This window comes from Bradyrhizobium sp. KZN70725, from assembly GCF_055264925.1.
On the sequence record NZ_JBUYWT010000004.1, the window covers coordinates 226,699 to 284,150 of the forward strand.

Genomic DNA, 57,452 nt, shown 5'->3' on the forward strand with positions numbered 1-57,452 from the left:
AATGAAAAGAATTGCAGGAGTCCGACCCTTGTCTCCTAATCAAGCTTCGCTCGCGACCGTTCGCCAGTTCCAGTCCGAGACCGATGCGATCCGCGAGGCCGCCGAGCCGTTGCTGGCCCGCGCAACGCTGTTCGTCCTGGTGGGGTTCCTCGCCGCCGTCGTGGCGATCATGTGCTTCACGCGCGTCGATCGCGTGATCACGAGCGTGGGCGGCAAGATCGTTCCCGTCGATCAGATCAACGTCCTGCAGGCTTTGGACGCGTCCATCATCAAGACGATCGATGTTCGGGAAGGTCAGCAGGTTGAGACGGGACAATTGCTCGCGACCCTGGACTCGACGTTCACGGCTGCCGATGTCACGCAGTACAAGCTGCAGGTTGCGAGCCTTGAGGCGCAGGTCGCCCGGGACGAGGCCGAATTGTCCGGAAAGCCGTTGTCGTACGGCCAATCCAACGATCCTGATGTCACTAGGTACAACTCCTTGCAAAAGGCGCTCTACGACCAGCGCGTCGCGCAGTACCACGCACAGGTGAACAGCTACGATTCCAAGATCAGCCAAACCGAAGCGACGATCCAGAAGTCGAAGAAGGACGACGAGCGGTACAGTCAGCGTGCCGAGATCGCCGGCAAGATCGAGGACATGCGCTCGACGCTCGCCGAAAGCGGCAGCGGGTCCAAGCTGAACCTGTATCTTTCGCAGGACACGCGCCTGGAGCTGTTGCGTCAGATCGACAACACGCACAACACTTTGCTGGAAGCGCAGCACCAGCTGGATTCCTTGAAGGCGGATCGCAACGCCTTCACCGAGCAGTGGAACGCGCAGCTGAGCCAGGATCTGGTCACGACGCGCAACAACCTTGATACGGCCCGCTCACAGTATGACAAGGCGATCAAGCATCAGGACCTCGTGCGGTGGACGGCTGCCGAGCCATCGGTCGTCTTGACCCTCGCCAAGCTCTCGGTCGGGTCCGTGCTGAAGCCGGGTGATCCCTTCATCACGCTGATGCCGCTCAAGACGCGGCTCGAGGCGGAGATCCAGATCCTGTCGCGCGACGTCGGCTTCGTCCGGCCCAACGACCCCTGCACGATGAAGGTCGATGCGTTCAACGCGGCGGAGCACGGTACGGCCGAAGGCAAGATTCGCTGGATCAGCGAAGGCGCCTTCACGAACGACGATGATGGAAAGCCTGTCGACGCCTTCTATAAGGCGCGGTGTTCGGTCGACCAGACCAACTTCAAGGATGTTCCGAAGACCTTCCGCCTCATCCCCGGCATGACGCTGCAGGGTGATGTCAATGTCGGCACCCGCTCGGTGGCGATGTATCTGCTCGGCGGCATGCTGCGCAGCGCAAAAGAAGCAATGCGCGAGCCATGACGGTATCGACGCGTTCCCTTCTCGACTTGCTGCGCCCCGGCTCGTCCCGTTCAGACTCGAAGCCGTTTGAACGGGGGCTGGAGGCGTACGAGAACCAGCAATATCTCGAGGCGTTGCGGTTTTGGCGGCTCGCCTCGCAAGCCGGCGATCCGGAGGCGGATTACCGGATCGGGTTGCTCTATGCGCGGAACGAGGGCGTTATCGGCAGCCTTCCGGATGCGGTCGCGTGGTACGAACGCGCCGCCCTGAAGGGACATACCGAAGCCCAATTCCAGCTTGGCTTGATCTACTTCAACGGCGTCAACGCCACGGTTGGACCGAACAGGCCAGAGATGTGGCGGCAATCCACTGCGGCGCGTCTGGGCGACAAGGCAGTCAACCTCCACGATCTGGTTTTCCCGAACGGAATCGGCGTGCCCAGGGATATCGACGCCGCGTTCCTCTGGTTATCGGTGGCGGCGGAGGCCGGCAAAGCGGAGGCGCAAGCGATCCTTGGCGATATGTACGCCAACGGGCAAGGCTGCACGAAAGATCACGTTGCCGCCCTGCGCTGGTACGAGGCCGCGGCCGAGCAGAAGGCGGCGGCCGGTGAGTTCGCGCTTGGCGATGTGTATTATCAGGGGCGGGGCGTTCCCGTCGATTTCGCGCAGGCCGCGATCTGGTATCACAAGGCCGCGGAACAGGGACATGTGCGCGCACAGGTTGCGCTCGCTTTCATGTGCCTCAAGGGCACCGGGCTTCCCCAAAATGTCGAGGAAGCCGCGCGACTGTTCCAGAGCGCCGCTGTCCATGACGATACGATCGCGCTCTACAACATTGCACTGCTGCGGTTGAGCGGCAAAGGGGCTGTCAAGGATCTCGACAGGGCCGAGACCGCATTGCGCAAGGCGGCGCGGAAGGACTACCTGCCGGCGATCCAGGCGCTGGCTGAGTTCTATGCGCTCGGAACTGCCGCCGAGCCGGATCTGCGCGAGGCGGCATATTGGTACGAGAAGGCGGCCGAGCGCGGCGATACGCAGGCGCAGTTCCTGACCGGACGCTTCTATGCCACCGGCACCGGCGTTCCGCCCAGCATCCGCCAGGCTGCGAAATGGTTCGAGCGTGCGGCGGAGGGCGGCCATGCCACGGCGGCCCACAACATTGCGGTGTTCTATCTCAATGGCAGGGGCGTGGCGCGCGACGTCGCCACTGCGATCAAGTGGTTCGAGCGCGCGTCCGAGGGAGGCATTAGCGCCGCAGGCGTGCAGCTCGGCCGGCTCTACTCGGCGGGCAACGGCGTGCCGCGCGATCAAGTGCGCGCGGCGGAGTGGCTCAGCAAGGCGGCCGACGGCGGCGATGCCGATGCGAAGACGGCCTATGCGATGTTTCTTATCCAGGATGAACCGTCCGCGGAGCGTCTTGCGCAGGCACGTGCGCTGCTGACCGACGCTGCCGAGGCCGGCCATCCGGCCGCGGCATTTCAGCTGGGCGGGCTTCACATGGGAAGATCCGGCGGCGCCGTCGACCTTCCGGCCGCAGCCCAATGGTTCAAACGTGCGGCGAGCGCCGGCCACGTCGAGGCCCAGCACACATTGGCGCTACTGTATTCCGATCCCAAGAGCGGCCTCAAGGATCCGCAGGCCGCCGCCAGCTGGATCGTCAAGGCCGCGGACGGCGGCAACGCTGCGGCGCAGTTCAAGCTTGCGGTGATGTATTGCACCGGACAAGGCGTCGAGCAGGACCTCGCCAACGGCGTCACGTGGTACGAGGCGGCGGCGCGCCAGGGCCATACGACGGCGCAATACAACCTTGCCGTGATGCTGGGCCGGGGACAGGGCCGCGATGCCGATCCGGCGAAGGCGGCCGAATGGTTCGAGTCCGCTGCGAAGCAGGGCATGATCGAAGCCCAACTCGCAATTGGCGATGCGCTGCGCGCCGGCAACGGCGTCGCACAGGATCGCGATCAGGCGCTGTACTGGTATCGACAAGCGGCGCAGCAGAACAACGAAGGCGCGCGACGTCGTCTGCACGCAATGGGCGAGAGCGTTGGCTGAGATTATTGGAGGCGGCATCGCGTCGCACGCAGGCAACGGCAGAGATGATGGACAGCTTTGTTTTTGAGCGCGAAGGCACGGAAGCGGGCAAGTCCGCGTGACAATCTAGGCAGAACTAACAATGGTTTTCACATCGACGACAGAGAGATTGCGCTAATGTTGCGTTCGCGGAAGAAATGCTCATTGTACCTCTGGTTGTGTGGAGATGATCGATAAGGATCAAGAGGTCACGATCCGGGCATGTCAGGCAGCGTGATCTCGGGATCGAACTTCCGCGCGACCGGGAAAGAGAAACTGGACCCGGCGCTGAGCGTTGGCAGGAGATTGAGTGGCAATGAACAAGATGGTCGAACGGAGCGTCAGGGATACAAAGGATATGTTGCCCGTTGCCAGTCCGGTTCAGCAGGACGACCATCCGCAGAGCCTGTTCCTGGATCCCGACGTAGGCGATCTCCAGTCAGGATCGCGTCTGCGCGGCGCGATACTGGAGTATTCGGGGCGTGGGATTTCGGGTTGGATTGTCGATGCCCAGTCGCCCGCTTCAACCGTTTCGATCGCGCTTTTTGTCGGTTCCCACTGTGTCGAGGAGGGGCGGACGGGCCGATCTATGCCGGCCCGCGTAGGTCCGCGGAGCGTGATCGGACGTCCCGGATTTCGTATCGATCTATCCGCGCCGGGAGTGCGCCGTCGCTTGGCGCGCGCCCTGAGAAACGCGCTTGTGGAGCCTAAGCGTGCGCAGATCTATCTGCGTATCAGCCTGAATGATGGCGAGTACTACGAAATACCCCTGTTCGAGAACTATACGCCAGGCGAATTGATCGTCGCGCTGGGGTTCTCGACCGCGGACTACGACGACCTGTTGTTTCCGAGCAACAACAGGATCGTTGCTGGACTGGCGGACGCGCCTCCCAAGGAGGTGCGCTACATTTGCTTCTACCTCCCGCAATTCCATTCATTTGATGAAAATGACAGGTGGTGGGGGCCAGGGTTTACCGAGTGGACCAACGTCGCGCGCATGCGTGCCCAGTTTCCGGCACACGAGTCCCCATGGTTGCCGGCCGATCTTGGATTCTATGACGTCCGGCTGCCGGAAACGCGTCGTCAGCAGGGCGAGCTTGCGCGCCAGTACGGCATCGATGGATTTTGCTACTACGTCTATTGGTTCCAGGGCCGAAGGTTATTGGAAAAGCCGCTTCAGCTGCTGCTCGAGGACGGCGAGCCGAACCTGCCTTTCTGCATTTGCTGGGCAAACGAGAATTGGTCTCGTCGGTGGGACGGCTCGGACGCTGAGCTTCTGTTGGGACAAAACCACTCCCTGGACGACGATGTCCGCTTTATCGACGACATGGCCGACCTGCTGCTCGATGAGCGCTACATAACTGTCGACGGTCGAAAGGTCATCGTCATCTACAGGCCGTCATTGTTGCCGGACAAGCAGCGCTTGTTCGAGATTTGGCGCGAGCGAGCCAGAGAACTCGGAATCGGCGAGCTTCTCATTTGCAATGCGATGACGTTCGGAGAGTTCGATCCGCGCGACGTCAATTGCGACGCGGCAATCGAGTTTCCTCCGCACACGGTCTCGACAAGGGAGGTGCCGCCGACCGAAGTCGATGCACCGCCGACCTTCGCTGGAAAGGTGTACGACTATGTCGACGCCATGCGATCGTCGATCGGCAAGATCTACGACTTCCCGTTCTTTCCTGCGGTGATGCCGCGTTGGGACAATACGCCTCGCAAGGGGCCGCGCGGTCACGTCTTTACCAGGTCCAGTCCGGAAGCGTTTGAGGTTTGGCTTCGCGATGCAACCCTGCGTGCCAAGGGCAACAGCTTTTCCGAATCATTGGTGTTTATCAATTCCTGGAACGAGTGGGCGGAAGGTGCGCATCTCGAGCCGGATTCGCGCCATGGACGGGCGTTTCTCGAGGTCGTGCGAAGGGTCGCTTCGGCTGAGCCCATTTCGGCCCAGATTCGAAATAGCCCGGATTTGCTGGATTGCCTGAGTAGGCAGGAGCTCGAGTGGGCGGTAAAAGAAGCCTCGACGCATGTCGAAGTGCTCGCAAGCCTGCACCGGTCGGGCCTCACCCATTCGGGGGTGCAGCGCGTAAGAAGCGGCACGCCAGTGGAGGCAGAAGGCGCGTCCGGTAATCCGGCAGGTTCGTTGCTGGTGATCGAGAACATCAATTCTCAAACCGGCGAACGGGTGATTGTCGATCCGCGCTATGAGATATTGGTGCGGGGATGGATTTGCGCGGGCAACGCCTTTGAGGCCAGCCGACAGAGAACGGGATTCCTGGTCCTGTCGGGGCTTACTCCGGATGGCGCAGCAAACGGCGGCTATTGCCTGATCGTAGATTGGCACGAGCGCGTGGACGTGAAGGAGTATATGAAGGCCGAGAGCAAGGACTGCTATTTCGGTTTCCAGCTGTCCTTCTCGATTCGAGATTTGCCGGATGGTGAATATCAACTCGCGGTTCTGGAGGTCGGCGACGGGACTAGTGCACTCGTGCGGTCTCGCCACTCGATCATCGTGAGACGTTGAGGTCGCCACCAATGCTCGCAAGTGTTGTCATCGCGTGCTACAAGCATGAGCAGTATCTTGAGGAATGCCTTGAGACCGTCTATCAACAGACGTTTGCCGACATCGAGCTCGTCATCGTAGACGACAATTCGCCGGACAAGAGTTTTGAAGTCGCGCAGAGGGTCCTCAAGAAGAGGTCGTTCGGAAAGCGCTTTGTTTCCTGCAAGCTGCTCAAGAACCCTCAAAATCTTGGCGCCCACTACACCTGGAACAGGGCATTATCGCTGACGAACGGCGACATGATTTTCCTTTTGAATTCGGACGATGCCTTTTCCAAGGATCGGGTTCGGCTGTTCGCGGATAAGCATGCAAATGATCGGCTGTTCTTCGGCTTCTCGGCGGTTGAGCCAATCGACGAACATGGAAAGTCGATCAGCAACTTCCAGTTTCCAACGCGCCTGCGCTATGCGATCGATCGGGCCCAGATCGCAGGTGCGCCGTTGTCGTGGACATTTCTGGATTCTCAGATCGCGGCATCGACCGGAAACTTTGTCTTCAGCCGTGAACTGCTGCGGCAGGTGGGTTGGCTTGCCGATCTCAAATACTGCCATGACTGGGACTTTGCGTTGCGCGCGGTAACCAAGGTCGAGCCGACCTATCTCGAGACCGACCGCTATCTGTACCGACTTCATTCAACCAACAGTTTCCGAAGTCTGAGCAAGGTGGCAGAGAGCGAGACAAAGGCTTGCATGATGTCGTATTGCCTGAATGCAATCGCGTCACGGCCTCAGAACAAGACCTGCCTCAGTCCGTCGAATTTCGGCGATTCATTCTATGACTTCGTGAAGCTGCACCCGAACTTCAACTATTGGGTGAAGCAGATCTACGCGCCCTATCATGTAGAACACCGGACGGTGGAGTCGAACGATCGGACCCGGCCGGTTCGCTGGCGCTGATCGAGCAATGCAAGGCCAGCCTTGTCCGTTCCGACACAATCGGAACGGGGCCTTGATTGGGATGGAGACCGAGCGATTGCTTCATCGCTTCGTCGGCTGGGAGCCTGGCGTCCGATCGAATTGCGCCGACGAGAGGTCTGGAGCGTGCCGCAGCCGCAGCAGGGTGCTGGAACTCAAAAAGCTGAACGCGCCGGGCGGGAGGCTTGCGGATAACGATGTCAAAAGCATCGTTCTTGTAAGCCCGAACGACTAGCGGACTGCTTCATTCCCGTCGTCCATCGGCGATCTCCGATCGTTCCGGTCCCGTGACGCGGTTTTCGTGCAAATGACGTCGAGCCCCTTGCTCTATTGTATTGATTTTCCTCGAAATAACCTTACAAGAGTTAATTGTGAGCGCCGCGTGTTATAGCCTTATTCTTGTAGGATATGTGCGCTAATAGGGAATTCGTGGTGCGAACCAATGTTAATAGCTTGTTGATCTCGTGGAGCGGCTCAGGTTGGACATGGAAATTCCAGCATTGTCTAGTTTCAGCTCAGGCGTGAATCTCGATACGCTTCCAGCAAGTGAGATCGAGACAAGGCTTAGAGATTTCTTTTCCGGGCGGATCGCAAATCCGAAGCCCGACGAGCTGATCCAATCGGTCAAGCAGTTGGAGCAGCAATTCGGTGATTACAAGGAATTCCAGTTTGCAAAGGCGGCGGCGCTTGTGCAGGCATGCGATTTCGCCGGAGCGCGTGGAATCCTTCTCGACCTCGTCAAGCAGATGCCATCCGACTCGCGGGTGTTGCATCGCCTGGCAATCGCGGCCCTCAATATGGGGTCCGCCCATGAAGCGCAGGATGTCTATCTTGCCGCGCTCATTGCGGCCCCGAAAAGTGAAAATCTGCGGCGAGAGTTTGCCGGCCTCCTGCGCGTGATGGAGGCCAAGAAGCTCTACGCCGGGGTCGATCGGAAGAAGCACGGCTTGGCGGTGGTGTGCGCCATCAAGAACGAAGGCGACGATCTGCTGGAATGGCTACACTTCCACAAACTGGTCGGCGTTGATCACTTCTACCTCTACGACAACGGCAGCACTGATGATACTCGTGCCGTGATCGAGTCCTTCCCGTGGCCGGAAATGATCACCTATCATTTCGTGGAAGGGGAATTCGGCCAGATGCGCGCGTTCTCGCATGCGATCGACAGCTACCGCAATTGTGCCGAATGGTGCGCCTTCATCGATGCCGATGAGTATCTGTTTCCGACGCAGGCCGGCAACATCAAGGACGTCTTGACCGAGCTCGGGCCGGCGCCGGCGGTGGCGGTGCATTGGTTGAACTTCGGGTCGAACGGTCACGACGCGAGGCCGGCCGGTCTGTGCATCGAATCTTTCACGCGTCGTGCTCCGGACGATTTCCCGGATCATTTCATCATGAAGTCAATCGTGCGGCCTGACACCATCGTGTCCTATCTGCATCCCCATCAATCGCTTGTCTTGGGTTGCTACGTTCACGAGGACGGCGCGCCCGTCTTCCCGATCGGCGGGCGCTGCACTGCTCCGAAGCGGAACAAGCTCGTGATCAATCACTACTACACGAAGTCGCGGCAGCAATTGCTGAAGAAGCGTGAGCGGGGCAGGCCGCTCGGCGATGGAGATCCTGAAAAGATCCGCGCAATGGAATTCTTCACGTTGCGCGATCGCAACGATGTCGAAGACGCCACGATCCAGAGGTTTCTTCCGGAGCTGAAGAAACTGGTTCAGGGCTGAATTCAAGGGAACAGCGATGTCCTCGCTGGAGGAGGGCGCGCCAGGCGGCGCGCCCGATCGTGTGCTTGAAGTGATTCTTGATCGCCGCGATCGGCTACTCTGGCCGCAGCGATCGGCTACAGCGGTTCCAGCCGGTATTTCGCAAGCAACTGCTGTGCGGCGACGAGATCAATCTCTGCCGGCCTTTGGAAGATCGACATGTTGTTGGCGCGCGCGATTTCGCGAGCGACCGTCCGCACCGAATGGTAGTGGGGACGATTCTCGAAGTCGTGAATTGCGATGAAGGCTCCCGGTGCGGCGTGAAGCACGCACTGTACGAAGCAAGCCACGCGAAACCGGCCGTCAACGAAATACAGGTCGGCGGTCTTGCTTTCCGGACGCTCCCAGACACGTTCGTGATACTCGGGCCACGAGCGCTCCTTGTCCTTTTCCACGGGATAACCCCACTCGCGCAGCTTGCCGATATCGACGTGCAGCAGCAAAGGCTTGGTGCTCGCGTCGCCCGTGGCGTCGGCAACGTTGGCGAGCCATTCCGCGGAGGAATCGATGGAAATGACCCACTCCTTCTTGGTTTGACAGGCCAGCCAAGTGCTTCCTCCCGAGCCAAATTCCAGATACCGCGTCGAGAGGTCCACGAAACTTTTGAACAGTGTCAGTTCCTGACCGTCCATTGCGATGTTCATGACGGGATTCCGTGGTTTCTCGAGTTGTTGTCTGGCGGGTGGCTGCCAATCCACCGTCGGAAGGCGGTCGCGGCTCGTCAAGCAGCGATGATATCTGGTTGAGTCGTCATCGCGCTTCTCGACGTCCTGTTGGCGGCCATCCACGCCGGTGATTGGAAAGATCGGCGACTACTGGTTCAGGCCGACGCGCTCCACCTTGTAGCCGCCCTCCAGGATGGCGCGCCACCAGGGTTGCTCGTCGACATACCAGCGCACGGTCTTGGCGATGCCGGTCTCGAAATTCTCCTCGGCGCGCCAGCCGAGCTCGGTTTCGAGCTTGGTGGCGTCGATGGCATAGCGGCGGTCGTGGCCGGGCCGGTCGGCGACGAAATTGATCAGCTGGCGGCGCGGGCCTGCCGCGGCCGGCACGACCTCGTCGAGCAGGTCGCAGATGCTCTCGACCACGTGCAGGTTGGTGCGCTCGTTGCGGCCGCCGACATTGTAGGTCTCGCCGACCTCGCCGCGCTCCAGCACCAGCGTCAGCGCCTTGGCGTGATCCTCGACGAACAGCCAGTCGCGGATGTTCTTGCCGTCGCCATAGACCGGCAGTGGCTCGCCGGCGAGCCCCTTGATGATCATGTGCGGGATCAGCTTTTCGGGGAAGTGATAGGGGCCGTAATTGTTGGAGCAGTTGGTCACCAGGGTCGGCAGCTCGTAGGTCTCGCGCCAGGCCCGCACCAGGTGATCGGACGATGCCTTGCTGGCCGAATAGGGCGAGTTCGGCGCATATGCCGTGGTCTCGGTGAACAGCCCTTCGTCGCCGAGCGAACCGAACACCTCGTCGGTCGAGATATGCAGGAAGCGGAACCGGTCGCGCTTCTCGGGCGAGAGCGAACGCCAGTGGCGCAGCGTCTCCTGCAGGATCGTGAAGGTGCCGACGATGTTGGTCTGGATGAATTCGCCGGGGCCGTCGATCGAGCGGTCGACATGGCTTTCCGCGGCAAGGTTCATCACCGCATCGGGCTGATATTTCTCGAACAGCCGGCGCAGGTTCTGCGCCTCGCAGATGCAGGCCTTCTCGAAGGTGTAGTTCAGGCTTTCGGCGGCACGGGGCAGCGAGGCCAGGTTTGCCGCATAGGTCAGCTTGTCGATGTTGACGACGCGGGCGTGGGTGTCGCGCAGCAGGTGGCGGACCACGGCGGAGCCGATGAAGCCGGCGCCGCCGGTGACGAAGATCGTCGATCCCTTAAACCGCATGTTTGAATACCTCCGCCGCGCGCGGCTCGCCGTGGAATGAGCGGTAGACCGACAGCAGGTACTCGCCGTAGCTGCTCTTGGCGGTCTTCTGTGCGACCCTCGCGAACGCCTCGAGCGAGATGTAGCCCTGGCGCAGCGCGATCTCCTCGGGGCAGGCGATGCGCAGGCCCTGGCGCTGCTCCAGGATCTGGACGAAATGGCTGGCCTCGACCAGCGAGGAATGGGTGCCGGTGTCGAGCCAGGCAAAGCCGCGGCCGAGCACCTCGACATAGAGGTCGCCGCGTTCGAGATAGGCCTTGTTGACGTCGGTGATCTCGATCTCGCCGCGCGGGGATGGCCTGATACCGGCCGCTATGTCGACCACATCATTGTCGTAGAAGTAGAGGCCGGTGACCGCGACGTTGGATTTCGGCCGCTTCGGCTTCTCCTCGATCGAGAGCGCCCGGCCGGTGCCGTCCAGCTCGATCACGCCGTACTGTTCAGGCGCGTTCACGACATAGCCGAACACGGTGGCGCCTTTCTTGCGGATCGAGGCGGACGACAGCATGCTCGGCAGGCCGTGGCCATAGAAAATGTTATCCCCTAACACAAGGGCAACGGAGTCATCACCGATGAAGTCGCGTCCGACGATGAAGGCGTCGGCAAGACCCCGCGGGGTCTCCTGCGTGGCATAGGCGAACCGGACACCCATCTCGCTGCCATCGCCAAGCAAGCGCTGGAACAGCGGCTTGTCCTGCGGCGTGGAAATGATCAGGATATCGCGGATTCCGCCCAGCATCAGCGTCGACAGCGGATAGTAGATCATCGGCTTGTCGAACACGGGCAGCAGTTGCTTGGAGACGACTGTCGTCACCGGATAGAGGCGCGAGCCGGTGCCACCGGCAAGGATAATGCCTTTCATGGTCCCTCACAATTTGACTATCAGAACATAACATATAGCGTGCGCTGCACAAGTTTGTTATGAGAAGGAAATTAACATTTCAAGCGCGTCAAACTGGAACAAATGTTAGATGAACGTCATCAAGACCGAGCTTCCTGAAGTCCTGATCGTCGAGCCGAAGCTGTTCGGCGACCAGCGCGGCTTCTTCCTCGAGACCTACCAGTCTCCGCGTTATGTCGAGCACGGCATCACGCGTCCGTTCGTGCAGGACAACATGTCCCGCTCGGCCTATGGCGTGCTACGCGGGCTGCATCTGCAAAACCCGGTCACCCAGGGCAAACTCGTCTCCGTGCTGCGCGGCAAGGTGCTGGACGTTGCCGTCGACGTGCGCGTCGGCAGTCCGAATTTCGGCAAGCATGTCGCGGTCGAATTGAGCGAGGAGAACCGCCGGCAATTATGGGTGCCGCGCGGCTTCGCCCACGGCTTCGTGGTGCTCTCGGAAACCGCCGACTTCTTCTACAAGTGCGACGATTTCTACAGCCCTAAGGACGAGCTCTCGATCCGGTGGAATGATCCCGCGATCGGGATCAAGTGGGGCGTCGACAAGCCACAGCTGTCGGCCAAGGATGCGGACGCGCCGCTCCTTGCCGACGCCAGCAACCTTCCGACCTATGGACAAATCTGATGCGGATCTTGTTGACGGGAACACGCGGCCAGGTTGGCAGTGCGCTCAAGCCTTTGCTGGAGAGCCACGGCACGATCATCGCGCCGCCCACCGCGGAGTTCGATCTGTCGAAGCCGGAGATGCTGACGAGCCAGCTTGAGAGTCTGAAGCCCGATCTCATCATCAATCCGGCGGCCTATACCGCCGTGGATCGCGCCGAGGACGAGCGTGAGCTGGCGTTCCTGGTTAACGCGAAGGGACCTGAAGCGATCGCCAAATGGGCTGCAGCGAACGGCGTGCCGCTGGTGCATTTCTCCACGGACTACGTCTTCAATGGTTCGGGCGACAGGCCGTGGCGCGAGGACAGCCCGACCGAACCGCTGTCGGTCTACGGCGCCAGCAAGCTTGCCGGCGATGTCGCGATCCAGGCGGCGGGCGGGGCGCATCTGATCGCGCGCACCTCATGGGTTTATGCCGCAAAGGGCACGAATTTCCTGCGCACCATTGCGCGGCTCGCCGGTGAGCGTAAGGAGCTGCGGATCGTGGCCGATCAGATCGGTGCGCCGACCACGGCATCAGCGATCGCCGGTGCGGTCGCCGGCATCGTCCTGCCGAACCTCACCACGTTGCACGATCAGCTCGCGCGCCGGGGCGGTGTCGTCAATCTCGTCTGCGCCGGCGAAACCAGCTGGCATGGCTTCGCAACCGCCATTGTCGGCGGGCTGAGGTCCCGCGGGGTCACGCTGGCGGTCGAGAACATCGCTCCGATCGCAGCGGCCGAATTCCCGACCAAGGCGATGCGTCCGGGCAATTCGCGGCTGGATCTGTCGCGGCTGAAGGCGCAGTTCGGCGTGGCGATGCCGACCTGGCAGGAAGCGCTGGCGCGCGAACTGGATGCGTTTGTCCAGCTCGGCGCGCCCGCCCACGCTTAGGGCCGCTTCGGAAGCGGATGCCGGTGCGCGTGAAGAAAACGCGTCAGACAAGAAAAGAGCCTTGGTTCTGATTTGATCAGAACCAAGGCTCCAGGATTGAACGGGCCGGCGGCTATCGTTGCCAGGCGCGAGCGCTCAGCGCGGCCGACCGATGCTGTCGTAGGTGAAGCCGTGCGCGGCCATCTCGTCCGGACGGTAGATGTTGCGCAGGTCGACGACGACCGGATGCTTCATCTCCTGCTTGATGCGCTTGAGATCGAGCGCGCGGAACTGGCGCCACTCGGTCACGATCACCAGCGCATCGGCCTGGCGCGCGCATTCATAGGCATCCTTGCAGTACTCGATCTCAGGCAATTCCTTGCGCGCCTGCTCCATGCCAATGGGATCGTAGGCACGAACCTTGGCGCCGAAGTCGATCAGGCCGTTGATCAGCGGGATCGAGGGCGCCTCGCGCATGTCGTCCGTGTCGGGCTTGAAGGTCAGGCCGAGCACGCCGATGGTCTTGCCGCGCAGCTCGCCGCCGAGCACGTTGGCGACCTTGCGCGCCATCGCGCGCTTGCGGTTGTCGTTCGCGGTCAGCGTGGCCTCGACGATTTTCAGCTGGACGTCGTGGTCGAGCGCGGTCTTGAACAGCGCACGGGTGTCCTTCGGGAAGCAGGAACCGCCATAGCCGGCGCCGGCATGCAGGAACTTGGTTCCAATCCGGTTGTCGAGCCCGATGCCGCGCGCGACCTCCTGCACGTTCGCCCCGACCCTCTCGGAGAGATCGGCGATCTCGTTGATGAAGGTGATCTTGGTGGCAAGGAAGGCATTCGCGGCGTATTTGATCAATTCCGCCGTGCGTCGCGCGGTATAGAGGATCGGCGCCTGGTTCAGATAGAGCGGACGATAGACTTCGCCCATCACCCTCTTGGCCCGGTCGTCCTCGGTGCCGACGACGATGCGGTCGGGATGGCGGAAATCCTGGATTGCGGCGCCTTCGCGGAGGAATTCGGGGTTCGACGCAACGGCGAAATCGGCGTCGGGATTGGTTTCGCGGATCAGGCGTTCAACCTCGTCGCCGGTGCCCACGGGCACGGTCGACTTGGTCACCACCACGGTGAACTTCTTGAGCGCCGCGCCGATCTCCTTGGCAGCAGCATAGACGTAGCTCAGGTCCGCATGGCCGTCGCCGCGCCGCGAGGGCGTTCCGACAGCGATGAACACGGCATCGGCGTCCGCGACGGCGCCCGCGAGCTCCGTCGTGAAGGTCAGCCGTCCAGCCGCGGCGTTGGTGTCGACGAGCTTATCGAGGTCAGTTTCGTAGATCGGGATCTTGCCGCGCTTCAGGGCTTCGATCTTGCCGGCGTCCTTGTCGACGCAAACGACCTGATGGCCGAAATCGGCAAAACACGCTCCGGACACGAGACCTACATATCCCGTTCCAACCATTGCAATCTTCATGAATCCGCTCGTCGATCAGTGTGGAGAGGAGGAGTTAACACTAGCACAATTGGCGCCGACAACGCCAAGTTTTATAACGCATAGTTTGTGTTGGAGGTCGGCGGCTTTTTGTGCAAACGGTGATCGCCCCAGTGCAGCTGAGCGCCCGCTAGTCACCTCGGGCGCACCATGGACACATTCTCAACTTGAAATCGACCGACATTCGAGCTGCCGTTTGAGGGTGGACATGAGCATGAAGACAATTAGCAAGCAGAAGCCCTCAGGAGCTGAATACGCGTCGTTGCAAACGCGGTTCTCCAGATCCGATCACACGACGTTTTCCGGGTTTGTCTATGATCGCGCCGATCTCGGCCGGCGTTACACTGTCGACCTGCTCGTCGACGGCGAGCCATACATGTCATCATTGTGTGACGAGTTCGTAACAGAGCTTGCCGACGCCGGGATCGGCGACGCTCGATTTGGCTTTACGTTCAACGTGCAGGATCAGGTCAGCGCGAACGCCGGGATCATTGAGGCAAGGCTGGCAAATATCGGCAGTCCCGTCGGTGCTCCGATTCGTTGCGATGTCGCTGCGCCGGAAGCGCGGTGGCACCGGATCGGCGATATCGAGTGGGTCGGAGGTCTGCGCTTCGAAGGCTGGCTTGCTCAGGACATCGACGAGGACATCGAAATCCTGATCGCGCAACGCCCGGTGATGACCGTGAAGCCGACCGGGTGGACCAACGTTGCGCGGGGCGGCGAGTTCGGCGTAGGCCGCCGGATCGATTTTCATCTGCCCGAGCATTTTGCGGACGGTCGCATGCGCGGACTATCCGCGCGGACGATTTCGGGACGGAGCCTGATCTCGGAGCCGATTTCCTTCGTCGCTTTCGATCGCGGATTGGAGCAAACGCTCGCGGATCTCGGGCGCTGGGATAGCGAGCGGCTTCGTGGAGAGCTGTTCGACCGAGTGTTGCCGGCCTCGATGCCGTTTCACGCCTATCGCGGCTGGAAAGAGCGCTTCTCGCCGACGACACAATCTGAACAGTCTGATGTTGTATCCGAGGCGGCAGTCGTCCTGATCGGCGATGTCAGGGTGGACGAGAGCATCGAAAGCCTCGAAGCCCAACGGCACTCCGCTTGGTCGGCGGTGTCCCTGCCGGCGCGAGCGTTCAGTCAATTCGATCCGATGGCAGCGCGCGAGTTTGTCGACGGCGATGCCGCTGGCAGTGCGTTCTTTGTGTTTTGTCTGAGCGGAACGATCCTCGCGGAAGACGCCTTGCAGCGCTTCGCCGATCTCTTCGCGTCCGAGCCCGGCTGCGATCTCGTCTATGGCGACGTCGAGGTCGCTGCAGGCGCCGGCGCAGTCTGGCCGCTGGCGTTCTCCGCATTCGATCTCGAGCGCGCGCTCGAGCAGGGCTATGGGGCGTATTGTTTTGCAGTGCGCCGGGAGCGTGCCGTGGAAGCGCTGCGATCGGCGACGTCGCTCTACGACATCTTCCTTTGCTGCGCGGAGCCGGATCGAACCTATCATCTTCCGGGATCGATTGCGGCATTGCCGCGGATTGATGCATCGGCCGCAACCTCCGAACTGGTCGCCGCGAGCAAGGCGTATTTTGCCAGAGCCGGCATCGAGGCCAATGTCGAGCCTCGGAAAGCGGGTCTTCTTCCGGCTGTTCAGGTCAAGCGCGCCGTCGATTGGAGCGAGCGCACCACCATCATCATCCCGACCAGAAATCGCGCCGAGCTGCTCAAGCGATGCATCGAGACGGTCATGCCGGCAGCAAATGAGACGAACGCCCGGATCCTTGTCGTCGACAACAGCTCGACCGAGCCGGAAACGCTGGACTATCTGGACAGCCTGTCGGCGCAGGAAATCGACGTCATCTCGGTCGAGGGGCCCTTCAACTTCGCATTCATCAACAACGCCGCCGTCGCTTGCGTCGACACGGAGAACATCTGCTTTCTCAACAATGACGTCGAGGCGCTCGACGACAGTTGGTTGGCGGAGATGCTGTGGCGGCTCGCGGCTCCCGACGTCGGAGCCGTCGGTGCAAAGCTGCTCTGGCCGAGCAGCGTCGTGCAGCACGGCGGAGTGGTGCTGGGAGCCAATTTCTCGGCCGCGCACGCCTTCAACGACCGGATGGATGGTGATCCCGGCTATGGCGATTTGCTTCAGGTGGCGCACGAATGTTCGGCGGTGACGGGGGCGTGCCTCCTGATGCGCAAGCGCGATTTCGTGGCCGTCGGCGGCATGGACGAGATCCGCTTTCCGATCAGCTTCAACGATATCGATTTGTGCCTGAAGCTGCGCCAGCTCGGAAAGCGGATCGTGTTCACGCCGGACGCGAAACTCGTTCATCTGGAATCGGCAAGCCGCGGTCGCGATTCCGCGCCGGATCGCAGGGCACGCTTCAGGCGCGAGCTGTCGATCCTGCGCGCGAAATGGGGCGAGGTGCTGCTCGACGATCCCTATTACAGCCCACTGCTGGGGCTGGATTCGACGCCGTTCTCCTCGCTTGCATGGCCGCCGCGATCATGGAAGCCGCGTGCCAACCTGCCGCCGGTGTCGACCGCTCCTCCGATCGGGTTGTAGCAGGACGTCATCGACCGCCCAGTCGCGTACGGCAGCAATCGTTGCATCGGCATCAAAGCCTGGCTGCAGCTGCAGGTCCGTGCTTCGGCCACGTCCCGGACGAGTTGGGCTCCATTCCGTCACGGCGATCGGCAGGCCGGTTGCCAGCAGCGCGTCCACCAACGGATGGCCAAACGCCGGTTTGCCGATGTCGAGAACCAATTTCGTGATGCCGTGACCTTCGATGAGCGTGGCGACGTCGTCGACGACAATATCGCCGGTGACGATGACATTGGTGCGCTGCATCAGCTTGAGATCGTCGAGGGTACTTCCCAGCACGATGATCTCGACGTCTTGGTCGGCGTCGGCCAGTTGATCGCTCAACGCTCGTATGAAGCGAAATTCCGCGGCGTTGGCGTGCAGGACCAGCAGGCCGAGACGCGCGGGGCCGCTCGCGGCGGGATACAGCGCCGGCGGCGCGGGCGGGTCGCTCAGCCTCACGGCTTGCAGGCCGAGAACCCCTTCCGAAAAGGCCGCGCCGTGGTCATCGATCGCAGTCACGCGCCGCGCCCCGGCGACCAGGCTTGCCCAGTCCGGATGAACGCCTGATCCAACCGCCGCGCGCGTTGCAAGCGCGGTGTCGGTGATCAGGAGGTCGTAGGCAAAGTGTTGCGTGAGCTGCGCCAGACATGCGCCGGGAATGCGGTTCGGCTCTGCGATCTCGAGCGATCGGATTCCGAGATCGGCGAGAGACTTCAGAAGAGCTTCGCGGCCCTCAGGCGTCGCAACGTCGAGTACGATCGACTGCGGCGCTCCGCCATCCGGATCGAACATCGCAGCCAGCTGGCGTTGTCCCTCGGAGCGGATCTGCACGACCACACCGTGCTGATCCTCTGCCGCCAACTGCCGGCAGCGCCTGATGGCAATTGCGCGGCCGGCGAACGAGCCGCACAGGATGACGGATGGGCCGATGGCGACCTGCTGGTTCGTGAGCAGCTTGAGCTCAAGCGCGGCCCGGCAATCGCGGAGCGGATCGGCAAGCAGGAATGCGGCGCAGTCCGTCGCATAGCGCCGGTAACGGTGTTCGAGAACGCGAAGATTTCGCATCACGAGCGAACGCTTCTCGCCCAGAAACGAGCGCGAACCCTCGTGTCCGACGAAAACCGAAGGAATGCAGACGTTGCGGAAGCCCGCCTCCGCCGCGCGCAGGCAGAAGTCGACGTCTTCGAGATAGCCGCGATAGAAGTCGTCGGAGAGCTCGCGCACGGCGTCGAGGCATTCGCGGGTAATGTAGAGGCAGAACCCGATGCCGTTGGGGATGTCGATGGCAATCCCGGAATTTGCCCCGCCTGCAAGTTCATCCAGCAATTCGATTTCGCCGGCCGCGGGCAGGGGATTTGACCGGTTCGGGACTGGAAAGCTGGTGTATTCGCCGTTGTTCGACAGCGGGGTCGCCGTGCCTACCCGCCGCGTCGCTTGCACGGCGCTGCGCAAGCGTTGCAGCGCGTATTTCGGCACGATCGTGTCCGAGTTCAGCAGCACGACGTCGCCGGCGCCGGTCTCGCCGAGCGCCCGGTTGACCGCGCCGACAAAGCCAAGATTGTGCTCGTTGGTCAGGAGCCTGATGCGGAATTCGGCGGCGAGCTCATTGAGCAGGTGCTTGATGTCGGGCTCGGGCGACGCATCATCCACGACGACGATGGTCGAGCCCGGCGTGCAGGCGAGCGCATTCAACGCGCTGTCGATGCAGGCTCGCGTTGCGGCCAGATCCCGGTATACCGGGATGATGATGGTGAGCGGAGGAGGTTCGCCGTTTCGAAGGCGAGCCGGCCGGCGTGGTGCGGTCCGATGATCCGGAACGCGGTTGGCCGGGAGTTGAACACTTGCGATCACCCGGTCCGCCTGCGTGATCTGCAGGCGCTGCGAGGTCGCGGACGCGGGCCGGATCAGACGGAAGCTCGCAGCCTGTCGCCCGTCACGCGCGAATCTGTGGCGTGGATCGGCGGGAAGCTGGATCGTGCTGGATTGATCCGCCTGCGCCAGCGAAAGGTGCGGGTCGTCCGGCCCGCGCCACGTCACCCATCCCTTCACCTCTTCATCGAGAAAGTCGATGCGGGCGCAGCTGTCCTGGCCGCTCTGTTCGAGCAGAAGGAGGGCGCTCCTGACCGAATCCGGATCGTCATCACGCCGCGTGACGCTTCGCGCCGCCTCGATCTGCTGAAGGTCGTCGCCCCAAGCCATCATTCGCCGGGCAGCGACCAGATCGTCCGGCTCGAGCTCGAGCGCCCTCGCCACGCTGGCGATGGCCGCATCCCTGAGATCGAGATGAAACAGCGCTTCCGCGCGCAGCAGATGGGCGCGAGCGCCCGGATGCGGCAGGATCCGGCAGCGGCGGTCGGCGAGCGCGAACGCCAGGCGGAAATCACGCGCCTCGAGCGCCCCGACAGCGGCCCGCTCGAGATCGACGTGGTGGAGCGTTTTGGACGTAAAGGCGATCCTGCGCGCGTCGGCGGTCAAGTGGCGCCCTTATCTGCCCGCATGGTCAGCCTGCCGTCTTGACGGCGCCCTGCCGGCTCCGGAACACGCGCACCCGTCCCTCGAGGCGGGGTCCGTCCTGGTGCGGCATTGGAGTGGCGGGTTCGACGCGCCGCGGCTGCTGGGGCGCGAGCGGGGCTGCCTGCACCCGGCGCTCCTCGAGGTTGAGCTTGAGGCCCACCAGCGGTTCCCGTCCGGAAGGACCCGACACCACAATCCGGTTCCCGGTGACCCGCAGGGTCGGAGCCCCCAGGAAGATGGTTTCAGCCGCGATGGCGTAGCGATCCGCGCCGGGACCCGAGGCTTCCAGCGAGAACCCCGTGATGGCCAATGCGCGTCCCCGGGTTCCGGCAAAAGTTCCGAGAGGAACGAACTGGTTGTCGCCGCGCTGCGGCCTGGCGAACTTGACGGCATATTGCAGCTGGAGATCCCGCGGCTTGTTGGGCCATTCGAGGGAAATTCCCTCGATCCGGGCCGGAGCGGACGGTCCGGCAATCCAGACATTCGAGCCGACGGTCACGTCGCCCAGGCCCGCGACATGCGCGAGCAGCTTGAGGTCGCTCAACTCGCCGGGGCCGGCCTCCGGCTCGAACATGTCGAATGGCTGGCTGGCCGGCTGCTCAGCCGGCTGTCCCTGGGTCAGCGGCTCGATCTTGATATTGGCGGCGGTCGACCCGCCGACGCGTCCTGCGGTGACCTCGACGATCAGGCGGCTCGGCCGGGCGACCGACACGACCAGCGCGGTCTCGGGCGCGAACAGGGTTCCATTGACCACGTCCGGTCCGGTAATGATATTACAATTGTTAAGGCTGGCGCGATCCGCGTATACGCGCACCACCGGAGGTGACACCTTATCATCTGCGCCATTGTACCGAACCAGGAAGAGACCCCGTGCCAGATCAATGGTTTTCTGCTGAATCTGTTCGTTCATTGTCGCCTGCGAGCCTAACGGAATGATTGATAAGTCTCCCGCAGTGTGCCCCAAAAATCTGTGTGATAGAAGGGGGCTTAATGTTAATCCGGCAAGATAGTTTTACTCGCCAATCGATGACATACCGCCGGTGATGATGCAGACCCTGACCCCAATCGAAGACCGCGCGGCCGGGGGGCGCGCTCGCCCGCCAATGAACGTCCTGTTCGTCCACAATAACTTTCCGGCCCAGTACCGCCACATTGCGCGCGCGCTCGCAGAGCAGCCCGGCAACAGGGTCGTTGCCGTCGGTTCGTCGACCGCCAGCACGACGCCGGATATCCGGCTGCTCAAATATTCGACGACCAAGACGGATTCCGCGGTCGTCCATCCGTTTGCCCGGCGCTTTGATGTCGAATCGCGGCGTGCCGAAGAGGTTCTGTATGCGCTGTCGTCGCTGTCGGGGCAGGGCTTCGTGCCCGACCTGATCTTCGCGCATCCCGGTTGGGGCGAGACGCTGCCGCTGCGCACGATGTTTCCGCGCGCGCGGATCATCCTTTATTGCGAATTCTACTACGGTGCCGAGGGCAGGGACGTCGGCTTCGATCCCGAGTTTCCCATGACGGGCCTTGATGGCAACGTCGCACTCCATCTGAAGAATGCGACCACGCTGCTGGCGCTCACGGAATGCGATACGGGCGTCTCGCCGACGCCCTGGCAGAGGTCGACCTTTCCCGCCGAGTTTCAAAGCAAGATCGAGGTGATCCACGAGGGCGTCGACACCGACGAGGTGAAGCCCAATCCCGTCGCGCGGTTTCAGCTTCCGAACGGCGCGACGCTGTCGGCGGACGACGAAGTGATCACCTACGTCTCGCGCAACCTCGAGCCGGTGCGCGGATTCCATATCTTCATGCGGTCCCTGCCGAGGATCCTCGCCGCGCGGCCGAATGCGCAGGTCGTGATCGTCGGCGGCAGCGGGACATCCTACGGGGCGAATCCACCCAAGGGCTCGAGCTGGAAGTCGATGTTCCTCGACGAAATCAAGTCGGACATCGACCTGCGCCGGGTGCATTTCCTCGGCCGGATTCCTCGGGAACCGTATCTCGAGCTGCTGCAGATTTCCTCGGTGCACGTCTATCTGACCTATCCCTTCGTGCTGTCGTGGTCGCTGCTGGAGGCGATGAGCGCGGGATGTGCGGTGGTGGCATCCGACACCGCCCCGCTTCGGGATATCATCTCGGACGGCAACGGCCTGCTGGTGCCGTTTTTTGATATTGATGCGCTGTCGGATCAGGTACTCTCGGTGCTGTCACGGCCCAAGGCCTTCAAGAAGATGCGGATGAAGGCGCGCAGCTTCGTGCGGGACAATTACGACGCAAGGCGGGTCTGTCTGCCCCGGATGCTGACGCTCGTTGATGAAGGTGTCCTCCCGCGCACGTACGGGGGATAACGCCAGGAGTTTGCGATGCCGCTTGTCATCTCGGTTGCCCAGCGCAAGGGCGGAGTCGGAAAGACGACCCTTGCGGTCTTGCTCGCCGCAGAACTGGATCGGCGCACGGGCGTGGTCGGACTGGTCGACGCCGACTCGCAGGCGTCCGCGTGTCACTGGGCCGAGCCCGGCAATCTGTCGTTCCCCGTCTACCAGCTTGATCCGGAAACCCGGCCGGTCGCCGAATGGGCCAAGCTGATGCGCCAGATTCCGCATCAGATCATCGTGGTGGACTCCGCGCCGAACGATCGGGTGCTGGGCGCGGTGCTCGCGGTCGCCAATATCGTGCTGATGCCGTGCACGCCGTCCGGCCTTGACATCGAGGCCACCGCGCGGACGCTCGACATCGTGCGGGAAGTGCGCGCCACGCGGCGAACCGCGCTCCGTGCCATGATCGTGCCGAATCGCGTCGACCAGCGCACGCTCGAAGGCCAGCAGCTGATCGAGGAGCTTGATACGCTCGACGAGGAGATCGGGCCGATGATCGGCAGCCGCTCGGCCTATGTGCGCGCCGTCGCCTTGGGGCAATCGGTCGCCGATTTCGCCGGCGGGACGCCCGCGGATCTCGAGATCAAGATGCTCGCCGATCTCGTCATGAGCTGGTGCGGGATCGCGCCCAGGCAGCGGGTGGCGATTTAACAGAGCGCGCCGGCGGCTTCACGACAGGCCAACCATGCCGGCATGGGAACGAAAGAGTTCGGGCCGCAACCGGCCCTTCACCTGACGGCGGCGCCCCGCAGGCTTGGTTAACGGATTGCTCGCGCACACCCTCGCATTTGAAACAAATGCCACCGCGCGCTTGAGCCCAAGCTCAAGACATTTCCCGTACATGCTTCCCGTCACTGTGGGGAGTGAAGAATGTACAACGTCAAGAGAGTGATGGCCCTGGTTCTGGCCGTCCTTGCGCTCGGGACAAGCGCACAGAACACCCAGGCTGGAATGGTCGGCTTCCCGCTGCCGCTGCGTGGCGTGATCGAGAAGATCCGCTTCAGCGAGCCGACGCTGGCTCCGATGGCCTACACCATGTTCTGCATGCGCTATGCCGACGAGTGCAAGCCGAAAGCCCGCGCCCGGATGGTGTTCCGCGGCGGCGCCACACGCCTGACCAAGCAACGCATCGCCGACCTGATCGAGGTCAACGCATCGGTCAATCGCAGCATCGTGCCACAGCGCAACGAACGCGGCCTTGCCGGCGAGGAATGGTTGATCAATCCGGCGCGCGGCGATTGCAATGACTACGCGGTCAGCAAGCGCCACGAGCTGCTGGCGCGCGGCTGGCCGATGCGCGACCTTCTGCTGAGCGAGGTTGTGACCTCTTCCGGCGAGCATCATCTCGTGCTGGTGGTCCGCGCCAAGGGTGGAGACATCGTGCTCGACAATCTGAATGCGCAGATCCGCAGCTGGTCGCAGGCGCGTTATCGTTGGGTCAGGATGCAGACCCCGGCGAACCCCGACCACTGGGCTGGCGTCGCGCAGGCCGGCGCCTGAATTCCTGAACGAGCCCCATCGTTCGAAAATGGCGCAGCGAGACATTTAGCCGCGCCATTTTTCGTAGCTGCGACGATCGCCAGCGCGCCGCGGCGACATTGCCGGAACGATTGGAGGCATCGACGGTTGACCCCGGTTCAACCCATCGAGGCATCGACATGAAGCTGGCCGGCCTTGTCACAACAGCGGCGCTGGTCGTCGCCCTAGCCACGCCGGTGCTTGCACAGGGCACCGGGCAGACCACGCAGGGCACAACGCGCTATTCGATCGATGGACCAGGCGGTGGTGTTCCGACATCGCGGCCGCTGGCGACCCAGCCGGTCCCGCCGGCAACACCGGCTTACCCCTATGGCAGAGCGTCGCGGCACGGGCCGCCGGTCGGTCAACGGACCAACGTGCCGCTGGGGTCGCGCTGACCGTCGCTTCGGCTGCAAATCCGTTCAGTCTTAACGCTATTCCCATCGTCATTTTGCCGCCTCGGACGGAATGTCGTACCGATGCGATCACTGCGCCGGTTGAGGCGCGGGATTGGTTCGCGCAGGGCGAAATTTTCAGATGGCGAGCAGGGGTTCAATCCTGATCACGGGTGGCGCGGGATACATCGGATCCCATTGCGCCAAGGCGGTTGCCGAGGCCGGGTTTCTGCCGGCCGTCTACGACAATTTGTCCACCGGTCACCGTGATTTCGTGCGATGGGGGCCGCTCGTGATCGGCGACGTCGCCGACCACGACAAGATCGCCGCTACCATCCGAGAGCACAATGCGCTCGCCGTGATGCATTTCGCCGCGTTCAGTGCGGTCGGCGAGTCCGTGGCGGATCCGCAGAAATACTTCACCAATAACGTTGCCGGCACGCTCGGCCTGCTGCGCGGCATGCGGGAGGCGGGTTGCGACCGCCTGGTGTTCTCCAGCACCGGCGCGGTCTATGGCAACGCCGGCCGCGATCCAATTCCCGAGAGTGCCGCAGGTCCGACCGTCAATCCCTACGGCCGCTCCAAATTCATGATCGAGCAGATCCTGGCCGACTACCGCGCGGCCTATCGGTTCAACTCGGTCTGTCTGCGCTATTTCAATGCCTGCGGCGCCGACGCCTCCGTCACCATCGGCGAACTCCGCGATCCCGAGACGCATCTGATTCCGCGCGCGCTGATGGCGCTGCTGGGGCACGTGCCGGACTTTGCCATCTTCGGCGAAGGCTATGACACGCCTGACGGCACCGCGGTGCGCGACTACATCCATGTCGATGACCTCGCGAGCGCCCATATCGCGGCGCTCGAGCTGCTGCTGAGTGGCGACGCCGGCGGCGTGTTCAATCTCGGCACCGGCACCGGCTATTCGGTGCGCCAGGTGCTCGACGCGATCCGGGCCGAGACCGGTGAAGCGGTGCCGAGCGTGGTGCGCGAGCGCCGGGCCGGCGATCCGCCGATCCTGGTGGCCGATCCCTCCAGGTCGGAGCGCGGCCTCGGCTTCAAGGCCAGCCGGTCCGATCTCGGCTACATCATTCGCTCGGCCTGGGCCTGGCATCAGAAGGCGCATCCGCGCCGGCGGTAGAGCATGATCCGGAAAAGTGCGAAGCGGTTTTCCGACAAGATCATGCTCAAATAACGATCAAGCCGCGAGAGGCTCAGTTCAATGTGATGTAGTGCTGTTCGGCCAGCCGCGAGAGGAACGGCATGTCGACAAGGCTTGCCACCAGGAAGACGGCGACCAGCGCCAGCACGAGCAGCATCAGGCCACGCTCGCCATAGAGCTTCTCGGGTTTCTGCGCCGACGACCCCGGCGACGTCGACATCGAGAAGTAGGTGGTGAACAGCATCACCACCAGCGGCATCGCAAGGACATACTCGATGCGGTACTTCACCAGGAACACCGAGAGGAAGAACACCGAGAACAGCGAATAGCTGAGGCACGAGGCCGTCAGCGACACCTCGGTATAGTGCGCGAAGCTAGCGCGGTAGCGCGCCAGAAGCTCCTTGCCATGGGACGCGGCAATCTCGCGATATTCGGACAGCCGCTTGGCCGCCATCAGGAACGCGCCGCCAAACCAGTAGCACAGGATCACCGAGCCCGGCGGCAGGGAGGTCGGATCGATCATCGCCCAGCCGATCAACAGCCGCAGCGGATTGTTGACGGATTCCGAGATGACGTCGAAATAGGCCTTGTCCTTGCTCCGGAGCGGCGGGACATTGTAGGCGATGCCCTGCACGGCGAAGATGCCGGTTGCGAACAGCATCAGGCGGCTGCTCGCAGATGCGCAGACGAGGCCGAGCGCGACCAGCAGCAGCCACTCGATTCCGATGATCTTGCCGTCCATCGCGCTCTGCACCGCGGAGCGCCGCGATTTGGTCGGGTGATGCCGGTCGAAGTCGCGGTCGAACCATTCATTGATCACATAATTGGCCGACGCGATGCAGATCGCGGCCACGAGGCCGAGGACGATCGCGCTTGCGATATGCTCGCCTCTCGGGCCACGCAACAGCCAGGCGAGGACAATCCCGGGAACGATGAAGATGTGCTTGGTGCTGTGATCGAGCCGCAGGATGGCGAGATACTGCCGGATGCTTGCGGCCGGCGGCTTGCCGGCTTCGACCTTGCTGTCCATCAGCGCCATCGCGCGGTCCTTTTTCTGTCGTCGTTGATCGATCGCCTAGTTGAGGAGGTAGACGTCGAAACTCTCGTCGGTCTTGGCGGGGCCGAAGCGGCGGAGCATCGTGGTCGCTTCGCGGAAATCGCGGATCTGCGCCGCTGAGGCACGGAACGTCCGCCAGTCCTTGCCTTCGTCGTAGTTCCGGTCGGGCGTGATCTCGTCGAGCCGGCAGGCCAGCAGGATGATGACGGGCGCGCGGGTCGTGTCGCGAAGCTCGCGGCCAAGGCGCAGGGTCTCGCCGAGATCGCTGTCCATCTTGCCCTTGCGCGAGAAGATCACGACGCTGCCGAATCTATGGTCGCGCGCGAGATAGATCCGGTTCTTGACGTAGTAGGGCAGCGCCTCGACCAGCCATTCCGGCTCGGCGAGGATCACTGCATCGGTGAGATCAGCGAGCGAGGCGATCAGGCGGCCGAGATCGGCGCTGCGGCTCGCGACCACGCCGGTCACCGCGTTGCGCAAATCGTTGATGCCGGCGGCGGTCTGGATCGCCAGCACCAGCAGCAGCGACCCGCGTCCGATCGCCGGCAAGCGCCGGTCGAGCCATGCCCGAGAGCCGGATGGCGCGGTGACCCGGCTCCAGCCGATCCAGTAAAGCGCGATCAGGAAGCTCAGCCAGACCGCGGCATGTCGGTAGGCACCGTTGGCGGCGACGGCGAAGAACAACGACGTCAGCAACAGGGCGGCGATGGCGGCGAGGAAGGCCGGTCGCCGCGGCAAGAGCCCGAGCGTCGCGCCGAACAGCAGCACCGATCCCGCGATCGAAGGCAGCAGATTGGCAAACAGCGCGCCCAGCGACGTCGCGCCGGGGTTCACGAGGGACAGGATTGCCGCCGCGAGTGGTGACTCGTGCGACCAGTCCCGGGCCGCGGCGTCATTATAGGTCGGCAACATCGTCGCCGCGCAGATCACGACGCCAATCGTCGCGATCGTTGCATTGATCGCGAAATTGGTGAGTTGCGGCGACCAGCGCCAGTCACGGCTCCCTCGGGTCTCGAGCAGGTCGAGCAGCCAGAACAGCAGGAATGCGCCGGCCATGATCGCGCCGACGACGTTGGTGTTGGCGAGCAGGAACAGCAGTGCGCCGAGCAGCAGACCACGGTCGCGGTGGGCCCGATAGCAGGCCGCGATCGCGAACAGGAACAGGGCCGAGATGCCGTAGTTCCTGGCCATCACGACATACTCAAACAACAGCGCATGGCTCGTGATCAGCAGCAGGACCAACAGTCGTGGGAATGGTGACCGGAAGATCAGCAGTGCGACCGTGATGAGCCCGACCACGAAGGCGACGGCGGGCAGCACCTCGACCCGATCGAAGACGGCATGCGCGCCGCGCAGCAGAAGGTACCAGAGGGCGGGGTGGCCCTCGCCATGCAACCCTCTCAGCATGGCGACCGGATCGTCGCCGTTCAGGGCAATGGTGAGTGCCCGGACCTCGTCGCGCCACATCACGTGACGGCCGATCTGGAAGCCGACCAGCGCGACCCATCCCGCGAGGAGCAGGACGTCCGGCGAGGATCGGCGGTCCCGCTTGGGCGCGAACAACCACTGGTCCAGGATGGGCAGAGAACGGGTCAATGAATCCTGCTGCTGCTCGGATCGGGACGGTCAAACCGGGGCGTCATCTGCCGGCCTGGTGGTTTGTGTTAACAGTAAAATCCACATAGAATGTTGTAACATTATGGGCAAACCAGACTAACATTTATGACGCCGACGCCGGCCCAGAGAACGGTCAGGGACATCGGTCCTGCGCACCCCGAGGTGGAGTTCGCGCTGGTGCTGGCACGAACCATCGATTCCGTGAGCACCGACCCGCAGCAGCTGCGCAGCGCGGTCTACGAGTTCGCGCGGCAGAAGCTGCAGCAGCTCGCGCACGAGGATCCGGCGGAAAAGCAGCGTCTGATGCAGGCGCTGGAAGTGGCGATCGAAGGCGTCGAAGCGCACACGAAGAGCAACGTGATCGAGAAATTCGAGGTGCCGCTGGCGCGGGCGCTGGCCGCATTCCTCGAGGCGGCGGGCGCGGCGCGACGGATCGAGGCGCCGCCCCGGATCGATGCCGAGGCGGCCTTTGTCACGACCCTCGACCGCGTCGAGCCTGCCGCGGTGACGCGTGGTCCGCGATGGTCGTCGTCGGCGCCGCTGCGTTACGTTGTCATGCTGGCGTTCTTCGGGCTGATCGCGGCCGTTGTCCTGCTGCAGCAACGCGGCGTGTCATTGGCCGCGGCCCGCGCGATGATTGCCGGCACGCTGGCATCGGCGCCGCCTGAAACCCAAAGGCCGGCCGTGGTCGCGGCCGTCCCGGCGCCGGCCGCTGCGGCCGAGCCGCCGGCGCCAAGACGGCCATTGCCGACCGCCTATGGCGTCTATGCCGAGAGCGACGGCAAGCTCTACGAGTTGCAGCTGATCCAGGGGCGTGCGCCGGATCCGCGGGTGGCGATCTCGGCGGCGATCACCAGGCCGAGCGAGACCACGCTGCCGGACGAACATCTCCGCTTCATTGTGTTCCGGCGCGAGGGTGCCGGCGGCGCCTCCGATCCGATCGATGTACGTCTGATCGCTCATGTGAGCCAGCAGACCACGTTCGACGCGACCGGCAAGCCGGTGGTCTCGCCGGGCGACGACAGCTGGGTGATCCGCAACATCTCGATCCCGTTCCGCGCGGCGCCGCTCAAGGACGATCCGCAGATGTTCGAGATCCTGCCGCGCGACGACGCGCCGCTGCCGCCGGGACGCTTCGCGCTGATCCTGAAGGCGCAGGCCTACGATTTCACGGTCGAGGGCGCGGTCACCGACAAGCGGCATTGCCTGCAGCGGCTGGCGGCCGCAAATGGTGTGTTCTACTCGGACTGCGAGAAACCGTGAGCGGGGTGTCCGTCCGGCTCAGCGTCGTGCTGGCGCTCCTGCTGGCATCGCGTGCCGCCGTCGCCGCACCCGATGCCGAGACCGCAAAGCGCTGCCTGCGCGCGGCCTACATGGTCTACCCCTACAAGCGACCGGGGGCCGTGCCGATGAATGGCGATCGGCTGCATTTCTTTCAGCAATGCATGGCGCAAGACGACACGAAGTCGGCGGAAGCGCCGAAGCGCGATTGAGCGCAATGCGCCGGCCGCTCAGTTCGCGGACTGCTCCACGCCCGACCTCAGCCGGCCGAGCTGGTTACGCAGCACGAGCAGCATGAAGCGACCGACGCCGATGCCGGCGAGACCCCCCGCCACCTTGACGATCGCATCGATCAGGCGGCCGTGACGATCCGGTGTCAGGAATTGCATTGCTTCGAGCGTGAACGCGCTGAAGATGACAAGGAGCACGATCAGCGCGGTGCGCCGCGGGTAGCCCAGCACGAAGGCCAGCGCCATCACGGCGAACGCCGCGAAATGCTCGATCTGCGGATGGAATAGCGAGGGACGGTCCTGGATCGGGGACAGTGTCACGAAGGCGATGAGCGCAAGCGCAAGCCAGCCTGCAATCACGCCGAACCTCCGTATCTTTGAAACAAGCAACGCGTTCTTCCCGGTCCATATGCGCTGGGCGCGCCGCCGTTGAATTAGCGCATCGCCGGTGTCAGCGACATGAAAATGGTCGTCGAAGGTTAACTTGCCGGTCGGCTGCAAATGACCCGACATGTTGTCCGCGCTCCGGTCCGCCGGAAGGTTGCCAGCAACAATTGCTTTCAAGTTTATGGTGTTATAATACCCTAAACTGAAACCCAATCTCACTTCGCGCGCATCTCATGGAGGGAACCAGGGGTGCTTGCGCGGGTTCCCCGGATGGTGCACCTGACGAAAAAATTAGCGGCGCCTTGCGGGTCCATTCATAAGCCGTTCACGGCGGGAAGCCTCATTTGGTGCCGGAATGTCGTAATGCTCACTCTCGGAGGCCAAAGTGCGTCTGCTCGTCGTTGAGGATGATCCGGATCTAAACCGCCAGCTCACCACCGCGCTGACGGACGCCGGCTATGTGGTCGATCGCGCGTTCGACGGCGAGGAGGGGCATTTCCTTGGTGATAGCGAGCCGTACGACGCGGTGGTGCTGGATATCGGCCTGCCGAAAATGGACGGTATCTCGGTGCTCGAGGCCTGGCGGCGGAACAAGCGGGTGATGCCGGTGCTGATCCTCACCGCACGAGATCGCTGGAGCGACAAGGTTCAGGGCTTCGACGCCGGCGCCGACGACTATGTCGCCAAGCCCTTCCACCTCGAGGAGGTGCTGGCGCGGATCCGCGCGCTGCTGCGCCGCGCGACCGGGCATGCCCAGGTCGAACTGAACTGCGGGCCGGTGGCGCTGAACACCCGGACCAAGCGGGTCACCGTCAACGGCAATCCGATCAAGCTGACCTCGCACGAGTACAATCTGCTCGACTATCTGATGCACCACACCGGGCGGGTGGTCTCGCGCACCGAACTGGTCGAGCATCTCTACGACCAGGACTTCGACCGCGACTCCAACACGATCGAGGTGTTCGTCGGGCGCATTCGCAAGAAGCTGGAAGTCGATATCATCCAGACCGTGCGCGGCCTCGGCTACATGCTTTCGCCGCCGACCTAGAGCATGATCCGGAAAAGTGCGCAGCGGTTTTCCCTGCGACAAACGCGAAGCGTTTGCGCGGGGATCATGCTCTTGAAGCATTTTCGAGCGAAGTGGATGCCGGTTCGTTCGCGTGAAGAAAGCGCGGACCAAACAATGGGATAAGAGCATGTCCTATTCAATCGGATCATGCTCTTAAGGTGCTTGATCGCGATGCGGGCATTGGCATGATCCGCGCCAGGAGGACTGGATTCGCCATGTCTGAACTCGCCTTGTCGCGGCCCGCTGACGCGATGTTCGAGCTCGTGCCCTGATGGGCGGCAGCTCGCTCGCGACACGCCTGTTCGTCTCGGCGACCGCCTGGGTGGTGGTGATCCTGGCGATCACGGGCGTCATCCTGTCGTCGGTCTATCGCGACGCGACCGAGCGCGCCTTCGACCGCCGGCTCAATCTCTATCTGCGCACCCTGATCGCCGAGGTGGCGACGCCGGACGAGCCGGCGGACCGCCAGTTCCAGTCGCTGGGCGAGCCGCTGTTCGACCTGCCATTGTCGGGCTGGTACTGGCAGATCACCCGGACCGATACCGAAAAGGGCGAGACCCGCGCCTCGCGCTCGCTGTGGGACAAGAAATTGCCCAAGCTCGAGGAGCACGGCGCCGAGCTGACCGCTGCCGGGGTCCGGCTCGGCTATGTCGACGGGCCCGAAGGCCAGAGCCTGCGCGTGGTGGAGCGGCCGGTCGATCTCGGCGCCGACGGCAAGTTCCTGGTCAGCGTCGCCGGCGATGCTACCGAGATCTTCGATGAGACGCGCAGCTTCGACTATTATCTCGGCGGCACCTTCGCCGCGCTCGGCATCGTGCTGCTGCTGACCACGATCTTCCAGGTGCGCTACGGTCTCGCGCCGCTCAAGCGAATCTCGGATGCGATCGCCGACATCCGCTCCGGCCGCGCCGAGCGGCTGGAAGGCCGGTTTCCGGTCGAGATCGCACCGCTGGCGCGCGAGACCAATGCGCTGATCGATGCCAACCGGGAGATCGTTGAGCGCTCGCGCACCCATGTCGGCAATCTCGCCCATGCGATCAAGACGCCGCTTTCGGTGATCGTGAACGAGGCGGCCGCCCATACCGCCGATCCTTTCGCCAGCAAGGTGCTGGAGCAGGCCGATCTGATGCGGGATCAGGTCGCGCACCATCTGGAGCGCGCGCGGATCGCGGCCCGTGCCACCATCGTCAGCACCATCACCGACGTCGCACCTGTGATCGAGGCGCTGCGCCGGACCATGGAGAAGATCCATCGCGATCGCGACCTTTCGATCGAGGCGAAGGCCGATCCGGCGGCACGGTTTCGCGGCGAGCGGCAGGACCTCGAGGAGATGGTCGGCAATCTCGTCGACAACGCCTGCAAATGGGCGGATTCGCAGGTGTTTGTCGAGGTGACCGTGGTTCCGCCCGAGGCCTCGGGCGCCGGGCCGAGGCTGCGCATTGTGGTCGACGACGACGGGCGCGGCCTGTCGGAAGCCGAGCGTGCCCAGGTGTCGCGGCGCGGCCAGCGGCTCGACGAGTCGAAACCCGGCTCCGGGCTCGGCCTGTCGATCGTGACCGATCTCGCCGGCCTCTATGGCGGCAATCTCACCCTGAACAACGCGCCGATCGGCGGCCTGCGCGCCGAGCTCACGCTGCCGGCGGTGTAGTGCACGATGACTTTACTCTGAATCGAGCGGCAGATTCCGCTTCACCTCGCCCCGCGCGCGGGGAGAGGTCGGAACGCATCGTTAGATGCGTTCCGGGTGAGGGGGAGTCTCCGTAAACGCAGCTATCACCCGATACGCGGAGGCGGCCCCTCACCCCAACCCTCTCCCCGTAAGAACGGGGCGAGGGAGCGCAGCGCCGCCGCGGTCGCCATCCGACCTAAACCCATCTCGCTCTAGTCGGCCTTGGGAGGCTCGGCGCCGCTATTCTTCCTAAACGGCTTCTTAACGCGCCCGCCGCTATCATTGCGGGCGGACGAGCTGCGGCGCTTGCCGGGCACCAAGCTTTCACGACCGGGCATGAGCCAGAAATCGACCGAGCGGCTGAGGGATTATCTCGCGCAGCTTCCGCCGCAATCGCAGGCGCTGCTGATGCGTGAGCTGGAGCGCGCCGTCGAACGCGGCGATGACGTCGCCGTCGCCAATCTGGTCCTCGAGCAGCTGCGCAAGATCGTGCGCGGGGCTGAGGAGGACGAGCAGATCCAGCCGCGCAGCGACGACCCGGCACGGCTCCTGTTCCGGCCGCTCGAGCCGTTCCTCGCCGAGACCAATTTCCCGACGCGAGCGGGCCAGATCCGGCGCGCCTCGCTGCTGCCGATCTGGCAATGGCTGGCCCGCGAGGGCGCGCCCGAAGCGGCTCGCGCGTTCGAGGCGGCGTTGGCCGCGGCCACGGAGAGCGGTCCGATGGAGGCCGCCGCGCGCAAGTTCCAGCTTGCCGCCGCGGACGCCATCCTCAAGATCGCGGCGCCGAGCCAGGACGACCGCCAGCGCGCGCTGTCGCGGGTCGGCCCGCCAAACGTGGTCGAGGACCTGCTGCCGATCGGCCTCGTTCTGCAGGCCCGCGAAGCGCTGGAAACCCTGGGAAGCCGGCTGCCGAGCCAGATCCGGGTATTTGCCGATTCCCAGATCGCCTCCGCGATGGAGGCGCTCAAGCTGCCGTCGTTGCAGACGCCGCAACTGCTGCCGTTTGCGCTGTCATTGATTGCGCAGCGGCTCGCCGCGCCATGGCAGATCATCCGTCTCGCCATCAAGATGGCGGCCTCCGACGACGAACTGCGGGTTGCGGCGACGCCTTACGGCATCGCGGTCACCATCGCGCTGCATGATTTGTCGTTCGTCGCGGCCTGCCTGCGCACCGACATCAGGCGCGGGCATTTCGATTATGTCGGCGAGCAGCTCAAGACCCTGCATGACGGCGTCCGCGGCCTGCGCACCGAGCTCGATCTGCGCAACGATTCCACCTGGGGCCGCCAGCTCACCTCGGTCCGCGCCGATACTTCCAACGCGCTGCAATCGGAGATCGACAGCGTGCCGGGCCGGGTCCGCCGCATCCTGCGCCAGCGCGCCGACAAGGACATTACGGCAGGGGCCAAGATCGATGCGACCGAGGTCGAGGATGCCGCGGCGCTGATCGATTTCGTTGCGGTGTGCCGCACCTATGCCAGCGAGCTCGCCATCAACGAGGTGACGCTGCGGACTTTCTCCGACCTGCAACATTATGTCGAGCAGTCGACCGAAGGGCTGGTGCAGTCGCTGCGCGGCGGCGACGCCCGGGTCCGGGCGTTCCGCCAGCAGCAGGTCAAGGCCGCGATCCGCTTCTGCGAGGTGCTGTTCGGCCACGACTACGCCTCCCTGATGAACCGGGCCGCCGAAAACGCCGTGACCGGCGAGCGCAAGTCGTCGCGCGCGGGGTAGCGAGACCGCGCAATTCGCGAGCATGTTCGACGGTAAGCCGACGAGCCCGCCACGGCGGGATGATAGGCATTTGCGCTATTTCGGAATAATGGAAGTGTGGCACTGAGTTGCCCGACGTGTCAACCGTCAATCGAGCACCGGCGACCGCCTGCTACTTTGCATGGGGTTGTTTTCGATATTTTGGTCGTGCGCGCCTTCGCCCGGAGACGCCGGCGCAATACCGCCGGAACGGCACCGGAAACCGCCTGATTTCGACCTTCCGCCGATCCAGCAATTGTCAATTGCCGGGCTCGCCGCCGGTAGTGTAAAGCGATTCTAAGGCGGCTTGCCGGAAGCCGCCGTTCCATCCGGGAACCGCTTGATGACGCTGTGGTTTGTGTTCGCGCTGATGACGGTCGCGGCGATCTTTGCCGTGCTGTGGCCGCTCAGCCGCCGCGGGCGCGCGGATACCGGCGGCAGCGAGGTCGTGGTCTACCGCGACCAGCTCGCCGAAATCGACCGCGACATGGCCGCCGGCATCATCGGTGCCGCCGAGGCCGATGCCGCACGGGTCGAGATCAGCCGCCGGCTGCTGGCCGCCGCCGATCAGGGCGGACGTGAGACCCCGGTGCAAGGCAACCTCAATCTGCGGCGCACTGCCGCGATCGTCGGCCTGGTCGGATTGCCGGTGATTGCCTCGAGCTTCTATCTCGCGCTCGGCTCGCCGCGGCTTGGCGACTTTCCGCTCGCCGAGCGCGGCCGGGTGGCCGACGCCAACCAGCCGCTCGCCAATCTGGTCGCGCAGGTCGAGGCGCACCTTGAAAAGAACCCGACCGACGGCCGCGGCTGGACGGTGCTGGCGCCGGTGCTGTCGCGCCTCGGCCGCTACGATGACGCCGTCCGCGCCTATCGCAACGCCATCACCTATGCCGGCGACAGCGCCGATCGCCGCGCCGATCTCGGCGAGGCGCTGATGGGGACTGCCGGCGGCGTCGTCACCGCGGACGCCAAGGCGGAATTCGAGCGCGCGGTCGCGCTGAACGGCGACGATGCAAAGGCGAACTATTTCCTCGGTCTCGCCGCCGAGCAGGACGGCCGCAAGGCTGATGCCGCTGCGCTCTGGCAGAAGATGCTGGCGAAGGCGCCGGCGGACGCGCCGTGGCGGCCGCTGGTGCAGGCCGCGCTCGTGCGGGTCGGCGGAAGCGTGCCCGGCGGCGTCAGCGCACCCGGTGGCGTGAGCGCACCGGCGCTGCCGGACAGTGCGGTGGCTGCGGCCAGGGACATGAGCGAGGCCGATCGCGGCACCATGATCAAAGGCATGGTCGATCGGCTGGCGACGCGGCTGAAGACCAATGGCGACGACGTCGAGGGCTGGCTGCGGCTGGTCCGCGCCTATCTCGTGATGGGCGAGCGCGACAAGGCGATGAGCGCGCTCGCGGATGCCCGTCAGGCGGTCGCCAACGATGCGGATCGGTTGCGTCAGCTCAATGAGGGGCTGAAGAATCTCGGGCTGGATGGATAGAGCATGACGCCGAAAAGTGCGCGGCGGTTTTCGGAGGATGTCATGCGCAAGGATGGAACATGACCAGGAAGCAACGGCGTTTGACACTGATCGGCTGCGCGCTCGTCGTGCTCGCGATCGCCGCGGGCCTGGTGCTGAACGCGCTGCGCGATTCCATCGTGTTCTTCTCGACGCCGTCGATGGTCGCCGAAAAGCATCTCGGTCCGGGCAAGCGTTTCCGGCTCGGCGGCCTGGTGGAGCAGGGCTCGCTCAAGCGCGGCGACAATCTCGCCGTGACCTTCACCGTCGGCGACGGCGGCGCGACGCTGCCGGTCGCCTACAAGGGCATCCTGCCGGATCTGTTCCGAGAGGGGCAGGGCGTCGTCGCCGAAGGCGCGCTCGACGCGGGCGGCGTGTTCCGTGCTGACACCGTGCTCGCCAAGCATGACGAGACCTACATGCCGAAGGACGTCGCCGACGCCCTGAAGAAGCAGGGGCACTGGAAGGACGATTACGGTGCCAAATCAGGCAATACGCCGAGCGCCTCCGCGGCGCCGACCCAGGGAGCCGTGCGGTGATTGCCGAAAGTGGACATTACGCCCTGGTGCTCGCGCTCGGGCTGGCGCTGATCCAGTCCATCGTGCCGATCGTCGGCGCGCGCTGGCGCGATGCGGCGCTGATGAACGTCGCGCGTTCGACCGCGCTCGCCCAGTTGCTGTTCGTCGCAGCGTCGTTCGCGGCGCTGGTGACGCTGCACGTCACCTCGGATTTCTCGGTCGCCAATGTCTACGAGAATTCGCATTCGCTGAAGCCGCTGCTCTACAAGATCACCGGCGTGTGGGGAAACCATGAAGGATCGATGCTGCTGTGGGTGTCGATCCTGGCGCTGTTCGGCGGCCTCGTCGCGGCCTTCGGCAACAATCTGCCGCTGTCGCTGCGCGCGCATGTGCTGGCGGTGCAGGCCTGGGTCGCCAGCGCGTTCTATCTGTTCATCCTGATCACCTCGAACCCGTTCCTGCGCATCGCCAATCCGCCGCTGGAGGGACGCGACCTCAATCCGGTGCTGCAGGATATCGGCCTCGCGGTGCATCCGCCGATGCTCTATCTCGGTTATGTCGGCTTCTCGATCTCGTTCTCGTTCGCGGTGGCGGCGCTGCTCGAGGGACGGATCGACGCCGCCTGGGCGCGCTGGGTGCGGCCGTGGACGCTGATGGCTTGGATCTTCCTGACGCTCGGCATCGCGATGGGCTCCTACTGGGCCTATTACGAGCTCGGCTGGGGCGGCTGGTGGTTCTGGGATCCGGTCGAGAACGCATCGCTGATGCCGTGGCTTGCCGGCACCGCGCTGCTGCATTCGGCGCTGGTGATGGAGAAGCGCAACGCGCTGAAGGTCTGGACCGTCCTGCTGTCGATCCTGACTTTCTCGCTGTCGTTGCTCGGCACCTTCCTGGTGCGCTCCGGCGTGCTGACCTCGGTCCACGCGTTCGCCACCGATCCGACACGCGGCGTGTTCATCCTGCTGATCCTGTTCGTCTTCATCGGCGGCAGCCTGTCGCTGTATGCCTGGCGTGCGCCGGCGCTGAAGCAGGGCGGGCTGTTCGCGCCGATCTCGCGCGAAGGCGCGCTGGTGCTCAACAATCTGCTGCTCACCACCGCCTGCGCGACCGTGTTCATCGGCACGCTGTATCCGCTGGCGCTCGAGGTGCTGACCGGCGAGAAGATCTCGGTCGGCGCGCCGTTCTTCAATTTCACCTTCGCGCCGCTGTTCGTGCCGCTGCTGCTCGCGGTGCCGTTCGGGCCGCTGCTGGCCTGGAAGCGCGGCGATCTGCTCGGCGCAGCGCAGCGGCTGATGGTGGCCGGCATCGTCGCGCTGGTTGCGATGGCGCTGGTGCTGGCGTGGACCTATGGCGGCGCGACCTTGGCGCCGCTCGCGATCGGGCTGGCGGTGTTCGTGATCATGGGCGCGCTGTGCGATCTCGCCGAGCGCATCGCGCTGTTCCGGATTCCGCTGTCGCTCTCGTTGCGCCGTGCGCGCGGCTTGCCGCGCGCGACCTGGGGCACCGCCTTCGCGCATGCCGGTCTCGGCGTCGCGCTGATCGGGATCGTCTGCGAGACCACCTGGAACAGCGAATATATCGGCGCGATGAAGCCGGACGACGTCGCTCGCGTCGCGGGCTACCAGTTGCGGCTCGACGGCCTGAACCCGCGGCAGGGTCCGAATTTCCGCGAGATGGTCGCGCAATTCACCGTGACGCGTGACGGCGAGAAGGTCAGCGTGATGACGCCGTCGAAGCGCAACTTCACGACGCGCGGCGCCTCGACGACCGAGGCCGCGCTGATGACGCGCGGCGCCAGCCAGCTCTACATCTCGCTCGGCGATACCTCGGCCGACGGCGCGATCGCGGTGCGCATCTATCACAAGCCGCTGGTGCTGATGATCTGGTGGGGCCCGGTGCTGATGGCGTTCGGTGGTCTGCTGTCGCTGTCCGACCGCCGCTTGCGGGTCGGCGCGCCGAAGCCGGCGAAAGCGGCGCGTGCATTGCAGGCGGCCGAGTGATGCGGTCGCGCGCGCTTGCAGCCGCCGTGCTTGCGACGGCCCTGATGCTCGGCGCGATGCCCGCCCGGGCGGTGCTGCCCGACGAGGTCATGGCGGACCCGGCCAAGGAGGCGAGGGCGCGCGAGCTCTCCAAGGAGCTGCGCTGCATGGTCTGCCAGAACCAGTCGATCGACGATTCGGAGGCGCCGCTGGCGCGCGATCTCCGTCTCTTGGTGCGTGAACGCATCTCGGCCGGCGACAGCGACGCCCAGGTGATCGATTTCCTGGTCGCCCGCTACGGCGAATTCGTGCTGCTGAAGCCGCGCCTCAACGAGCACACGCTGCTGCTGTGGCTGACCCCGCCGCTGGCGCTTCTGCTGGGCGGCTTGGCGCTCTGGCGGCTCGGCCGGCGCAAGGCAAATCCGGCCGCCGGCGGGGGCGATTCCGCCCCTGGACTGACGTCCGACGAGCAGGCGCGGCTGGAACGCCTGCTGGCGGCGGAATCCGCGCCGGACAAGCCGCTTTAGTTCCCTTTTAAGTCCTTTATTTACCTGCGCTATTCTGCCGCAGCGGCGGCCGCCTCGATTACAAAAGTTTAATTCCGCAGCCAGCGCGCCGTAAGGCTGATGACCCCATGTTCAGACCCATCAGGTGCTCGCCCCCGGCACCAATGATTCTGGCCCCTGGAGATTTCAAGACATGACCGACCGTCCCGACCTCTCGACCCTTCCGTCCTACAAGGCGCCGAAGCGCTCGCTGTTCTCTGCCCGCAAACTCGCGCTGATGGCGTCGGTCGTGGCCGGCCTCGGTGCCGCCACCTACGGCTTCAGCCCCTCGCACAACCCCGCCGACCTGTTCACGACGCCCGCGCATGCGCAGGTCAATAACGAGGTCAAGAAGGTTCAGCAGCCGGTCGGATTTGCCGACATCGTCGAGCGCGTGAAACCGTCGGTGATCTCGGTCAAGGTCAACATTCGCGAGAAGGTCGCGAAGGATGACAGCAACAACAATGACGATTCGCCGTTCCAGCCGGGTTCGCCGATGGAGCGCTTCTTCCGCCGCTTCGGCGGTCCGGATGGCTTGCCCCCGGGCCTGCGCGGTGGACCGCGCGGCGGTGGCGTGGTGACGGGCCAGGGTTCCGGCTTCTTCATCTCGGCTGACGGCTTTGCCGTGACCAACAATCACGTCGTCGACGGCGCCGACAAGGTCGAAGTCACCACCGACGACGGCAAGACCTATTCCGCCAAGGTGATCGGCACCGATCCGCGCACCGACCTCGCGCTGATCAAGGTCGAGGGCGGCTCCAACTTCCAGTTTGCCAAGCTTTCCGAAACCAAGCCGCGCATCGGCGACTGGGTGCTGGCGGTCGGCAATCCGTTCGGCCTCGGCGGCACCGTGACCGCGGGCATCGTCTCGGCCTCCGGCCGCGACATCGGCAACGGCCCGTATGACGATTTCATCCAGATCGATGCGCCCGTGAACAAGGGCAATTCGGGTGGCCCGGCGTTCGACGTGTCCGGTGAGGTGATGGGCGTCAACACGGCGATCTACTCGCCGTCCGGCGGCAGCGTCGGCATCGCGTTCTCGATCCCGGCCCAGACCGTCAAGAGCGTCGTCGCCCAGCTGAAGGACAAGGGCGCGGTCAGCCGTGGCTGGATCGGCGTCCAGATCCAGCCGGTGACCTCCGACATCGCCGACAGCCTCGGCATGAAGAAGGCCGAAGGCGCGCTGGTTGCCGAACCGCAGGCCAACGGCCCGGCGGCCAAGGCCGGCATCGAATCCGGTGACGTCATCACCGCCGTCAATGGCGAGCCGGTGAAGGATGCGCGCGAACTCGCCCGCACCATCGGTGGCCTCGCGCCCGGCAACGCCGTGAAGCTGAACGTACTGCACAAGGGTCAGGACAAGACCGTCAACCTCACGCTCGGCCAGCTGCCGAACAACCTGGAAGCCAAGGCGGACACCGACAAGAGCGACAAGGGCAACTCGTCCCGCGGCACCGACGTGCCGAAGCTCGGCCTCACCGTCGCGCCCGCCAACAGCGTGGCCGGCGCCGGCAAGGACGGCGTGGTCGTGACCGAAGTCGATCCCAAGAGTGCTGCCGCTGAGCGGGGCTTCAAGGAAGGCGACGTGATCCTCGAGGTCGCCGGCAAGTCCGTCGGCACCGCCGGTGAAGTGCGGGATGCGATCACCGCGGCGCGCAATGACAGCAAGAACAGCGTTCTCATGCGCGTGAAGAGCGGCGGTTCGTCGCGCTTTGTGGCAGTGCCGCTGGCGAAGGGATAACTATCTATGAGTTGGAAGGCGTCGCCGGCATCAGTCGCCCCCGCCGACGGCGCTTTCCGGGGGGCGGGCCCCTTGCTCGCTCCCTACGTTGCCTTTCGATGGAATATGCCCCCCTCTGTCGGAAGGTCTCAGGGCGGTGAGGTCCCCCAGCTTCACCGCCCACTTTTTTCAAGCAATCGAGAATATGCGCGGTCGTCTTGCATGTGCAGGCCGGCCGCGTCATGCTGACAGAGGGCCAATTCCCGTGACCGCAATCGCTCCGCAAATGCGCATCCTGATCATCGAAGACGACCGTGAGTCAGCCGACTATCTGGTCAAGGCATTCCGCGAAGTCGGCTATATCGCCGATCTCGCCTCCGATGGCGAGGAAGGGCTGTCGATGGCCGAGTCCGGCGACTACGACGTGCTGGTTGTGGATCGCATGCTGCCGAAGCGTGACGGCCTGTCGCTGATCGGCAGCCTGCGCGACAAGGGCAACCGGACGCCGGTCCTGATTCTCTCGGCGCTCGGCCAGGTCGATGACCGCATCAAGGGCCTGCGCGCCGGCGGCGACGACTACCTGCCGAAACCCTATTCCTTCGCCGAGCTGCTCGCGCGCGTCGAGGTGCTGTCGCGGCGCAATGTCGGCCCGGCCGAGGAGACGACCTACCGGGTCGGCGACCTCGAGCTCGATCGGCTTTCCCATCGCGTCGCCCGCGGCAAGGACGAGCTGACCTTGCAGCCGCGCGAGTTCCGCCTGCTCGAATATCTCATGAAGCATGCCGGGCAGGTGGTGACACGCACCATGCTGCTCGAGAATGTCTGGGATTATCATTTCGATCCGCAGACCAACGTCATCGACGTCCACATCTCGCGGCTGCGCTCCAAGATCGATAAGGGTTTTGAACGGCCGCTGCTGCATACCATCCGCGGTGCGGGGTATATGATCCGTGATGGGATCAGATAAGGTATAATAATTGTTGTGCTTTTTCGGGCGTGTTGTTTTTGGATTGCCAACTATTTACCGCTTCTCCCAACCGTTAGTCGGCTCCCAACACCGCCGAAAATTAAAAGCCCCGCCTAAGCGGGGCTTTCTTCAATGGGCTTGCGGACGTCTGGCAGCGTTTTGAGCCATACTCTCAAATCGTCCGGCAGGATGATCGTACGCCTCCCATGCTTCTTGGCCTTGAGATTACCGCTGCTGATAGCCTCGCGAATGGAGGTCAGCCCGATCCCGGTGAGGGCGCTTGCCTCCTCGGATGACACCGAGAGCCGTTCCGAGAGCGATACCTTTCCCTTCTGCCCGAACTCGTTCATGACATAAGCGCCCTTATCGTTTGATCATCCCCCACATGATGCAATTTGCCGTGCCGAAGCAAAATGGTTGCTAAAAATGCGTGGTACAATCGGATACCAAAGCGAATGAAAGGGGTTCCCGCTTCCCAGCTTCTTCGCCCCTACTCAGGGCAGCTGCGACGATTTCTGGAGTCCGGGCGAAGCTCCTCACTACTGTGAAGGGGGCAGCTATTGATGGGGTAAATGGTTCGCCCGGCCTTGAGCCTGCAACCAGACCGTTATGAGCGCCAGGATATCGATCGACTTCGCTGATTTCTCTGCAGTCCTCCAGGGCTGATCTGGGTGGTTCTCGCAGACCCAGCCGGTATCGTCTCGCATAGCGGCAGCTTCCGCAGATACAGCAGATCGAAAGCGACTATACAATCTTTGTGGAGTTGCCGCGCAGCTCGTTCTGCAGCACTGAAAAATCCGTCGTACCATTTGGTGATGGCACGACGATTTCTCCGTCGATGATCGCCGAAGCTGCAGATATGTGCCATGCGTCATTGGCGATTTTCTTGAAGCGCTTGGTCCAATCGTTGCCGCGTCGGGTGTAGATGATTACGGTTTCGTTCGCGAGATGGACTTGGACGCGGTAGCCATCGAATTTTATCTCATGGTGCCAGCGCGTGCCGCTTGGGACGTCGGCGATGCCAGGGCCGGCGCAATGAAGCCGGGAAAAAGCGCCTTCGCCCCGATCGCCTCGGGCTTCCTTCGCTGCAACGCCACAACGCAACAACGCAACTCCGCAACAAACGAATGATTTAAACTCTTAGTCCGGTCGTGTGCCGCTGATGTCCTATCGCCTGCGTTCAGGATGTTTGTCGACGGTCCTCTTCGCTGCGGAAATCGCTTCCAGCCTGCTCTGATACGTCATCGTCCTGACCGTTTGACCGCCCGCGAGAGGCGTGATCTCGACCAGGAAACCACCGCCAGGCTGTTCGATGACCACTAGTCGGTGCGCCGAATATTCGAGCTCGTCTGCCACGTCCGCGGTTCCAACCCTGTTTTCCAGACAAAACAGCTGCAGGGTCCTGACGTTCCAATGGAGCAATGGCGACTTGACCGGTGCTCACCGCTCTACGATCACCGTGAGACGCCCCACAGTAAACTGGAGGCCCGGCAGCGTTGGGGCTACTTAGCCGTCACGCGAGCAGGTCTTTACTCTGCTGAAGCATCCTCACGAATGTCCCGCTCTCGTGGTACTCGAGCCAGCCCTGCTCCTTGGCGTACTCCAAGCCAGCCCAATACTCGGCCGGCGCCGCCTTGTCCTGGTAGAGCATCGGATAGTTGATCTTCTCGATGTAGATCCGGCCGTCCTGGATGGGCTCGAATGCCCGGGCGTGTTCCATGATCCGGCGGGCGGCTTTCTCGGGGTCGGAGTAGGGGCGATCACCCACGTATTTCATTTCTCACCTTGGGTTGCTTGGGCAGCACGTAGGTGATTCTCCATTCGTTATAGTCGTAAATCCCAACCCAATGATGGACAAGCTTTCCGCACTGCCAGCAATTGAAGGTCCCGGAAGCATTGGTATGGGTTGCGCCGCGTTCCTGGCTCGCTGAATAGACGATGCCGCAGCCGATGCAGGTGAAATAAACGGTGACGGGAGGCGCCATAATGCCTCCTAACAGTCGAGGCCAGTCGGCGTTCCTCAGATCGGCCGAACCGCCCCTTACTCGCGTCCTGGGTATGATGCCACTACTCGATGCTCTTCGGGCTCAGGCCGGAATAGAACCACTCCCAGGCTTCCCGGAAGCGAGCTTTGGCGCCCTCCAGATCCGGCGCGCCGCCGGTCGCGTAGGGAGGGACGGGCAGCGGGACCGTAATGCTGTAGGTCCAGAACGGCGGGCTGCGCTCGGTCGCCAGCCTGATGCGGCCGACCCTCCGTCCCAGATGGATCACCACGTAGTCGTCGGGGATCGTCTCGCCGACTATGACGGTGCGGCGGAGAACAATTGCATCAGGACTACGGCCTCCGAAACGGCACCACGTTTCCGTCAGCCGCTCGGATTGCTACCCGGGCCAGCTCAAGCGCATCGAACTTCAGCTTAATAAGCGTATCAGCGACGCCCTGACGGTCTAGCTCGCGGACGATCGCCTCGGTCACCTTCATCAGTCGGGCGGTCTCAGCTTCGGTCATGTACATGCGCGGGGGGTGCCGTGACGGTGGGGCGGAGGAAGAGGTCCATTCAGCCCTTGAATTTTACGTCGGGTAGTTTGTGCTTGCGCTTAATGACCTCCGCAAAGTTACAAAGGAGAGCATATGCCTCGAGCCAAGCTTTCTTTTCTAAGTCGCTCAAATCGGCATAGGGCTCTGTCATTGTGACGTGGAATGGTTGCCAACCATCCGTCCCGAGACGCAAACGAAAATCGACGAGAGTTCTGTGCGGTGTTTCATCGGTGCCTTCAAAACTTCGGTCAAACTCCATTTTGACAAGTTCAACATCGACATCCAAAAGACTGAATTCGACTTCGGCCACGGTAATCTCCTGAAACCATGCTGGGAGCGAGATGGCCGAGCTGGCTCGGCCATATTGTTCGCAATTAACGAGCGGGTCGGCTCTTTCGGTCTGAATCGATTGCGTCCTTGATCGCTGCGGCACTCTTGGAGGTCGCCGCGACGCACTCATCGTTCCCAAGCAAATTGCCTTCTTCGATCCGTTCCGAAGCGAGAGATTCCGCGGCCATCACAAACGACAGTTCACGGATGCTAAGGTTGTCTCTCAGGTTAATCCTAGGTGCCAGCCCGCGAGCCTCCCGGATCTGATACGACTTGCCGCCGAGCAGCTTCAAGTAAACGGCCTCGGTGCAGTCCATGTATCCGCGGCCGGTCACGTAGGCGCTCTTCAAGGTGTCGGTGAAGTCGACGCGCTGGCTGCGAGACATCGCCCGAGCGCCAGCCCATCTGTTCTCTTCTGCCGTAGCGCGCTGAAGGATCTCATCGGCGAGGGTGGCGTCCCCAGCCCGATAGCGAAGCCAGATCTCCCGAACTTCAAGCTCCAGCTTTGGACTCAAATACCCAGCATATGCCGCGGCCAAGATCGGATGAGCGAAAGTGCCGGTGCTTCCGCGGCCTCGCCGTGAGTAAATGCTTGGAACTACTTGCTTATTTTCCTTCAAAGAAGAAATTTGTATCTTTTTCTCCAGCTCTTCGATGAGAGCTTTTGCCATCCGACTAATCCGCCACTTGGCGGGAGTGCGGGAAGCGTTAGCCTTCGCCGCACGCCATAGGTCATCAAGACAGACGTGGCCATAGGCATCCTCATTGATGCGATGGCCGCGCAAAACCAAACTCCGAGACTCGTTCAACGGTAGTTCTCCTGTGCAGTTCAACCACGAACCGCTGGACTTTCCGTCCAGTACCGTTACAACGACTCTTGTTAAGGGGAGCCAATGTCACGGGGCTACGTGGCGCGGGTTTCAATTTTAGAAAGGCGGTCTCCCATTGTCGCGATGGGGCCGCCTTTCGGCTTATGGTGCCTACGACTGACACGAGTCGTAACAAAAGCGTTCTAGTGTCGAATCAGCGTCGGCACGCAGGGTTCATTGGACACTCGACCGACTCTGTTCGGCAATGCACACCGCGTGCAGCCTCTGCCTTATCAACAGGCAGGGAACTTAACGGCTCATCAATATCCCCTTGTTTTTGGCGGTTGTAACCCTTCGCCACATCCGTGGTTTACCGAGGCGGGAAGAGGAGTCCGGCACACTGTTGGCTTAAGCGAGAGCACCAGGCAGCCGAAGCTGGCCCGGTGCGAAGCCTAGGCTAGATGCGTTCCCAAAGTTCTCTGAGACCGTTTCAACGCGCAACATTGAGCCGTCACCGGCGCATCAAGCGATACCGGGGACCGAATGTCACCGAATGCTTTACCGGAGAACTGCCTATAGCTGGCGGTGAGGAAGCGCGGGTAGGCGGCCTTGGCGTCGGCGAGGCTCAATTCGCCCTCCAGCACCGCGATGATCATCTCGCTAACGATGTCTTTGCGCCGGTCGAAGTCGAGCCCACGCGGCACGATCCGGTCGACTGTGGTGAAAATCGGTCGTGCCTCAGTTTGAAATTCCTCGGGAGCGGCCTAGCAGAAATCTGGCGGGCTGCCGCCGATGGGACAAATTGCACTATCCCCCACACGCCCATTGGGAATAGGGTCAAACTCCAACGCTGGAGTTGTGTCATGGGCAGTGACTTACTTTACCGCGTTTGCATCGTTGTATTGGGCATGTGCCCTATCGCCATCGCGGTGATTGCGGTGTTCTTGTAGAAGCCGTTTAGTTGATGACTTCCAAGCGCTTTTTATATGGACCGCGTTTTTTCGGCGCGATCAGGCGTTCTTTACGGTGTCGGCGTGGCGCTTCTCGCCTTTGGGGCCTTTGGGCAGTTGCTAGTCCTTCGTTTTAGGAACGCTCCGTCAAAGAACGGTATCAAGGCGTCTAGAACGTCGTTGTCACTTTCCTTGAGTTCGTTGAGGGCGGCATACACCCTCAATGCCCGCCGCGTAACGTTACTCATCATCCCACCACCCCACGATCCTGCGAGCATAGGCGTCGATGACAAAGGCGACGTAGACGAAGCCGGTCCAGGTTGCGACATAGGTGAAGTCGGAGAGCCAAAGGACGTTCAGCCATGGCGCCTTGAACGTAAGCATCCGGCGTGGGCCACAGGCGGGTTAGTCGTCAGGCAGCAGCGTTGTCAGCTCGCGGATCACGCCGCTTGCGCAGCAATCGCTGATCGCGGCGTCCAATTCCAGGGCAGAAGCTCGTCGAGCCGATAAGCTGGGTGGGCGGCGATGCGGGCAAGGATATTCGTCGGCATCCGCCATGGTGATGGGAACCTTGGGCGCGGGATCGAAGTATCCGTTCACGGCACGGGACGCCAAGGGAGAATTCCTCAATGGCTCCAGCACCTACAAAATGCACCTGCCGCCCAATCCTCCGGCTGCGCTGTTCTGGGCAGTGACCGCCTACAACGTCACGGATGGGACCATGCCGGAAACTTCGCAGCTCCTGCCATCCATCAACGGCTTCAACAAAGTCGCGACCAACAGCGACGGATCGATCGACATCTGGTTCGCGCCCGAAAAGCCGGCCAATGCACCCGAGTCGAACTGGATCCAGACGATTAGCGGACGGGATTTCCTGGCCGCCTTGCGCCTTTACGGGACCGGGGTCGGGTTCTTCGATCAAACCTGGAAGCCGGACGACGTTGTGAAGGTAAATTGAGGAATGCAACGTCGCGACCTCACGCGAGGCTGACGTTATATCCCTAAGCTGATAGCGGGCGTCCACTTCGGCGCATTTACGAACTTAACTAGAAGTTTATCGATTGCTTGGGGCCGTGTCCGCAATGGGTCGGGAGCGCGATTGAGGCGGTGAGGCGGTTGGCCTGCCGTTTCCGCTTTACCTCCGCAAGCTGATAGTTTGGGAGCTGCGCTGGACTTCGCATTTGGGCCAAGGCGACATTCGGTCGCGCATCAGACGAGCTCTACGGCAACTCCTAGAGTTGGAATGGGTGGGCTGTCGAGACACTCTGGCAGCGTGATCAGAATCAAGCGCTGTTCCTCTTTGGGGTGACGTGAGATGTGACCCTTTCCATGCGTATCCTCCACCAACATAGAACCATCGGCCGAAACATGCCGCACCTCTCCATCTGTCTCGAACTTCACGACCCCCGTCGCGCCACACCGTGAGCACCCTTCGCGGTGGAGTGTGCCAACCGATTTCGCCCATGCCGGCCGGAACGTGCGCGAAGTGGATACGTGACGCCGGATAGTGGGACGAAAGCTCGAACGGCGCTTCGTTGGGAAAAGCGGTATGTGGTTTATTGGGATACGGACATCATCCGAAATGAGATTCTCGGTCCGGTGTGGCGCAGATGCGCAGATATCTCATCGCGACCTTCCGAATAACCGAAGTCTCTGAAAGAATCGGCCAAGGTAACGCTTCCTTCCTCCATATCATTTGGGGAGCCCGGCACGCCGCAATCCTTCTTCGTATCGCGAGATGTCTTCGGCACGCCGATAAGGTCCCAGCACGTTTTTGAGGTTGGAAACCCGCAGTGTAGGATTGAGTTTGCGCAGGCGCACGACCGCCTTCTGCGCTTGATCCAACCGTCCCGCCATCGCGTTGCTCGCAGCGCCAATACGAAGTAGAGGTTGAGAGTTTGGATTGTCCTGCAACGCCATTGCCGCCCACGATGCCGCTTCGTCATAGCGACTCAGGAAGAAATGTGCATGCGCAGTCCCAGCTCGCATCGGTGCGACCCACGGATCAAGTGGGCTCAGGCGTATGGCACGCGTGAAGCGCTCGATCGCTAGCTCGTACTCGCCGAGCCAATTCTTTACCCAGCCACCGCAATCCCACGCCTCGGCCACATTGGAATTGAGCGCAAGCGCGCGATCGATTAAAGCGGCGCCCCGATCGAGATCGCGAACAACATATGCCAATGCCCATCCGCTATCAGCGAGCGCGATCGCATCATCCCTACCTAACTCAACCGCTCGCTGAGCGAGCCTCGATACCTCGGCAACCTTTTCCGGTGTGAGTGAAATCCAGCCAAAGGCCTTGGCATTGGCATAGCAAAAGGCGGCACGAGCGTAGGCTGTCGCAAAGTCTGGGTCGAGCTTGATCGCGCTGTTGAATAGGTGCAGTGCCTCGCTGCACGCTTGCTGACTGGCGTCTTGATAAGACTTAGCTAGACCGCGCAAGTAGTGATCATAGGCGTCGAGACGCTCGGTCGGCTTGCATCTGGCGCGCTCGATCTCGGCTTTTTCAACCGCCGGCGCGATCGCTCCGACAATGCTCTCCGTCACCTGGTCCTGCAGATCGAAAATGTCGCCGAGCCCACCATCAAACCGGTTCGCCCAAAGATGCACGCCAGCAGCGGTATCGACAAGCTGACCCGTGATGCGCACCCGGTTTGCGGCCTTGCGAACGCTTCCTTCCAACACATAGCGCACTCCAAGCTCACGCCCGACTAGCTTCACGTCGACGGCGCGCCCCTTGTATGTGAAGCTGGAGTTGCGGGCGATGACAAACAGCGCCTTGAAATGAGATAGCGCTGTGAGGATGTCATCGACCATTCCATCGGCAAAGTAGTCCTGTTCTGGATCCCCGCTCATGTTAGTGAACGGCAATACGGCAATCGACGGTTTGTCCGGTATCGCGAGTGCGGGGTTTGCCGATTGTGTCCGCAGCCCGATGTCCGGTGTTGCAATCCGGAAGACGCGGACCGGGCGGGCGATGTTTTTGAGCTGCCGCTCGCCCAGATCCTCGAAGCCCAGACCCAGCTTGTCGCGCACCTGATCGTGTACGACTCTGCTTACGCAGATCCCATTGGCTTCGGCGAGGCCTTCGAGCCGTGCTGCAACGTTAACGCCATCGCCATAAATATCGTCGCCGTCAATGATGATGTCACCGAGGTTGATGCCGACGCGGAACTCGATGCGATGGTCCGTCGGTACGTCCGAATTACGCTCCTGCATCGCGCGCTGGACCTCGACCGCACATTGGACGGCTTCGATCACGCTCGGGAATTCGATCAGAAGGCCATCGCCAGTTGTCTTGACGATGCGGCCCTGGTGCTCGGCAATGTTCGGGTCGATCAAATCTCGTCGATGCGTCTTGAGCGCCGCCAAGGTCTCTGCCTCGTCGACACCCATCAGCCGGCTATAGCTGACAACGTCGGCGGCGATGATGGCGGCGAGCTTCCGGGCCATGCGCATACCCGTTCCCGTTCGGGGGCTCAGGAAACCAGTCTACCCGAAGAGGTGCCAATGGTCATCCGGTCCGTAGCGCGGTTGCGGCAACGCGTTTGCCGCGCTCTGAAGTTGATGAGTTCATGGCTTGCTACCTTGGGCAAACCGCTTAAGCTGAGTTTCGAAAAATTAATCGGTAAATCACCCTATGTGTGTGAAATCACTCACACCCATAATTTTATTTCAAGATATCGATGAGGCTTCATCGCTATAGAGAGAGAATGTTTGCTTTGGGTCATTCGCGACTGGGTCGAACCAGTTGCAAGTCCCACCAACTCCGCTATGCCGCCGAAAGCAGTAGTAGATTGAGAGCATTAGAGGCACCTCGGAGGGCCAATGCGGCGCTATTGATGCTGCTGACCCTATCCACCGGATAGGGTCAGAGGCGTCATCGCATATTCCGCGCCGGGTCACTCGGTCGCTGACCGGTTTCTTCCATAACAATGGATTGGCGAACACCGAACGCGTGATCGATCGCGAGCGCCGCACGCATGTCTGCTTCGAGCGGCACGATACGGCTTTTCGACCCGCTGGAGACATTTCGGCCCTTGGGTTTGGTGCTATGATTGGGCACCAACGGCAGTGCAGCATTCGGGTACGGGGGTTCCCAATGGCGACTAAAAACGAGTCGGGACTTCAATGCGAGCCTGTCGTCAGCGAGCCGGCTCTGGAACGTGCCGAGCGCTTGGCCAATCTGCTGGCCTCCATAGTTGAGTCTAGCAACGATGCGATCGTTAGCAAGAATCTGGATGGCATTGTTACGAGCTGGAACAAGGCGGCTGAGCACATCTTCGGCTACTCGGCCGCCGAGGCGATCGGCCAGCCGATTACGCTTGTGATTCCGGAGGACCGGCAAAGCGAAGAACGTGAGATTTTAACCCGCCTCCGACGAGGTGAGCGCATCGACCATTTTGAAACTGTTCGGCGACGTAGGGATGGTAGCTTAATCATCGTTTCGCTGACCGTGTCTCCTGTCAAAGATGCCCGTGGCAACGTCGTTGGCGCATCAAAAATTGCTAGAGATATTACCGAGCAGAAGCGAACTCAGGAGCAGATAAGGATTCTGGCTCGCGAGGCGGAGCACCGAAGCAAGAACATCCTCGCGAACGTACAGGCAATCATCAATCTTTCTCAGTCTGATACCTCCGAGAGCCTCAAGGAGGTGATCGGCGGGCGCATCCAAGCGATGGCAAATGTTCACTCGCTGTTTGTTGAAACGCGGTGGATAGGTGCCGAAGTCTCGGCGATCGCCAAGCAGGAGCTCGCCCCTTATCTCGAAGAGGGCCACGACAAGCGGATTAGGATGGAGGGTCCGCAAACCGTGTTAGAACCCACCGCTGCGCAGGCGGTTGCTGTGGCCTTGCATGAATTGGCAACCAATGCTTCCAAGTATGGAGCGCTATCTAACGCGAAAGGCCGGATTGGACTGGCGTGGTCGCAAAGCGAAGATGGACAGCTGATGCTCCGCTGGACCGAATTGGGCGGTCCGAGGGTAAATGCGCCCGAACGCAGGGGCTTTGGTAGTCGCCTCATTGAAGGAACGATCACCCCAATTGGCGGCAAGGTGCTCTTTGACTGGCGCGCGGAAGGGCTTGTTTGCGAAATCGCCGTTCCGACGTGAAATGAACTGCGCTTCGTCTGCTCGCACCGTGGCACCTTCTGCTTCTGGCGCACCGCGACCATTGCATCGCGATTGACCCAAATCGGAGATCACTCCTCAGGCACCCCGCCCAGGCGCATTCCCTCACAGATCCGCGCATGCCCCGCGAGATACGTCGGATTATCGCTTGACGAGTTGAGGCGAAAACGGCGGAGAGTGAAGCCCGGGTTGAGCACAAGTCCCGCTTTTGCAGCGGTTCGGGCCTCTTCTATTGCACCCCGTAACCCCAACGCCGCGGTCAATACAAAATGGCTGTTAGCGAAATTGCGATTTGCCTCGATGCTTCGTCGAAGCCAATCGACGGCTTCGGCATCCGCGCCGCACTGTACCTTGGCCAAGCCCACACAGAACATCCACCAGTAAGTACCGAGATCACGAGGGGAGAGACGGAGCGCTTCAAGCACATGGCCTTCGGTCTCGGCCGCGCGACCCATGCAATACTTGGCGTAACCAATAAGGCCATGCGCATTGGCCGAATTACGATTGATTGCTAGTGCCTGCTCGCATTCAGCAATGCCTTGCGCCGCGCGGTTTCGAAAAATGTAGACCATACCCAGGACCAAATGGGCCCCCGCATGGTCCTGGTTCAATGAAAGCGCCTTGATCGCATTTGTTTCGGCTGTCGCGAGAAGCGCAGCCCGGTCGTCAGTTAGCAGAGCGGCCCCCATGACCAAATCGACGTTGGCGATACCGACCGTCGCCTCGACATTCGCGCGATCGAGCCCCAACGCCCGTTCAAAAAAGCCGCGGGCTCTAGCCATGTGCTCAAGTGTGGGCCCCTTGTTCCATGAAGCCCTACCTTGGAAAACAAGGTCCATCGAGTTGGGATGCGGCGAGTGCTCAGCGCGTCGCGCCTCAGCCTCGGTAAGCTGGGCATTCAGCGCGTTAGCGAGCCGCGACACGATTTCGTCCTGCATATCGAACAGGTCGGCGACCGGCTTGTCGAAGCGCTCGGCCCACAGGTGATTGCCGCTTTCGGCATCGATAAGCTGCACGTTCACCCGAAGCCGATTGCCGTTACGTTGTACCGATCCTTCTAGCACATAGCGGATGTTCAATTCGCGGCCGACCTTCTTGAGGTCGAGCGCCTTACCTTTGTAGGTGAATGCGGTGTGCCTTCCGATCACGAATGAGCCGCTGATGCGCGACAAGTCTGTTGTCAAACTTTCGGTTACGCCATCAACAAAGTAGTCTTGTTCCGAATCGCCGCTTAGGTTGCCGAATGGCAGCACAACGATGGAAAGACGAGGGGGCGAGCCGTCTGATGACGTTACCGCGTCGGACGATTCCTCTCTAGCAATCGCATAGACCCGGACCGGGCGCGCGATGTTCTTGAGAGAGTGCTCGCCCAAGTCAACGAATGCAACGCGGACCTTACCTTGGACTTGATCGTAAACCGAAGACGAGATGAAGATGCCGCCCGGCTCCGCAATGCTCTCTAGCCTTGCCGCAATGTTAACGCCGTCCCCGAAGATGTCGTGGGGCTCGACGATTACATCACCGATATTGATACCCACACGGAAAGCAATACGCCTGTCTTCCATCTCGCTGACCGCAGCTTCCTTGACGCGGGTCTGGAACTGCACAGCGGCTCGAACCGCTCGGACGGCGCTAGGAAATTCCGCCAAAAACCCATCACCGGTATTCTTCACGATACGTCCGCCGTGTTCGGCGATTGCTGGCACAACAGCGTCCGCCAACAGCGCTGTCAATTTGGCGTGCGTAGGCTCTTCGGCATCGTGCATGAGCCGTGAATAGCCAGCCACATCGGCGGCCAATATCGCCGATAACCTGCGCTCGACCCGGACCGGCCGATCCTGCACCATGGCTCTCAACCCAACCGGAGCAGACATTGTACGACGGATCGGGTGACCGGGCTACACCGCTAAACGTCGCCTAATGGCGCCGTAGCCCAGCTTTGCTCAGAAGGCTGCAACGTCCGCTTTCGGAGGGATGGCGACCAAGATCAAGCGGGTCGCCGCGGTCGGCTTTGACCCAAAGGCGACCTTCAGCTGATCGGCCCTCACAGCGCAAAACAATGCTCAACCATGGTGCGAAGCACCAACTGGAATATCCGCACAAGATGCGGTTCATTTTCAAGCGGAAGGAGCGAGGATGATATGAAAAGACAATCGTTGCGTTGTTCGCCGGACTAATCGCGGCTCGTCTCTGTTCCGAGCCCTCGTGCGGCAGGATCAGGCGAGAGTTCCTGAGCCTCTGGCACCATGGGCATCTAGGAACAAGCCGAGCAAACCCGAGTTGGCGGCAATGGATGACAGAGAACTACAAGCACACACTGAACAAGCCCTTGTCGTAGTGACCCTCAGTACGGCAACTTTGATCGCGTCCGTCGTCCTTTTGGTGTCTGCCTTGTAAAGGCCGCCTCAGTTTGGCGGCCTCTTTGTTTTTCGGCAGATAGAAAGCGTGTGGAGACGGGATGTGTGACAAGTGCGCCCAGTTTGACGAGAAGATCGCGCACCTCAAATCACTATCTGTGCGAGTAACTGATCAGCTCACCTTGGAAGGCATCGCCATTCTGATTAAGGAATACGAAGCACAGAGGCGCGAGTTGCACCCACAGCCGGAAGGGTAACGGCCTCTTCCAAAGTTCTCCGGCCGGGAACGGAGTTCCGTGCTGAGACCAGATCAGGTGCCGCGCTCCCGAGTGGAACGAAGGCGACCAACGCCGATCGCACCTCGCGCGTAACCGAAACATTCCGACCTTCGGCGAATTAACGTTTGGAGGCTTCGGGGCTTCGCAAGATGCGAGGCATGTCATGATCCCACTGTCAGCGGGCGACACTTTCCTCATAGTTGCGATTATGAGCGTCACTTTCCTGACCGAGGTCGGCTTCTTCATCTTGATTGGAATGTTCTGAAGGGAGTGCTGCTTTGGACAGCGCAGCCGATACGACGGAGGCTAGGTCTCCGGGAACTTGATGGTTGAGACCGGCCATCTTCCATCATGGCCTTTGATCGAAATCCGAAGCCCGTGCAATTCATCTAGCCAAACGTTTTCAACCGTGCCTGCCTTTCCGTCGGTAAGGACGACGGCTGCCGGTCAATTCGGATTGCGCCTCAGCATACTCACTCAAGATTTTTGACACGCGCCGCTTCACCGATGGCATTGCTCGTCCATGTTCGGCCGAGCCATAGGTGCTGTCCCAAGGCGCCTCACCGGCGAGGCGTGTCCCAACGCTCAGCGGCCGGAATGATTGATGGCGACGGCTCTTCTAATTCGCGGAGCCGGTTGATTTGTGTCCTAAAACTCCCCGGTAGTTCCGGCTCTGGTTTCAGGTACGTGCGCAGTCGCTCCCCGATTTCTCGAACAATTGCTCGGCTGTGTGTGCGGTCTATGTCAATACGATTCGGCATAAACGAAGCCTCGTTCGGATGAAAAGGCGCATCGGAGACCAACGCCTGCCCTCTCGTAGCCCTTGTCGCTTGCGACCCGACTGGCTAGTCCAAATGAAACCGGAGACCGCCGCTTTTGGCTATCTACGCGAGCGCTTGAGAGCAGCGGGTCGTTCGCAGCGACCTTTGGCTATCCCGCGACATGCGCCGGATTGGTACCGGCGAGCGACGGTCTCATGTTGCTTAAAATCCTGGCGGCCGCTTTCGTTCCCTTGACCGATCGTGACGTGATGTTCCATTCGGACGAGGAATTCGGGGTGCGGTCATCGACGCTTAAGCCACGGCCCAATTGACGCACGAACAGCACACGGAACCACTTCCGAGATTGCCGAGTTGGTTCGTGGGGCGTTGAAGAGACGGATCACCGCCATGAGGATCGAAAAGCTCGCTGCAATTGCGATAGCTATTCTTGCCGCCTGTACTGGACTGGTTGTGAACTCTCTCGGCTCGCTGCCTCTCGAAAGGCAGTCCACGCCGGCCGTCACGCAAGTTGCGGATCGATTAGCTGCGTCCGTGGATCCCTTTTTTAAGCGGTCCGGTGGCTAACAGGTTTGGGGCGAGGCAGGTGGGTTCCCAAACACCGTCGATACTGCAGGTCGCGACTGTTCTTCCGTAGCGGTCATGGTCAATGCCCGCGGTATTCGAAGCGTTTGCGGCCTGCGCGCCACGATATTGGGGAACCTTTAGGAACACAATCATCTAACAAAGGCGCCGACCCGTGGTCAGCCAGAGCGCCTGCAGCCCCCTCACAATGAGCGATTGCATCGATCACTTTCAGAAGCCGATGATTTCGCGGGGCACGTACGCCCCCGCCGAAAGCCTCGCGGGAGCGGCACTGTTGCCGTTTCGCATCTCGGAATGGATTGTGCCTTCGGTGATCGTTCGGCTTGTTCTTCTGCTTCTCGTCTGCGGAGTCGACTTCCATCCCATGAGGCGAAGTATCCTATGCGCTTGCGAATGCCGTGCTTTCTGCTGATGCGACAGGGTAGCTGGCTTGTAACTAGCGGCCAAAGGCGCATAGTCAGCGAAAGTTCGAACAGCAACCAACGTTCCTGGCACGGAAAAATCCCGGAAGCGGCTGGGGTGTTGATGTTCTCTGGCCTGATGGCGAAACAGAAGTAATTAAGGGCTTGGTCACCGAGCACGACGCGGCCAAGTGGATTGCTGAGCATTCCGCGGCTTCGCCTAGAAATGATAATGACAGGCCGTCTCAAAGGTAGCTGGCTTGCATTGTTAGTTGACAAGGTTTGAAGCGCTGGAGTTGAGCATTTCAGATCGTACGATTAACTAGCCACGGCGCTACGTGCCGGGAGGCGTGCGATGTTATTGCTGAATAGTCGAGAAAGCCTCGCAACCGCCGCCACGATGGCGATCCAGATTCTCGTCGTGGGAGCGCTTGTCTCTGCGGGTGGTCAATACCTTCAATGGTCGTCGGAGACGAATCTGGCTGAGTTTATAAGCGCACTCCCAGACGAGGGCGTCTCCTTCGCCGCCGAATATGACGTCAATAGGCAAGTGCGTTGTGATCTGAGGCGAAGTTACGACGGTGCCGCGGCATCCGCTGGCGTTCGGAATGGCGCCCGCACGCTTCCCGTCGAGATGAGCCCAGGTTCGTCAACATCATCTGCGAGCATCGTAGAAGACTTCTCGCACTGAGCCGTTTAATCTCGTCTCCGTCCTCTGATATTGCTCTTCGGCCTGGCGCCAGACGCGGACGATCCCCTCTTGCGTGCAACTTCGTCGCTAGCCGCCGACTCGCGCGCCAGCCGCTCCGCCTTCAATCGTTCACGATTCGCATGAAACCATGAAACGCGATTTGAGCGCGTTCATATTCTGACATCGCGGCCTTGGCGTCGGCGTCCCGAAATGCCTTTTGGGCCTCGCGCTGAGCCGCGGTAGGGCGCCTCGTCTCATGGGTGTAAGCCATTTCCCTTCCTCCTTGCCGGCAACTAGCGATCCATCGAGACGTCGCAGTCGCCACCGCGTATCTGGAATCGACTCTCAGTTGACCCTGCAGTTCCTCTCGCGCTGCAGCAAGAGCTTCGCGGGCCCACCTCATGGAGCGGTCTTGGTGGCTCAGAATGAACGATTTGACTGCAGCCGCCTTACTTTGGCGGAGGTGGCTATGAGCTCGCGCAGTGATCGCCAAGCCTTGGAGCGCCAGTTGGAACGAGCCAACCGGCTTGCGTCCGGTATAAGCGACCAAACGACCTATCAGCGGCTCAAGGTATTTGTCGACGAGCTGACCGAGGGCCTGCGACGGCTTATAGCCGCCCGGCGGTCCAAGCAGGAAGTTCGAGCCCGCGCCCACGAACTTTGGGAACAGCACGGCCGGCCCAGTGGCCGTGATCTTGAGTTCTGGCTGCAGGCAGAGCAAGAACTTAGCGAGACTGAAAACGAGTGAGTTGACGGGTGTCGCGTGCGCAAACGCTCGCGGCAAAAGGAGGAGCAGCTACATGTCCGACAGAAGAGAACTGTATCGCAGTCCGAATGGAGATGCATGGTTCCTTGGGCGCGAGCCGACCAACGGGAATGCCTTTATCATCCATCAGCCGAATGCGCCGTCCGGCGGCCGACTTTCGCACGTTGAGTTGGGTGAGTTCTTGCGCAAGGGAATGCAAGGACCTGAGCATCAAGCTCTGCTGCGTTTGATCGGCACGCTGGTCGACGTACCGCCGTATGCCTAGAGGATTAGCTGCATTTGCTCCATGACTTCCAATATGCGAAGGCCGCGCGCGTGATCCATGGGGCAGTGCTACTCGTCGATCGTGGCTGCGATGGTAGCCTCCTGCATGCCGCGCTGCCATTTGGGAGCTCAATCCCATCGTTATCACGATGATTCTCATCGTGATTGACCGATCAGAGCTTAAGTGATGAATCCGAGTAGTTGCGAGGCGCAACTGGTCCGGTGAAGCCACATGCGTGTCGCGCGAGCTCGAATGCAAGACATCGG

Annotated in this window: 49 protein-coding genes and 4 pseudogenes (1 of these 53 running past the window's edge); 31 read left to right on the plus strand and 22 right to left on the minus strand. The window is 62.1% G+C overall.

Features of this window, described 5'->3' with window-relative positions; translation table 11 throughout:
- From ACZBJS_RS05915 to ACZBJS_RS05940, 6 genes are all read left to right on the plus strand, one after another.
- Window positions 1–39, plus strand: the end of a protein-coding gene (locus ACZBJS_RS05915) for a peptidase domain-containing ABC transporter (protein ID WP_463438513.1). Its footprint begins 2,196 nt before the window's first position; 39 of the gene's 2,235 nt are visible here — the last part of the coding sequence; its start codon lies off the left edge, out of view; its stop codon occupies window positions 37–39.
- A complete protein-coding gene (locus ACZBJS_RS05920) occupies window positions 29–1,375 on the plus strand; it encodes an HlyD family type I secretion periplasmic adaptor subunit (protein WP_076833256.1) in 1,347 nt (448 codons plus the stop codon). The genes ACZBJS_RS05915 and ACZBJS_RS05920 overlap by 11 nt, the downstream gene beginning before the upstream one ends.
- Window positions 1,372–3,408 (plus strand): tetratricopeptide repeat protein, encoded by a 2,037-nt coding sequence (locus ACZBJS_RS05925; RefSeq protein ID WP_463438514.1) that lies wholly within the window; start codon window positions 1,372–1,374, stop codon window positions 3,406–3,408. The genes ACZBJS_RS05920 and ACZBJS_RS05925 overlap by 4 nt, the downstream gene beginning before the upstream one ends.
- Window positions 3,409–3,742: 334 nt before the next feature.
- Window positions 3,743–5,947 (plus strand): glycosyltransferase WbsX family protein, encoded by a 2,205-nt coding sequence (locus ACZBJS_RS05930; protein WP_168856485.1) that lies wholly within the window; start codon window positions 3,743–3,745, stop codon window positions 5,945–5,947.
- A gap of 11 nt (window positions 5,948–5,958) precedes the next feature.
- A complete protein-coding gene (locus tag ACZBJS_RS05935) occupies window positions 5,959–6,882 on the plus strand; it encodes a glycosyltransferase family 2 protein (RefSeq protein ID WP_168856486.1) in 924 nt (307 codons plus the stop codon).
- Window positions 6,883–7,385: 503 nt separating this feature from the next.
- Window positions 7,386–8,630, plus strand: a complete 1,245-nt coding sequence (locus tag ACZBJS_RS05940) for a glycosyltransferase family 92 protein (RefSeq protein WP_057020235.1) — start codon at window positions 7,386–7,388, stop codon at window positions 8,628–8,630.
- 116 nt (window positions 8,631–8,746) lie between these two features.
- Here ACZBJS_RS05940 and ACZBJS_RS05945 read toward each other — a convergent pair whose 3' ends face one another.
- From ACZBJS_RS05945 to rfbA, 3 genes are all read right to left on the minus strand, one after another.
- Window positions 8,747–9,313: a hypothetical protein gene (locus ACZBJS_RS05945; RefSeq protein WP_225161215.1), complete on the minus strand. Its 567-nt coding sequence runs from the start codon at window positions 9,311–9,313 to the stop codon at window positions 8,747–8,749.
- Window positions 9,314–9,481: 168 nt separating this feature from the next.
- Window positions 9,482–10,549: a dTDP-glucose 4,6-dehydratase gene (gene rfbB, locus ACZBJS_RS05950; protein WP_057020236.1), complete on the minus strand. Its 1,068-nt coding sequence runs from the start codon at window positions 10,547–10,549 to the stop codon at window positions 9,482–9,484.
- A complete protein-coding gene (rfbA, locus tag ACZBJS_RS05955; protein ID WP_018270712.1) occupies window positions 10,539–11,450 on the minus strand; it encodes a glucose-1-phosphate thymidylyltransferase RfbA in 912 nt (303 codons plus the stop codon). The genes rfbB and rfbA overlap by 11 nt, the downstream gene beginning before the upstream one ends.
- A 109-nt stretch (window positions 11,451–11,559) precedes the next feature.
- Between rfbA and rfbC the strand changes: the two genes are divergently transcribed.
- Both rfbC and rfbD read left to right on the plus strand, forming a co-directional pair.
- Entirely contained in the window at window positions 11,560–12,114 is a 555-nt protein-coding gene (gene rfbC / locus ACZBJS_RS05960; protein ID WP_028331576.1) for a dTDP-4-dehydrorhamnose 3,5-epimerase, read from the plus strand.
- Window positions 12,114–13,025 (plus strand): dTDP-4-dehydrorhamnose reductase, encoded by a 912-nt coding sequence (rfbD, locus tag ACZBJS_RS05965; protein WP_076833270.1) that lies wholly within the window; start codon window positions 12,114–12,116, stop codon window positions 13,023–13,025. The genes rfbC and rfbD overlap by 1 nt, the downstream gene beginning before the upstream one ends.
- 135 nt (window positions 13,026–13,160) lie before the next feature.
- On the opposite strand, the gene ACZBJS_RS05970 is transcribed toward rfbD, so the two are convergent.
- Window positions 13,161–14,468: a UDP-glucose dehydrogenase family protein gene (locus tag ACZBJS_RS05970; RefSeq protein ID WP_057020237.1), complete on the minus strand. Its 1,308-nt coding sequence runs from the start codon at window positions 14,466–14,468 to the stop codon at window positions 13,161–13,163.
- Between ACZBJS_RS05970 and ACZBJS_RS05975 the strand changes: the two genes are divergently transcribed.
- Window positions 14,467–17,043 (plus strand): glycosyltransferase family 2 protein, encoded by a 2,577-nt coding sequence (locus ACZBJS_RS05975; RefSeq protein ID WP_463438515.1) that lies wholly within the window; start codon window positions 14,467–14,469, stop codon window positions 17,041–17,043. The genes ACZBJS_RS05970 and ACZBJS_RS05975 overlap by 2 nt on opposite strands.
- Here ACZBJS_RS05975 and ACZBJS_RS05980 read toward each other — a convergent pair.
- A complete protein-coding gene (locus ACZBJS_RS05980) occupies window positions 16,984–18,915 on the minus strand; it encodes a glycosyltransferase family 2 protein (protein ID WP_463438548.1) in 1,932 nt (643 codons plus the stop codon). The genes ACZBJS_RS05975 and ACZBJS_RS05980 overlap by 60 nt on opposite strands.
- Here ACZBJS_RS05980 and ACZBJS_RS05985 point away from each other — a divergent pair.
- Complete coding sequence (locus ACZBJS_RS05985) at window positions 18,871–19,581, plus strand: hypothetical protein (RefSeq protein WP_463438550.1); 711 nt, start codon at window positions 18,871–18,873, stop codon at window positions 19,579–19,581. The two genes, ACZBJS_RS05980 and ACZBJS_RS05985, sit on opposite strands and share 45 nt — an antisense overlap.
- On the opposite strand, the gene ACZBJS_RS05990 is transcribed toward ACZBJS_RS05985, so the two are convergent.
- Window positions 19,565–20,488 carry a hypothetical protein gene (locus ACZBJS_RS05990; RefSeq protein WP_463438516.1) on the minus strand — a complete coding sequence of 308 codons (924 nt, stop codon included), beginning with the start codon at window positions 20,486–20,488 and terminating at the stop codon, window positions 19,565–19,567. The two genes, ACZBJS_RS05985 and ACZBJS_RS05990, sit on opposite strands and share 17 nt — an antisense overlap.
- Window positions 20,489–20,681: 193 nt before the next feature.
- Between ACZBJS_RS05990 and ACZBJS_RS05995 the strand changes: the two genes are divergently transcribed.
- From ACZBJS_RS05995 to galE, 5 genes are all read left to right on the plus strand, one after another.
- The gene (locus ACZBJS_RS05995) at window positions 20,682–21,917 is read left to right on the plus strand and encodes a glycosyltransferase family 4 protein (protein WP_456860373.1); all 1,236 of its coding nucleotides are present in this window, start codon (window positions 20,682–20,684) and stop codon (window positions 21,915–21,917) included.
- A gap of 15 nt (window positions 21,918–21,932) precedes the next feature.
- Window positions 21,933–22,595, plus strand: a complete 663-nt coding sequence (locus ACZBJS_RS06000) for a ParA family protein (RefSeq protein ID WP_028345280.1) — start codon at window positions 21,933–21,935, stop codon at window positions 22,593–22,595.
- A 219-nt stretch (window positions 22,596–22,814) separates the two neighbouring features.
- A complete protein-coding gene (locus tag ACZBJS_RS06005) occupies window positions 22,815–23,444 on the plus strand; it encodes a transglutaminase-like cysteine peptidase (RefSeq protein ID WP_225161207.1) in 630 nt (209 codons plus the stop codon).
- Window positions 23,445–23,602: 158 nt separating this feature from the next.
- Window positions 23,603–23,860 (plus strand): hypothetical protein, encoded by a 258-nt coding sequence (locus ACZBJS_RS06010; RefSeq protein WP_463438517.1) that lies wholly within the window; start codon window positions 23,603–23,605, stop codon window positions 23,858–23,860.
- Window positions 23,861–23,999: 139 nt separating this feature from the next.
- On the plus strand, window positions 24,000–24,995 hold the full coding sequence (galE, locus tag ACZBJS_RS06015) for a UDP-glucose 4-epimerase GalE (protein ID WP_463438518.1): 996 nt from the start codon (window positions 24,000–24,002) through the stop codon (window positions 24,993–24,995).
- Between the two features lie 73 nt (window positions 24,996–25,068).
- Here the strand turns inward: galE and ACZBJS_RS06020 are convergent, their stop codons facing one another.
- Both ACZBJS_RS06020 and ACZBJS_RS06025 read right to left on the minus strand, forming a co-directional pair.
- Window positions 25,069–26,055, minus strand: a complete 987-nt coding sequence (locus tag ACZBJS_RS06020; protein ID WP_463438519.1) for a UbiA family prenyltransferase — start codon at window positions 26,053–26,055, stop codon at window positions 25,069–25,071.
- Window positions 26,056–26,091: 36 nt separating this feature from the next.
- Window positions 26,092–27,669, minus strand: coding sequence for a hypothetical protein (locus tag ACZBJS_RS06025; protein WP_463438520.1), 1,578 nt, complete (start codon window positions 27,667–27,669; stop codon window positions 26,092–26,094).
- A gap of 126 nt (window positions 27,670–27,795) precedes the next feature.
- Here ACZBJS_RS06025 and ACZBJS_RS06030 point away from each other — a divergent pair, with 126 nt between their 5' ends.
- Together ACZBJS_RS06030 and ACZBJS_RS06035 are read left to right on the plus strand one after the other, a co-directional pair.
- Window positions 27,796–28,953, plus strand: a complete 1,158-nt coding sequence (locus ACZBJS_RS06030; RefSeq protein WP_463438521.1) for a hypothetical protein — start codon at window positions 27,796–27,798, stop codon at window positions 28,951–28,953.
- On the plus strand, window positions 28,950–29,183 hold the full coding sequence (locus tag ACZBJS_RS06035; RefSeq protein WP_456781083.1) for a hypothetical protein: 234 nt from the start codon (window positions 28,950–28,952) through the stop codon (window positions 29,181–29,183). The genes ACZBJS_RS06030 and ACZBJS_RS06035 overlap by 4 nt, the downstream gene beginning before the upstream one ends.
- 18 nt (window positions 29,184–29,201) lie before the next feature.
- Here the strand turns inward: ACZBJS_RS06035 and ACZBJS_RS06040 are convergent, their stop codons facing one another.
- Window positions 29,202–29,801, minus strand: a complete 600-nt coding sequence (locus ACZBJS_RS06040) for a VanZ family protein (RefSeq protein ID WP_456860385.1) — start codon at window positions 29,799–29,801, stop codon at window positions 29,202–29,204.
- Between the two features lie 172 nt (window positions 29,802–29,973).
- On the opposite strand from ACZBJS_RS06040, the gene ACZBJS_RS06045 reads away from it, so the two are divergent.
- From ACZBJS_RS06045 to ACZBJS_RS06085, 9 genes are all read left to right on the plus strand, one after another.
- Window positions 29,974–30,636 (plus strand): response regulator transcription factor, encoded by a 663-nt coding sequence (locus ACZBJS_RS06045; protein ID WP_016841655.1) that lies wholly within the window; start codon window positions 29,974–29,976, stop codon window positions 30,634–30,636.
- Window positions 30,637–30,928: 292 nt separating this feature from the next.
- Window positions 30,929–32,305 carry a sensor histidine kinase gene (locus ACZBJS_RS06050; RefSeq protein ID WP_141340776.1) on the plus strand — a complete coding sequence of 459 codons (1,377 nt, stop codon included), beginning with the start codon at window positions 30,929–30,931 and terminating at the stop codon, window positions 32,303–32,305.
- Window positions 32,306–32,662: 357 nt separating this feature from the next.
- Window positions 32,663–34,057, plus strand: coding sequence for a hypothetical protein (locus tag ACZBJS_RS06055; RefSeq protein ID WP_057020248.1), 1,395 nt, complete (start codon window positions 32,663–32,665; stop codon window positions 34,055–34,057).
- 361 nt (window positions 34,058–34,418) lie between these two features.
- Window positions 34,419–35,558, plus strand: coding sequence for a c-type cytochrome biogenesis protein CcmI (ccmI, locus tag ACZBJS_RS06060; RefSeq protein WP_463438522.1), 1,140 nt, complete (start codon window positions 34,419–34,421; stop codon window positions 35,556–35,558).
- Window positions 35,559–35,617: 59 nt separating this feature from the next.
- Entirely contained in the window at window positions 35,618–36,115 is a 498-nt protein-coding gene (ccmE, locus tag ACZBJS_RS06065) for a cytochrome c maturation protein CcmE (RefSeq protein ID WP_141340773.1), read from the plus strand.
- On the plus strand, window positions 36,112–38,094 hold the full coding sequence (locus ACZBJS_RS06070) for a heme lyase CcmF/NrfE family subunit (RefSeq protein WP_168858114.1): 1,983 nt from the start codon (window positions 36,112–36,114) through the stop codon (window positions 38,092–38,094). Before ccmE ends, ACZBJS_RS06070 begins: the two co-directional genes overlap by 4 nt.
- On the plus strand, window positions 38,094–38,600 hold the full coding sequence (locus tag ACZBJS_RS06075; protein WP_141340771.1) for a cytochrome c-type biogenesis protein: 507 nt from the start codon (window positions 38,094–38,096) through the stop codon (window positions 38,598–38,600). The genes ACZBJS_RS06070 and ACZBJS_RS06075 overlap by 1 nt, the downstream gene beginning before the upstream one ends.
- Before the next feature lie 172 nt (window positions 38,601–38,772).
- Window positions 38,773–40,359 (plus strand): Do family serine endopeptidase, encoded by a 1,587-nt coding sequence (locus ACZBJS_RS06080; protein WP_057020253.1) that lies wholly within the window; start codon window positions 38,773–38,775, stop codon window positions 40,357–40,359.
- 265 nt (window positions 40,360–40,624) lie between these two features.
- Entirely contained in the window at window positions 40,625–41,305 is a 681-nt protein-coding gene (locus ACZBJS_RS06085) for a response regulator transcription factor (RefSeq protein ID WP_028331552.1), read from the plus strand.
- A 113-nt stretch (window positions 41,306–41,418) separates the two neighbouring features.
- Here the strand turns inward: ACZBJS_RS06085 and ACZBJS_RS06090 are convergent, their stop codons facing one another.
- From ACZBJS_RS06090 to ACZBJS_RS06135, 10 genes and pseudogenes are all read right to left on the minus strand, one after another.
- Entirely contained in the window at window positions 41,419–41,655 is a 237-nt protein-coding gene (locus ACZBJS_RS06090; protein ID WP_456815877.1) for a helix-turn-helix domain-containing protein, read from the minus strand.
- Between the two features lie 356 nt (window positions 41,656–42,011).
- Window positions 42,012–42,402, minus strand: a pseudogene (locus tag ACZBJS_RS06095) (ATP-dependent DNA ligase); the annotation flags it as partial.
- Window positions 42,403–42,818: 416 nt separating this feature from the next.
- Window positions 42,819–43,082 carry a hypothetical protein gene (locus ACZBJS_RS06100; RefSeq protein WP_463438523.1) on the minus strand — a complete coding sequence of 88 codons (264 nt, stop codon included), beginning with the start codon at window positions 43,080–43,082 and terminating at the stop codon, window positions 42,819–42,821.
- A complete protein-coding gene (locus tag ACZBJS_RS06105; protein WP_463438524.1) occupies window positions 43,066–43,290 on the minus strand; it encodes a hypothetical protein in 225 nt (74 codons plus the stop codon). Before ACZBJS_RS06105 ends, ACZBJS_RS06100 begins: the two co-directional genes overlap by 17 nt.
- An 82-nt stretch (window positions 43,291–43,372) precedes the next feature.
- Window positions 43,373–43,579 (minus strand): hypothetical protein, encoded by a 207-nt coding sequence (locus tag ACZBJS_RS06110; RefSeq protein WP_463438525.1) that lies wholly within the window; start codon window positions 43,577–43,579, stop codon window positions 43,373–43,375.
- A 61-nt stretch (window positions 43,580–43,640) separates the two neighbouring features.
- Window positions 43,641–43,814, minus strand: a complete 174-nt coding sequence (locus tag ACZBJS_RS06115; RefSeq protein ID WP_463438526.1) for a hypothetical protein — start codon at window positions 43,812–43,814, stop codon at window positions 43,641–43,643.
- Window positions 43,815–43,863: 49 nt separating this feature from the next.
- Window positions 43,864–44,154, minus strand: a complete 291-nt coding sequence (locus ACZBJS_RS06120; protein WP_463438527.1) for a hypothetical protein — start codon at window positions 44,152–44,154, stop codon at window positions 43,864–43,866.
- 64 nt (window positions 44,155–44,218) lie between these two features.
- Complete coding sequence (locus ACZBJS_RS06125) at window positions 44,219–45,007, minus strand: KilA-N domain-containing protein (protein WP_463438528.1); 789 nt, start codon at window positions 45,005–45,007, stop codon at window positions 44,219–44,221.
- Window positions 45,008–45,435: 428 nt separating this feature from the next.
- Window positions 45,436–45,687 carry a hypothetical protein gene (locus ACZBJS_RS06130; protein WP_463438529.1) on the minus strand — a complete coding sequence of 84 codons (252 nt, stop codon included), beginning with the start codon at window positions 45,685–45,687 and terminating at the stop codon, window positions 45,436–45,438.
- 501 nt (window positions 45,688–46,188) lie between these two features.
- Window positions 46,189–46,308, minus strand: a pseudogene (locus tag ACZBJS_RS06135) (IS3 family transposase); the annotation flags it as partial.
- A gap of 163 nt (window positions 46,309–46,471) precedes the next feature.
- Between ACZBJS_RS06135 and ACZBJS_RS06140 the strand changes: the two are divergent.
- Window positions 46,472–46,891 (plus strand): annotated as a pseudogene (locus tag ACZBJS_RS06140) (DUF1214 domain-containing protein); the annotation flags it as partial.
- A 734-nt stretch (window positions 46,892–47,625) separates the two neighbouring features.
- On the opposite strand, the gene ACZBJS_RS06145 reads toward ACZBJS_RS06140, so the two are convergent.
- On the minus strand, window positions 47,626–49,386 hold the full coding sequence (locus ACZBJS_RS06145; protein WP_463438530.1) for an adenylate/guanylate cyclase domain-containing protein: 1,761 nt from the start codon (window positions 49,384–49,386) through the stop codon (window positions 47,626–47,628).
- Between the two features lie 649 nt (window positions 49,387–50,035).
- On the opposite strand from ACZBJS_RS06145, the gene ACZBJS_RS06150 reads away from it, so the two are divergent.
- A complete protein-coding gene (locus ACZBJS_RS06150) occupies window positions 50,036–51,046 on the plus strand; it encodes a PAS domain S-box protein (protein WP_463438531.1) in 1,011 nt (336 codons plus the stop codon).
- 89 nt (window positions 51,047–51,135) lie between these two features.
- Here ACZBJS_RS06150 and ACZBJS_RS06155 read toward each other — a convergent pair whose 3' ends face one another.
- The gene (locus ACZBJS_RS06155) at window positions 51,136–52,911 is read right to left on the minus strand and encodes an adenylate/guanylate cyclase domain-containing protein (protein ID WP_463438532.1); all 1,776 of its coding nucleotides are present in this window, start codon (window positions 52,909–52,911) and stop codon (window positions 51,136–51,138) included.
- A gap of 1,094 nt (window positions 52,912–54,005) precedes the next feature.
- Window positions 54,006–54,213 (minus strand): annotated as a pseudogene (locus tag ACZBJS_RS06160) (PRC-barrel domain containing protein).
- A gap of 1,606 nt (window positions 54,214–55,819) precedes the next feature.
- Between ACZBJS_RS06160 and ACZBJS_RS06165 the strand changes: the two are divergent.
- From ACZBJS_RS06165 to ACZBJS_RS06175, 3 genes are all read left to right on the plus strand, one after another.
- A complete protein-coding gene (locus ACZBJS_RS06165) occupies window positions 55,820–56,155 on the plus strand; it encodes a hypothetical protein (RefSeq protein ID WP_463438533.1) in 336 nt (111 codons plus the stop codon).
- Between the two features lie 469 nt (window positions 56,156–56,624).
- Entirely contained in the window at window positions 56,625–56,903 is a 279-nt protein-coding gene (locus ACZBJS_RS06170; RefSeq protein ID WP_463438534.1) for a DUF2934 domain-containing protein, read from the plus strand.
- 52 nt (window positions 56,904–56,955) lie between these two features.
- On the plus strand, window positions 56,956–57,186 hold the full coding sequence (locus ACZBJS_RS06175) for a hypothetical protein (RefSeq protein WP_463438535.1): 231 nt from the start codon (window positions 56,956–56,958) through the stop codon (window positions 57,184–57,186).
- Window positions 57,187–57,452: the final 266 nt, after the last annotated feature.

Excerpts from the sequence above, each read along its gene's own strand:
- ACZBJS_RS06175 (WP_463438535.1), top strand. The coding sequence starts at position 56,956 with ATGTCCGACAGAAGAGAACTGTATCGCAGTCCGAATGGAGATGCATGG.
- ACZBJS_RS06000 (WP_028345280.1), top strand. The coding sequence starts at position 21,933 with ATGCCGCTTGTCATCTCGGTTGCCCAGCGCAAGGGCGGAGTCGGAAAG.
- ACZBJS_RS06090 (WP_456815877.1), bottom strand. The coding sequence starts at position 41,655 with ATGAACGAGTTCGGGCAGAAGGGAAAGGTATCGCTCTCGGAACGGCTC.
- ACZBJS_RS06030 (WP_463438521.1), top strand. The coding sequence starts at position 27,796 with ATGACGCCGACGCCGGCCCAGAGAACGGTCAGGGACATCGGTCCTGCG.
- ACZBJS_RS05925 (WP_463438514.1), top strand. The coding sequence starts at position 1,372 with ATGACGGTATCGACGCGTTCCCTTCTCGACTTGCTGCGCCCCGGCTCG.
- ACZBJS_RS06165 (WP_463438533.1), top strand. The coding sequence starts at position 55,820 with ATGTTATTGCTGAATAGTCGAGAAAGCCTCGCAACCGCCGCCACGATG.
- ACZBJS_RS05975 (WP_463438515.1), top strand. The coding sequence starts at position 14,467 with ATGAATCCGCTCGTCGATCAGTGTGGAGAGGAGGAGTTAACACTAGCA.
- ACZBJS_RS06155 (WP_463438532.1), bottom strand. The coding sequence starts at position 52,911 with ATGGTGCAGGATCGGCCGGTCCGGGTCGAGCGCAGGTTATCGGCGATA.
- rfbC (WP_028331576.1), top strand. The coding sequence starts at position 11,560 with ATGAACGTCATCAAGACCGAGCTTCCTGAAGTCCTGATCGTCGAGCCG.
- ACZBJS_RS05985 (WP_463438550.1), top strand. The coding sequence starts at position 18,871 with ATGATCCGGAACGCGGTTGGCCGGGAGTTGAACACTTGCGATCACCCG.
- rfbD (WP_076833270.1), top strand. The coding sequence starts at position 12,114 with ATGCGGATCTTGTTGACGGGAACACGCGGCCAGGTTGGCAGTGCGCTC.
- ACZBJS_RS06050 (WP_141340776.1), top strand. The coding sequence starts at position 30,929 with ATGGGCGGCAGCTCGCTCGCGACACGCCTGTTCGTCTCGGCGACCGCC.
- ACZBJS_RS05940 (WP_057020235.1), top strand. The coding sequence starts at position 7,386 with ATGGAAATTCCAGCATTGTCTAGTTTCAGCTCAGGCGTGAATCTCGAT.
- ACZBJS_RS05970 (WP_057020237.1), bottom strand. The coding sequence starts at position 14,468 with ATGAAGATTGCAATGGTTGGAACGGGATATGTAGGTCTCGTGTCCGGA.
- ACZBJS_RS06115 (WP_463438526.1), bottom strand. The coding sequence starts at position 43,814 with ATGACCGAAGCTGAGACCGCCCGACTGATGAAGGTGACCGAGGCGATC.
- ACZBJS_RS06085 (WP_028331552.1), top strand. The coding sequence starts at position 40,625 with ATGCGCATCCTGATCATCGAAGACGACCGTGAGTCAGCCGACTATCTG.
- ACZBJS_RS06145 (WP_463438530.1), bottom strand. The coding sequence starts at position 49,386 with ATGGCCCGGAAGCTCGCCGCCATCATCGCCGCCGACGTTGTCAGCTAT.
- ACZBJS_RS05935 (WP_168856486.1), top strand. The coding sequence starts at position 5,959 with ATGCTCGCAAGTGTTGTCATCGCGTGCTACAAGCATGAGCAGTATCTT.
- ACZBJS_RS05945 (WP_225161215.1), bottom strand. The coding sequence starts at position 9,313 with ATGAACATCGCAATGGACGGTCAGGAACTGACACTGTTCAAAAGTTTC.
- ACZBJS_RS06075 (WP_141340771.1), top strand. The coding sequence starts at position 38,094 with ATGCGGTCGCGCGCGCTTGCAGCCGCCGTGCTTGCGACGGCCCTGATG.
- ACZBJS_RS06105 (WP_463438524.1), bottom strand. The coding sequence starts at position 43,290 with ATGGCGCCTCCCGTCACCGTTTATTTCACCTGCATCGGCTGCGGCATC.
- ccmI (WP_463438522.1), top strand. The coding sequence starts at position 34,419 with ATGACGCTGTGGTTTGTGTTCGCGCTGATGACGGTCGCGGCGATCTTT.
- ACZBJS_RS06055 (WP_057020248.1), top strand. The coding sequence starts at position 32,663 with ATGAGCCAGAAATCGACCGAGCGGCTGAGGGATTATCTCGCGCAGCTT.
- ACZBJS_RS06170 (WP_463438534.1), top strand. The coding sequence starts at position 56,625 with ATGAGCTCGCGCAGTGATCGCCAAGCCTTGGAGCGCCAGTTGGAACGA.
- ACZBJS_RS05930 (WP_168856485.1), top strand. The coding sequence starts at position 3,743 with ATGAACAAGATGGTCGAACGGAGCGTCAGGGATACAAAGGATATGTTG.
- ACZBJS_RS06010 (WP_463438517.1), top strand. The coding sequence starts at position 23,603 with ATGAAGCTGGCCGGCCTTGTCACAACAGCGGCGCTGGTCGTCGCCCTA.
- rfbB (WP_057020236.1), bottom strand. The coding sequence starts at position 10,549 with ATGCGGTTTAAGGGATCGACGATCTTCGTCACCGGCGGCGCCGGCTTC.
- ccmE (WP_141340773.1), top strand. The coding sequence starts at position 35,618 with ATGACCAGGAAGCAACGGCGTTTGACACTGATCGGCTGCGCGCTCGTC.
- ACZBJS_RS06020 (WP_463438519.1), bottom strand. The coding sequence starts at position 26,055 with ATGGCGCTGATGGACAGCAAGGTCGAAGCCGGCAAGCCGCCGGCCGCA.
- ACZBJS_RS05995 (WP_456860373.1), top strand. The coding sequence starts at position 20,682 with ATGAACGTCCTGTTCGTCCACAATAACTTTCCGGCCCAGTACCGCCAC.
- galE (WP_463438518.1), top strand. The coding sequence starts at position 24,000 with ATGGCGAGCAGGGGTTCAATCCTGATCACGGGTGGCGCGGGATACATC.
- rfbA (WP_018270712.1), bottom strand. The coding sequence starts at position 11,450 with ATGAAAGGCATTATCCTTGCCGGTGGCACCGGCTCGCGCCTCTATCCG.
- ACZBJS_RS06100 (WP_463438523.1), bottom strand. The coding sequence starts at position 43,082 with ATGAAATACGTGGGTGATCGCCCCTACTCCGACCCCGAGAAAGCCGCC.
- ACZBJS_RS06080 (WP_057020253.1), top strand. The coding sequence starts at position 38,773 with ATGACCGACCGTCCCGACCTCTCGACCCTTCCGTCCTACAAGGCGCCG.
- ACZBJS_RS05990 (WP_463438516.1), bottom strand. The coding sequence starts at position 20,488 with ATGAACGAACAGATTCAGCAGAAAACCATTGATCTGGCACGGGGTCTC.
- ACZBJS_RS06005 (WP_225161207.1), top strand. The coding sequence starts at position 22,815 with ATGTACAACGTCAAGAGAGTGATGGCCCTGGTTCTGGCCGTCCTTGCG.
- ACZBJS_RS06150 (WP_463438531.1), top strand. The coding sequence starts at position 50,036 with ATGGCGACTAAAAACGAGTCGGGACTTCAATGCGAGCCTGTCGTCAGC.